We start from the raw sequence: 47673 nt of genomic DNA, 5'->3' as shown, positions 1-47673 counted from the left end.
CTGTACCTTTAATCACCAAAAGCTGCTGAATGACAGGCACCAGGGCTATACTGTTCTCTATATTCTCGCCATCTCTCGGTACATAAAACACAATCCCGTCCGGATCTGTAAAAAATTCGCCGCCTGCATCTAAAAAATCTTTTTCGCCTTCGAAAAAGAACTGTGCGCTGTTGTCCAGCTTATTCCAGGGCTGCATGGGCTTGCCCCCAATGTAAACTGCGGATTCGAAAAAAGAGACTCTGCGCACGTGCTTTTTGGTCCTGTCCCAGGCGTGGTTTACCGAGATGACCAGATCCTCCAAAGGTTTATTTACCGGCAATACACCAAGCTGTTCGGCAGTTAGCGTAATCTTTTGAACCGCAGATCTCTTATTGGCATCCACCTCAATTTCGGCAACGCTTTTCACTTTAAAATCAGTGCCTTCATTGGGTGTTCTGGCACTTATTGCCCTTTTGCCATTCACAAAAAGCTGCTGAATATCACCACCGTACTTACCCATATCACCCAACTCAACTTTCCACAAATGATCTGATACTTTTTGGAATATGGGAAGGCGGACAGCTCCGGTAAAAACACATCTTGCGCCTTTTTTGCCCCGGATGATTAATGGCGCTGCAGCAGTACCAGAATCCTCGGCAGTAAATTCCATGGGGTCCGTCAGGTAATAAATTCCAGGCGTAATGATAATCTCGGCGGGTTCAGCGAGTGGTTGTTTTTTGCGCAGCTGGCTGATGTAGGCCTTTGCGGCGTTTAAACTGGCAAAAGGGGCTTTTGATGTCCCCGGATTACTGTCTTTGCCTTCCGGCGAAACATATACTGTAAGCGAAAAGGCACCGGCGCAATGCATCAATGAGATCAGCAGAATTAATGCCGACCTCATTGAGCTCAGATAGAGAGACTTATATTTGTTCATTACGTGCGTTTTAGAACTTCAGTTAAATTTATAAATCTTATAACCAAGTCTAAGTAACAACGCTATTACCAAATACAGGAGATTATTTGACGATCAGCTTCTTTTGTGTGATGTGACTGCCTTGCCTTACCGTAACGATATAAATTCCTGATGAAAGTGAGGAGATCGGAATCTCCTGTACATCTGTTTCACCCGCCGAATTGTAAATCAGGCTTTTAACCCTTCTGGCCAGCATGTCAGAAAAATGAACCTCATAAAGTCCTTTTGCAGCATTCCGAACCGTTAATTTAACAAATTCGCTGGTAGGGTTTGGAGACAGGGCTATTGAAAATTTTCCCGTTAATTCTTCGTTTTCGCCGTCCAGCTTTTTATTGAGCTGGATTTCTCTGGCTGCTGCATTTGCTGCTATCCCGCTCGGCTCTTCAGTATCCGGGTTGTAAAAATTAATGTCATCGAAATAAACCAGCTCACCAAAGGTATCTGTTCCATAACTAGCAAAAGCAAGACCGGTCAGCGTAGTGGCAGCCGAAGGGGCCTGGAACATCGTACAGGTATTAAGGGGTGTCCCATTCAGGTAAATCGTTGCAAGGTTAGCGGATTCATCTGCTTCAATTTTCAGGAGGTTCCATGCCGAAGTGGTACCTCTGGGTATCGTATTTGCACCTGCAATGACCTTTGTGAAACCTCCCCCCTCATTAGCTTTAATTGATCCGTCAGGCATCACAGCCAGATAAAAAATTGTATTTTCTGACCCAGAAGCCATGCCTAAAATCCGCATACTTATAAACTGGCCAGTAGGGATGGTTACTGCACGAAAACGAAATTCAAGGGTCTTTTTATTACTTGCTGCCTCAATCTTTTTTATCCCTGCGATATAACCTTCATTGCCATCATATAAAGTAAGTGCCCGATTGCTCTGATATCCGTAAACATCCCGCACAGAGATCCCGTGTTTACTTGCTATGTTGCCATAAAGCGCATACCCGTAAGGGATCATGCCATGAACTACACTTGTTGGGGTAGCGGCATTGGCTTCAAAAGTACTGGCGGTCTGGTACAATTCAAGTTCAGCAATACCTATCTGTCCAGAACCAGACACCGTAACCCTGACGTATCGGGCCAGCCTAGGGGGAATATCCTTATAATGGATGTTGCGGTGAGTACTATCTGGATGAGCTGCATAAGCGGCAACCTCCACCCAGCTGCTCAAATCCTCAGAAAGCTCTACTTTGGCCGACTGTACCTTATCATAAAGCATGGCCAGACCAACAGAATTGATGTTGTACTTTTTCTGAAGATCCAGCTGTAAAACGCCACTGCCTGTACCGATAGCAGAGCTCCAATAATCCACACTTCCGTCAAAGGCACCTAAGTGCCTGGTCTCGGGGTGATTTGCATCTGTATAATTAAGGGTGGTTTGTGCCGTCATCACATTTGCCCATCCTCCAAGAATTTTCTTCTTGAGGTCGATCCTGTTTTGGCGGTTGGTCACGATCTCAAAAGATTTCTGCCAGATGCTAAAAGGATTTGGGTTGGGATGACGCAGGGGGATGTAAGGGTCATCACTAGTGTGATAAACCCAATCTGCCCCGGTATCCCCGTATTGTATAAACCGGTTGTAACCAAGCGGTACTGTTGCCAGGTAATTGGTTGATTGTTTTCCTTTGACAGCGAGGGACCATAAACCCGGGCTTTCAGCAAAAGTAGTCATTGGATAAGTCCAGTTGTCACCATTACCATCGTAAGAAAAAGCCATATGCGAATTTGGGCGGCCATAACTGAGCATCATGATTCCATTCGGCATCAGCTGTAAAAAAGGATCAACACTCTCGTTAAAATCATCACCACTGGTTGATGCACCTCCCAATCCCGGAAGAAAGGCAGCTTGAGTCCAATGTAGCCCTTTATCCGTAGACCGGCAGTATTTGATGGGTACACGTTGACCAGCCCTGAATACAGCTAGAAAATCGCCATTACTGCATACTGCAACAGTTACTTCATCGTATGATGCACCGGCATCTTTACCCGGGCTTGTAATGTCACCAACCCAGTTCCATGTAACGCCCTGGTCAACAGATTTTACCAGAACACACCTTGAGCCAGTGATGCCCTGATAAGCAGCATAAAACGGCAGGTATAATGCTCCTTCTGATTCAAATATGCCTCTGGTAATGATTACCCAATTGACATACATTGGAGCCGGAAAATTTAATGTGGCAGTAAGCGTATCAAAAGTGAGCCCATTATCTATCGATTTGTGATATTTAATTTCGAACTGACGCTCATTTATCCCATCCAAATCGCGCACTACTGAAGTAGGCATGCAGATGATGGTTCCATCTCTTTTTTTCAGGGCGTTGCCAAAATTTACTTTAATCTGGTTTCTTACTTTAGCCCAGTACCCCTCTCCTCCGTTCGGGGTGATCCTGTGGTGAAAACGCGGAATGGTATCCTTATTGTCTGCACTTATTGCCCAGCTCAACAGGATTTTCCTGGTCAAGTCACCATCTGTCTTTACTTCATCAAAACCGAAGGCCCTCGGAAACTGCATCCACATCTGCGAACTGGCAGGCAAACTATCTACCTTTTTTATAGGCGGATGGTAAAGCTGAACAATTGAGGATTGCGCAAAAACCTGCGCAGATAAACAGGTCATTAGCCCGAGTATAAATAAATATATTCTCATAACATTAATTTAGATTGGAGAGATAAGGGCCGGTCTTACAGTAAACCGCTAAGACCAGCCCAATAATATTGGTCATCAGTAGCCCGGATTCTGCCTCACATTCGGTTCAAGGGAAAGAACAGCATTGGAAATCGGGAAGAGCAGCAGATGCTGATTCGGATCAGGCTGAGCGGCCAGACTTGGAACCAGCTCATAGGCCTTTCCAAAACGCACCAAATCCCACCACCTTTTGCCTTCGACCACCAGTTCGAGCAGCCTTTCATTTAAAATGGCTTCATCGTTCTGAGCCTGACTGCCGCTTACAAAAATATGGGCGGGGTAATTTATCCCGTAGGCCCGCTGTCTGACCTGGTTGATCTCCGCAGACGGGTCCTGGCCTATTGCGTTTTTAACCTCGGCTTTCATCAGTAAAATATCCGCAAGCCTGAAAATGATGACATCATCCAGAAACGCACGCACTGAATTGATCACCGTGCCTTTAAACTTCATGGTAACCGTACCCGAATAGCCGGTCTGAACACACTGAGCATTATAGGTATACAAGTCGATAAAGGTGCTGCGCTTTCTTTGGTCATCATCAGTAAATTTATTGCGCACGGCCGGCGAGAGCTGCCAATTGTGATTAGAAATCGTTCCCGGATTCTGCACACCGATAGCATCTTTGTCTGCCTGAGGCGTGCAGACAGGAACACTCATACCGTAGCTGTAATTGGTATACCCGGTGGCTCCTTCACCATCCGCCAGACGCAGGCCCATGATGATCTCATTATTGCCTTTATTGGTATAGCTAAAAACGTCAGCAAAGTTTGTCAGCAGGCTCAGCGGGGCAGCTGTCTGCACTTCGTTGATCGCAGCAAGGGCCGTATTGAAATCCGCGGCACCACCGTTCAGCCGTTTGCCGGTCCACAAATAAACTTCGGCTTTAACTGCGTTGGCTGCAGGCTTTGACCACTTAGCGCGGCCGGTGCCGAGCGCATTGCCCGGATATAGCTGGATTGCCTTTTCCAGATCAGCTTTGATCAGGCTAAAAACCGCTTCCTTAGGTGATCTCTCGCTCAGGCTGCCCGTTGCAGGGTCATATCCTTCCATATGCTCGGTACGGATGATCAGGTCTCCCCAGGTTTTCGTCATGATGAAATAGACATAAGCCCTCATCGTATAAGCCTCAGCCAGTACCGCGTTTTTAGCCGCTTCAGACGAAAACGTAATAGAAGGTACGTATTTGATGACCAGGTTGGCCGTATTGATAATGGTATAATATCCCTGCCAGGACGGACCTGCGCTTGCAGGTGTCAGTAAATTCTCATAATAGAGATTGAAAAGCGGAGCTGCTGTACCAGTTACAAAGACATCACTCCTGGCCTCCCCAAAAAAGAAGGTATTGTATTGATTGCCCTGGTTGGTGGCCTGAAGCCTCAATTGATGGTACATTGCGTTTGTGCCTGCCAGAGCATCACTTTCCGTTTTCCAGAAGGACGCAGCAGTTATCGAACTCACCGGTTCCAGGTCAATGGCCTTTTTGCAAGATGGCATAAGACCTGTGATCAGGGCCATACCTATCAGAATTTTATATATTTCTTTCATGATTTTATACTTTATGATTAGAAGGTAAGCGTTGCGCCAAAGATGAAATTCCGGGGTAAGGCATAGCGGCCATTATCCGTTCCTCCGTCTTCCGTATTATTGGGTATTACTCCGTTACGCACCGGCTGCCTGAAATAATGCAGGTTGTTTCCGGTCGCATTCAGCCTCAAACTGTTCATCTTCAGTTTCTGCATTACCTTCAGGGGTATGGTATAGCTCAGGGTCACCTCCCTCAAAGCGAGGTAATCTGATTTGGTGTAATAGGTACTGTTTCCCCTGGTGATGTTTGATTTTGTATCCAGGTAGACATATCGCGGCACATCCGTCACGTCGCCCTGCTGCTTCCAGGATTGTTCCCAGAATTGTTTTGAGGGGCTTGAATCGCCGGTACCATTTGAATTGGAGATCTGCTGCAGCTGATTATAGCTGGTATGTCCTGTGGCATAATCCATACACACCGATAAATTGAAATTCTTGTAGTTGAAGTAATTGGAAAACCCACCCGTCCATACCGGGAAAGGATTGCCTATATAAACTGCATCAAAAGCATTGATGATGCCATTGCCATCCGTATCCTGCCAGATCACATCTCCCGCGGCTGCCTTTCCATTTGGATTATTTCTGGCGCCGTTCAGCATATCTACAGGGGCATTTGCAGCATCCGCGTCGGTAGCATAGATGCCTATTTGTTTGTAAGCAAAGAGATCCCCAATGCGTCCGCCTTCCTGCAATCCGCCGGCCCAGACATAGGTCTGGGTTTTAGCATCCCAGATCTGCATGCCGCCTACACGGTTCTTTTCCACGCCGCTTGGTGGCAGTTCCCGTATGGTGTTTTTAATTTGCGCTGCATTAAAAGAAGCTTCCCATTGAAAAGCTGATGAAGGCGGCAGGATCCGGGCACTTAGCTCCAGCTCAATGCCTTTTCCTTCCAGGCTTCCATAGTTCGTCTTTATGGTCCCAAAACCTGTAGAAGGCGGTAAACTTAGATTCGTCAGCAGGTTGTCTGTAACCCTTCTGAACACATCAAACAAGATGTTTATCCTGTTTTTGAAGAGTCCGATATCAGCGCCGAAATCGAGGGTTTTGGACTCTTCCCATCGCAAAGTAGGATTGGGAAAAAGCGTATTCTGAATGGCTGAACTCCCGAGGTAAATTGCGTTGGCAGAGTATATACCCTGAGATTCATAATCCCCGAGGCCTGAGATATTACCATTGACACCATAACTGGCACGCAGTTTTACGCGTAAAAGATCAGGTGGCAATGCTTTCCAGAAATTCTCTTCATGCATATTCCAGCCGGCAGAAAAACCCGGGAAAAACCCCCACTTGTAGGAGTTCCCAAGGTTAGAAGCCCCGTCATACCTTCCATTAAGCGTTAAAAGATATTTTTGCTCATAGTCATAGTTTATACCGTACAGGTAAGACATGATCCCGCGCTGGTTTAACGAGCTGGATACAGAAACAGGAGTAGCAGCAGCATTGAGCGTAATGATATTATCTGTAGCCGCTCCGCGGCCGCTGGCAACTAAGGTCGTGGTATCCCTGCCAAAATAAGTAAATCCTGCAACAGCACTTAAGTTGTGCTTACCGCCAAATTGTTTTTTATAATTAAAAAGTGCATCAACTTGTTTTTGTCTGAATGAGCCCTGTGTGGCTGAGGTAGCGCGGGCATTGTTGAGTGTCCGCGCGATGACACCTGAATAAAAAGCTGGCTGGAAAAGATCAATCCGGGCCTCCTGGTTGTACATGGATACCTGAGGGTCAAAAGACAGTCCTGGCAACAGCTCCCAGTGCGAGCCAAGCGACAGCGTTAGTTTTTGTTTTTGCATTTCATCGCCTTTCACATCAAACAGGGGAAAGTAATAGTCTGGATTCCCGATACCCGCATCACGGCCATGGGCAAGTTCTCCGTCTTCGTAGCTGTACTTCATGGAAGGAGCCAGGGCAGCATACCTCAGGGCAATATTTGCCGGACTGCCCAGAAGGCGGTTACTGTTGTCGCCCGAACCTGTATAATTCACACGAGCATTAAACGAGAGGTTGTCTCTTGCCTTGATATCCCCATTCAGGTTCATACTGAGCCTCTGGTAATCGGTATTCCTGATTGTTCCCTGGGCAGACATATAACCTACGCCGGCACTGAAGGTCGAGCGCTCTGTGCCTCCCGCTATGGAAACATGATGATTTTGCGAAAGACCTGTCCTGTAAACATACTTGCTGAAATCTGTATTCTTGAAAATAATGGTCTTTGTGGGGTCTGCCGGATCTGGCATGCTTTCCCAGCCTTCGTTCAGTTTGTATTGATTCGCAGGTGTAAGATACTGTGTGGTAGCCTGCGTATTTTTGGTCAGATCGTTGCCTGTTCCATAAGCCCGTGCCTCTGTCAGCAGGGTGTTTTCGGAAGTCGCCCCTCCGGAACGGCCGACACCCCTCACCGATGAGCGTATGGCGTTGATGTAATCTCTTGCCCCGACATATTCATAATCAATGATCGTATTAGAGGAAGTCACATCATATTTATAAGTTACTTTGGTTGGCCCCGGTTTTCCTGATTTGGTCTTCACCAGCACTACTCCATTTGAGCCCCTGGCCCCGTAGATAGACGTGGCGGCGGCATCTTTAAGCACCTGCATAGATTCAATATCATCAGCAGAAATATCGTCCAGATCACCCCTTATAATTCCGTCTACAATATATAACGGAACCGCACCGTTTGGATTGTTTATAGACGTACCACCCCTTACAATTACCCGCGGTGCGGCTCCCGGCTGACCGGATGTAGACTGTACCCTAACTCCAGGCAGTGCTCCCTGCAGCGCTGTCGCCAGGTTTTGATAAGGGACATTTTCTAAAATCCTGTTGTCCAGTTTGGAGATGGCTGTTGTGAGTGTATTCCTGATCTGCGAGGAATATCCGGTGACCACAACCTCTGTTAATTTCGAAATGTTTTCCTGTAAGGTGATGTTGATTTCCGTTTTACCGGCTACAAGAATTTCCCGGGTGATGTAGCCGATGAAGCTGACAACGAGCACACTTCCTTCAGGAGTATTGATGCTGAACTTTCCGTTAGTATCTGTGGAAGCTCCAATATTTTTGTCCTTCACCTTTATGCTGACCCCGGCCAATGGCATGCCTGCTTCATCAGTTACAAGTCCTTTAATATCAATGTTTAAGACAGCCGTGTTCAGTAAATTCTGTAAAACAGGTTCTTTTTCCCGGATCACAATGGTTTTCCCGTTTACAGTGTAACCCAAACCCTGATCCGAAAGGACCTGGTTCAGCACTTCATCAACCTTCATATTTTTGAAGTTTGCACTGATCTGCCGCTTGTTTTTCAACTGCGACGATTTCCATACGATATTATAACCGGTTTGTAGTTTGATCTGTTCAAAGACCTGTTTTATACTGGCCCGGTTTTGCTGCATGGTTATGCTCTGAGCAAGCGTCGCAGCGCTGACCTGCATCAAAGTAGCTATCAATATCACGGTGGTTAATCGCATAATAAGCCAAATTTTATGGATATACCCTTTAAGTATACCCGGTTTGCTGGTAAAAATTGTATTCATTTTGTTGTTGTTGTTCAACAAACAGGCATCCGGCGAGGACTGCAAACTTGCTTTTGACGGCAGTTTTACCTAAGTTTGTTTAGTTTGGTTAAGCAGAATGCCTTTGATTGAACCCTGGGGCACCTGCGGTTAAACAGTTGATAACTTTGTTGTTGACGAGGCCAGATGTCACCAGATCCTGATTGCACATCAGGATTTGGTGTTTTTATTCTTTGAGATGAGGAACATATGCCTGCCTGTCTTTTCTCAATCCTGTTAAGGGTCTTTTTTGTAACGTGTCTTCATTTCATTTAGGTTTTGGTTAATTGGTTGGTTATGTTTAATCCCGTCTGTCCATTTTGAACAGTTCGGCCGTTGTTTCTTATTCCTGACTCGTCACGATCACTTTTCTCCCTTCGATCTTAAACTGGATGCCGCCTGTCAATTGCAGGTTTTCCAGTACTTTTGAAACATTTTCAAAGCGGGAGATCGATCCGCCAAAAGTCTCCTTCCGATCAATCCCTTTATATATGATTTCAACGTCGTACCACCTTGCTACTTTCCGCATGATGCTTTCCAAGGGTTCGTCATTAAATATGAATTCACCATTTTTCCAGTCGACCGCATCAGTTGCCATTCCTTCAATCAGCTTGATCCCATCATGTGTACTGATCGCCTGCTGGCCAGGTTTCAGCCGTGCCGAAGATCCCCCACGGGCGCTCTCAATGCCAACTGAACCTTCGAGAAGACTTGTTTTTGTGACCGGCTCATCTGTGTAACTGTTAATGTTAAAATGCGTTCCGAAAACCTCTACCCGCTGATCTGTACTTTTAACTATAAATGGTCTGCTTTTATCCTTAAATACCTCAAAGTAGCCCTCACCGCTTAATTCGACAGCCCGCGCAGATAACTTACTAAAAGAAGATGGAAATTTAAGGGATGAAGCAGCATTAAGCCACACCTTAGTACCATCCGGCAAAGTAAATTGATATGTCTGTCCCTTAGCAGTGCCTGCCGTTAAAATCTGCGCCTTCCCATCTGCGCCCTGCAACTCGGTGGGAGTAAGTGAGCGTACTCCGACGGGGCCTGAGCTATTCTGTGAGCCCTTCAGCGAACCTGAAGAGCTAGTCCCGGAGGAGTACCGAACGGTACTCCCGTCCGAGTATTTTACCGCACCTCCTATCACCACTCCATTCTTCGCACCACTCAACGCAATCACCTTACCATCAGCAAGCGTTATCGTTGCACCCTTTTTGCCCGGCGCAATGTCATTGACCGCAGCCTGTGCTGAACTTGTTTCAGTATCAGGATGACGTAACGTGTAAAACCAGATGCCTGCACTAAACACAACAATTACCGAAGCAGCAACAGCAATATACCGCCATAAAGAAATGCCCCTAACAGACGGCAATTTTCCGGAACGATGTTTCATAAGCTGCTGAGAAACCCGGGTTTTCAGCCGTTCAAACTCACCACTTGCAAACCGTGGTGCGCCTCCTTCAATTCTTTCATACCACTCGATGATCAATGCCTCTTCCGCTTCACTGGCCTCACCCCGGTTGTATTTCTTTATAAGTTCGCTGATGTCTTTGAGTTTCACTTGATCTCTTTTCGGTACATAACCGCTCAGAAATTAAAAAGTACTATAAGAAATATGAAGTTTTTTAAATTGAGAAATTTACTATCAGCAATGCGTAAAATAGTACAGACCCGAAACCATCAATGCGATCGACATTAAGGAAGGATCATAAATTCTAACCCGTTCTTTTAACCTGATGGTTGCGGTATGCAACTGGTTTTTTACGGTTTGTTCAGACAGGCCCAGCTCTTCGGCGATTTGCCTGATACTAAAGTTCTGTTCTCTTTTGAGCCCATAAATTTCCTTCATCCGCGCAGGCATTTTTGAAATCTCATCGGCTATGATTGCGTACAGTTCTTTACTCAGTAATATGTGATGGGAGGTAAGTTCAAAATCATCATTATACTCCACCCGTTTCATGGCGTGTTTCATCCTGACAGTGTCCTTTTCAAACTGTTTGAGGGTATTATTGCGGAGGATGGTATACAAATAAGGCAAAAGACTGTCCTGCTGTGCCAGGGCGCCAAGGTTGTCCCACAAGGCAATAAACACATCCTGGACCAGGTCCTTTGACAGGTCTTTTGACTGTGTTTTTTTATAGGCCTGATGGTATAGCGGAGACCAGTATTGATCAAAAGCGATTTCAAAAGCCTTTCCGGTATCGGCTCTTGCAATCAAAAGAATTTCCTGATCAGAATATGGTTTCCTTATGGCCATGGTTAAATTATCCGCCCTTTAATTTAATGACAATTTACACCAATATTAAGAAATTACAAAGGCAGCTTATTTTCCGGTCACAATTTTATACAATGCTCCCTTATTCGAATCCAGCATTACCGCTAAAATATAAAGCTCTCCTGCCTGGTCTTCACCAAAGCTATAAACCTGCCAGTAGCCCGCAGGATGTGAAATCGACAACTTTTCTCTTTCCCATAGTGGTTTTTTCACGTCGGTAAGCGCCCAAACAGGCCCCATCCAGTCTGCAAAAACATATTTCCCCTGGAGCCCCGGGATTTGTTTGCCCCGGTATACAAAACCGCCCGTAATGCTGATCCCTTCACTATGCGGATATTCGGCAATCGGGTCTATCCAGTTTTTTGCACCAGGATCATTAGGAAATTTATCGTGCAGCCCTTCCCTGATCCTCCAGCCATAGTTACCGCCTTTAGTAATGATATCCACTTCCTCCCATGCATTCTGACCAACCTCACCGGCAAAAAGTCTCCCGTTTAGCTTGTCAAAACTAATTCTCCAGGGGTTCCTTACGCCATAAGCATAGATTTCCGGACGAACACCATCTTTTCCCACAAATGGATTGTCCTTTGGAATGCCATAAGGCTGCTGATTTACATCGATCTTGAGGATTTTACCCAAAACCGTATTTAAATTCTGTCCGTTCCCAAATTCACCATGCTTGTCGTCACCACCCCCGCCATCGCCCGATGCGATGTATAGGAACCCGTCTGGCCCAAACTTCAGGTCACCGCCGTTATGATTGCTTTCCGGTTGGTCAAACTCCATTACTAATCTGGAACTTGATTTATCTGCCACATCCGGGTTTTGTTTTGAGACGGTATACTCGCGGACTTCACTTTTATGATCAAGCCCTTTCGCCTTCTGGGCACGCACACTGCGATAGATATAAAACTTACCATTTTTGGCGTAATCCGGATGAAAGGCTATACCGAGCAAACCACGCTCGTCGTAACCATCATTCTTTAATACTTCATCCTTAATATCCAAAAAAGGTACAGGCAGGAGCTGACCATTTTTGATGATTATAATACGGCCCTCCTGCTCGATCACAAATAGCCTTTCGGACTTGTCTTTGGGTTCGGCGAAGCCGGTAGGATGTGAAAGCTGGTCAGTGATTAGTTTGACATCCAGTTTGACGGGCGATGTACCTGCCTGGCCATAACAAGCAGAGCTCAAAGACAATACGGAGATCATCAAAGCCGGTAAAAAAGATCTTATATTCATATGCAACGGTAATAATTTAATGCTTATCACAAATATAATCTCTTTACTGCATAAATATATCTCTTCATTTGTCACTTTACTGTGCAGATGAGGGGCATTATTTGCCAGGAACTATTTTATAGACCGCACCCTTACCGCTTTCCATCAGCACTGAAAGGATGTACAGCTCACCGGCCTGGTCCTCGCCGAAACTATAGATCTGCCAGCTTCCCGGATCACGGGAAATGGATAGCTTTTCTTTACTCCAAAGTTCTTTTTTGACATCCGTCAGGGCCCAGACGGGGCCCATGAGATCTCCAAATATGTATTTACCGCTCAGGGAAGGAATCTGTCTGCCACGGTAAACATAACCGCCGGTGACACTGATGCCTTCCTGCCGGCCATAGTCAATAATCGGGTTGATCCAGTTCTTTGGATCAGGATCGCCGGGAGTCTTAATATGAGTACCCTCCCTCACCCTCCAGCCATAATTGCCACCTTTAGTTACGAGATCTATTTCTTCCCAGTTCTTCTGCCCAACATCCCCGGCAAAAAGCCTCCCGTCGACCTTGTCAAAACTGATCCGCCATGGATTTCTGAAACCATAAGCAAAAATCTCGGGCCGCACATTTTCCTTCCCGACAAACGGGTTATCAGCAGGAATTCCATAAGGCGGTTTGTCAATATCGATCCGCAAAATTTTACCAAACACTACATTGAGGTTCTGCCCGTTCCCAAACTCTCCGTGAAGATCGTTGTAGGCGCCGCCATCGCCAATACCGATATATAAAAAGCCATCAGGCCCAAACTTGATGTCACCGCCATTGTGGTTAGACTCCGGCTCATCATAAGACATTACTTCCCGCGCGGTAGTCTTGTCGGCCAGATTCGGATCTTTTGCAGATACCCTGTATTCGCGGATCACACTCCGGTGGTCCAATCCCGGCTTTCTCTGCACACGTTTACTAAAAAAAACATAAAATTTGCCGTTTTCCGCAAACAAAGGATGAAACGCAAAACCAAGCAGACCCATTTCGTCGCCGCTGTTCATCATCAGTACATCTTCAGTGATGTCTAAAAAAGGTCTTTCCAGAAGCACACCTTTACTGATAATCCTGATCTTGCCTTTTTGTTCAGCAACGAACAGCCTTCCCGATTTATCTTTAGGTTCAGCAAAAGCTGTAGGATAAGCCAGCTGATCAGAAATCAGCCTGACGCCAATTTTAATAGCAGAAGTGCTGTTCTGACCGTAAGACAGGCCAAAAGAGAAAACAACCAGCAAAGCAGAAAAAACAACTTTTTTATTCATGTCATCAATTTAGCAATTAATTGATGACATGAATAAAAAAGTTATTATCGTTTTGGGGCACTTACTTCAGTGCAGTTCCATTTACCAGGGCCGCATTTACCAAAAGCAAACCGCATCGACAAAGCATTGGCTGCGATGAACAGCACGATAGCCAGTATTGCAGCCACTTTTGTCAGTGTCGCCAGAGTCGGATTTTTAGAAAACCCGCCAAAAACATATCCAATAATAAATACCATACAAACCGCAAACAGCAGTCGTATGATGATAATCGCTCCAAATCCCATGATTCCTAAATTTAAATTGTTAATGATCTATTTATTTTTACCAGTTAATTCTTCATTTTCTGCCTTTCCCCAATGCGGGTTCACATCAGCTTTCGTATTTTGAAGCAGCGCAAGGCTTCGCTCCGACAGTTTTTTAGCCGCTTCCTTATCTCCGCCCCACATTTTTGGGGTCTTGTACAGCTCCCATGCCTGTACATAAAGTGCCCGCGGATTTTCTGGGTCGAGCTCCTGCGCTTTTACGCGGTACTGCTGCGAAAGGATGCCATATTTGCGGCCATAAGTCATTGGGTTGATGAAAACCTTTGTGCGGTACACCATGCTCAGTACCGTGAAGAGTTCTGAAAGCTCCTTTTTTTGCCGGACCGTATCGAGCATCGATTTTGCCTTTTCCACCTGCTCTTCACCACGGATGCTGTAAGGCTCGATGCTTTCTCCGTCGTCCTGGTTAATAAAGCCCACTTTCGCATTACAAAATGCAGCATAATAATAGGGTAACCAGCTTTTTTGCTGTTCTGCAACCGCCAGAAACTCTTTTTCAAGGGCTTCATAATCTTTGGCTTTTTTGGCCTGATCTAATTTTGTCACCACACTCTGCAATGCAGCTGTGGTTTCCTGTGCTGAAACGGTCATGTGAAATATGACCAGCGCCAGAATGGATAATACTAACTTTTTCATGCTATTGGTTTTAATTTTTAAAAATTGACTATAGATTCTTATCGATGAAGTCGGATGTACGGTCTATGCCGAAGCTCATAAATATCCCTGCATAGAAATACCGGGCTGCCGGCGGGGTTATAGCGACTTTATTGCTCCCGTCAAAGCTGTAGTTGTAGCCAAAGACCTGTTTTGTCCCCAGAATATTATTTACGCCTACACTGAATCCCGATACAGGCTTCTGTTTCCAGGAACTAAAAACGGAAAAGAGGTGCGCAAACTGCAGGTTCATGACACTGTAAGTCCTGGTTTTTCCCTGGTCAAAGATTCTGTATCCTTCACCTGCCGAATACCTGATGTCGTAATAGGGCCTGCCCGTAGCAACTGCATAGGAAACATTCACAAAAGTATTGATGTCGGGGAAGCTCTTTTTAATTGCGATGGTAGCCGTATGCGGCGCCGCAAAGGCCGGCTGAAGCGCGTACGGGTAATTCAGAAAATCCCTTTTGGTATCCAGATAGGTATAGGTTACCCAGTAATCCAGGTCTTTGACCGACTTCTTGTCACGGAAAAAGAGCTCCAGACCCTGCGCATAGCCGCTTCCGCTATTGTCTGTTACCGGCATTGTTTTAACCAGGTCGCTATATTGCTTGCGATAAGCCTCAATGCGAAAGAAACGGTTGTTGGCCTTTTTTGTATAATTCAGCACATAATGGGCGGCATTTGAAAACTTCAGTTCCCTGTCAAGATACAGTACATCGTTCAGTGGTTTCTGGTAAAAGATCCCATAAGCCAGGTTAAACTGCCCGCCTTTTTTTAGACGGTAAGCCAGGCTTGCCCGCGGGGCGACTACGAACTCATTTAATGCAGAAGAATACTCCATACGTGCGCCAACCTTGGCGGCCAGACCATCTGCCAGGTAAATATCCCCTTCTGCAAAAGCTGCTGATAAATTATCGGTAAGTGCCAGGGTACTGTCATTGGACATCCCCCTGTCCCGGTTGTAGAAATGCTCGGCGCCAAAACGCAAAGCCTGGTTATTGGAGAACATTTTGGTGAATACCAGTCTTCCCTGGGCGAAATCAGATTTGATCAGCCGCTGCCCGTTCTTATAGCTTAATGCTTCATGCTCCGGATCAGTGACCTGTCCTTCTGAATTGATCAGGCTGTTGACGGTGTGGTCCTCATTATAGCTATAAGCCATACCTGCATCAACCTGCCAGCTGTCAGAAAGGTTACTCCGGTAGCTCAGGTTATTATAGATACTTTTGCCTTTTACCTGATAGCCAGCCCTGAATGTAGGATTGTCAATATCAGGATTTCTCATACCAACATCACTGACGTTCCAGTTGGTATAAAATTTAACCATACCCGTCTTTCCTGTTTTTATCCTGAAATTCGCATCACCCTCGATGTATTCCGGCCCGCTGAAATAATCGGGCTTTTGTTTGACAACTGAATTATAAAATGATGCATTGGTGTAACGCAGGGTCACCCCATAACTGCTTTTTTTGTTGGGTGACAATTGCTGGATCCCTGCATTGGAGTTTGGCGGAAAGATGGCAAAATAGGCTGATGATTTTTCCGGCAGCTCATTACTTTCCAGGATCAGCGCACTGCTCATCGCCTGTCCGTACAGCGCCGAATAACCTCCGGAACTGAACAATATTCCCTTGAACAGGACCGGGCTCACCCTTGCGTATTGCTGCACACCAGGCACCCTCGGGTAATTGAGATTTTTAAGCAGCGTACCATCTATAAACTGCTTGGTTTCTTCTCCCGTTCCGCCACGCACAAAAAGACCGTCCATTTCGCCGATCTGCTGCGCACCGGGCAGTGATCGCAGCGCCAGTGCAAGGTCACCGTTATTTCCGGCTACCGTAAATGCATCCATTGCGGTAAGTGAGGCTCCTTTGGCTTTATCGCTCGCCTCAAAAGAACCCGCACTAATGGTCACTTCGTTAAGGGTCCTGGTATCTGGTTTTAATACCACATCCAGACGAACTGATGAATCAGACCTGATCTCTTTTCTAAATAACCGGTAACCTATCGAAGAAACCGTCAAAGTCTGGCTTCCTTTGAGACCCTCTAAATTGAAATTCCCTGTACTGTCGGTTTTGGTCGCCATTCCTGCCGGACTTAATGAAACACTTGCGGCGGGAATGATTTTACCTTTATCATCTTTTACCGTTCCTGAAATGCGGTACTGCCCGAAGGCTAAGGCAGATGTCAGCATGAGGAAAATTGCCGCGATATAACTGAGGTGATTTGCTTTCATAACCTGTTCGTTTTTTGAATGATACAGGCAAACTTATATCGAAAAACAACATGGTTTTTGAAGAGTAGACCACACAGGTAATTGTGTAGACGACAGCAGAGATTCTCTTGATATGTTCCTAATACGATCGTCATTACAAGGTACGAAGCAATCTCATGCAGGAGGTTGCCTCTTGTGCCTCATCCTCCTGTACACGCCATCTCCGTTTCTCGAGCCATCTGAATTGCTATTTCCCTCAATAGAAATGACAAAGTCTCCCCTCAGCGATTCTACAATTCCGCAATGGGCTATACGGCCGGTCTTATCCGTATATAGCTATATACGGATAAGACCCTATTCAATTTATCCATTTATTTACTCAGACTCAGTCTCAGGTTGAGTTCAAAACTGCCATTGGTATAGCTGCTTAAAGCAGAGGTCTGTGTGGTATAGGTTCCGCTGATCAGGTATTTCTTTCTAAAGTCCATACCCAAACCAAATGTCGCATTCCTGGTACTATGGTACATCGCCAGCAAAAACACCTGCTTGTTGGCAATACCAAACTGCGCACCCGCATCCCAGATGTTGTCAAAACCTTTCGCCCCCCTGTAGGCTACCTTTGGCTCTGCATCCATACCTTCGGCACCTTCGCTGATCCCGATTTTATAACTTACTGAAGTATAAAAGGTAGCAACATCGGCCAGCTTGATCACATCCTTTTTCAATACACTTTTCAGGTTGGGGATGGCCGCCTGGATGGTCAGCTTATCTGAAGTATAAGCTACTCCAAAATCTCCGTCCAGGTAAGTTTTACGGTCATTGTACTGCCCTACTGCCGGATCATTGGGATTGCCATAAATATCGGCATTTTCTAAGCGCTGGCTCATAAGACCCATTGATACCCCAAAGTGCAACTGATGGTCGTTGTCATTCAGCTTCAGGTGATAGGCATAACTGCCCACTACCCTGGTCTGCCTTTGCAAACCCGCACTTTCGTTGTTTGCCGTTAAACCCAGTCCAACTTTGTTAAAGCCATAATCGACCGTCAGGTTTTGGGTTAAAGGCGACCCAGGTACATTGCTCAATAGCTTACGGTAAGCACCATTCAGCTTTAAACCCTCACCCGCCCCGGCAAAGGCCGGATTGATCAGGTATTGATTGGTATAGTACTGGGAGGATAAAGGATTCAACTGTGCTTTTACCGAGGTAGTAATGATTATGCTAATCGTAATCAGTACTAAGGTTTTATATATCGTTTTCATCTCTGTTTACTCTGGCCTGGTAATGGTAATGAAACCTCTGAAACGTAGCCTGCTCGTTCCAAAATCTATGATATAGTAATAGGTGCCTTCAGCCAGTGGCACTCCATTTAAGGTGCCTTCCCAACTGTTGTCATAACCTTTTTTACCATAAATGAAACGCCCGGCTTTGTCAAATACCTTTACTTCGTTATTTGGATAGAGGTCTATGTTATCGATCACCCATTTGTCGTTTATCCCATCACCGTTCGGAGACATGATATTAGTTGCCTTGACCTTTGCAAAATCTTCCTGCACGATTAAGTTAGTAGCTTTGCTTTCTGTACTGCCGCTGGCATTGGTAGCTGTTACAAAATTCAATGGCAGAGCCCCACCTATCTGTACCCGGTGGCGTAAGCCATTGGTATCAAAAGTAGCGGTAGCGGTATTTAGTACATAATCACCACTGCCTGTCACAGGTAACCAACTGCTTCCATTATATTTTGAAATACCGAAAGGAGATGACGGGGTAAAACCACTGCCTTTCAGACTTGCAGGAAAGCCAACACGAAACGTATAATCTCCTTCTCCGCTTGTACGGATAACATGGTATGACGCATTTACAAACTGGCTCTTGTCTGCAACTACACCGCCATTTGGCAAACCATTAGCTGTAAGGCCCGTAAGTACACTCATTGTAAAGTTGAATGCAGTTTCTGAGGGTGGGGTAATGCGTACAGGCAGATAATTTCCGCCGTTTCCTAAAGGAATATCTCCCTGAGCAGTTGTTAATCCGGTTACTTTAACTTTCGCAATTGCACTGGAACTTGCTGACGACTTGGTGTTGATATAGGAAGTGTTGCTTCCGCCTGAAACACTTGAAACAGTAACCTCTGAAGTTTCCGGAATATTCAGCAATCCCTTCTGCATATCCAGTTTTCCTATCGTCAGCACCTGGTTCAGTGTAACTCCATTGGTTGAATTGACTATCATTTTATTGAGCGTTGCATCTTTAAAAGTATTGGCTGCAACGGTTCTCAGTGTCGATGTAGAAGGAGAAACATTTACAAAACCTATAGTGCCATTAGTTGCATCAATTATGCCGGTACCGTTTAGTGTAATAGCGCCTGCAATATTCATTACGGCACCTAGCTTCAGTTTATGGGTATTCCCAGCTGTAACACCCAGTGCGTTAAAAGTAACATTTCCGCCCATGAACCCGATATTATCAGAACCACTAGTGAAATTTACTGTAAGTGATGACATGGTATTATCATGAGCTACAGAGATACAATTAACTGTATCTTCTGCTATCAGGTTGCCCCTGATATTCAATATACCTGTAGAAGCTCCCCCGGTATACACAGATGATCCTCTTTGAAAAAACACATCAGTTGATACACTTAAAGCAATTCCGTCGCTCACTTTCAGAAAGGTCCCTGCTATAACTGTTGGTGCTATGGTATAGCCCGTCCCTCCGCTACCAATGCTTACCTCTGTAATACCAACTTTTGCCGAAACAGCTGCTCCTGTACCATTTCCTATAATAGACATAGTTGGTATGGAAGTATAGTTCGATCCTGAATCGGTTATAACAATATTCACAATTTTACCACCACTCAATGTTGGTGTGGCCACTGCTCCGCTTCCGCCACCGCCGCTAAAAGTAACACTGGCAGAAGTATAGCCAGAACCCTGATTATTTATATCTGCACCTGTTACTTTTACTTTTGTGATAGTTGCAACAGCACTGGTAGAGCCTGTAGCTTGTCCACCGTTAACAAAAGATAGCGCAGGAATAGTGCTTAAATTACCTGGCTCTACAATGGTTAATGCTGATACTGCATTTGCATTGATCTTTGCCCTTAAAACAGCTCCATTCCCCTCTCCAACTATCAGATTCTTTAAATTTCTATTACCTGCTACAACTGCACTTTGCCCATTTCTTACTAACAAATTAGTTTCTGCTCCAATGGCGGTTGTCGCTGGTACCCAATTTCCGTTTGTAAAAACTTCAAACTGTGCTGGGGTACCCATACTGCTACTCAATCCTGTTGTCCGATAATCACCCGCAGCAGGAACATATTTAAATCCTGCATATTCATTAAACAAAAATGATCCGTAGCCTAATAATATCGCCATACCACTTTCTCCTCCCTTGTCTTGCCTTATTTTTTCCACAACCATTGTGGTAAATTTAACCGGAGTTCCAGACATCCCTTTTCTGTTTACATAATGATTGTAAACCAATTCATAAAATGGAAGAAACTCTCCCCTTTCATCGGGAGAAATTACATCTCCATAATAATTTGGTGTATAGGGTACGCTATAACCTAAATTATATTCAGCGGTATATTCGGTTCCTAACAATAACCTGTTTGAATACAAACCAAAAAGATCCTCCGTTTCTTTTTGGTTATACCCCATTTCGCAAGCTTCCGCTAATGCCCCTATGCCCATTTGGGTATGGTTCTGATCGCGACCACTTTCATAACACTGGCCGGTAGTACCGGAAATGTAATTGTACAGTGTTCCAGAAAAAGTATCATAAGCAGTGCCATCCCCTGGCTTTGCCTTCAAAAAACTGAGCCCTCTGTTGTAAATGCCTCGGTCATTTATAAAAACTCCTATTGCCATCATAGTTTTGGAAATGGCCGCACTCCAATTCCCCGCAGGCCCTACCTGGAAATGTTCAATTACCGGAAAAAAAACATTCCTGAACATACCTTCCGCTTTCAGTATATCTGCCGCGCTCCAGCCTGAGTTTGTATATCGCAGAATTTCCGCAGCATTAACAAAACCAAAACCAAACCACGATGCAGCTAACTTGGCACCGTTCCCGCTAAAAGTCCGCAAGGTATCTGACCAGTTCTTCAATATTTTTTTTGAAATAGTTGCATATTGAGGGTTTCCTGTAATTGTCCACAGAATTGCACACCTATAAGCTATCTGACTTTGGGAAGACAGTGCATTTGACGCATCACTGATGTCCTCTCCTGATTGTCTGCGAACATCGGCATAAACACGTTTCTGCACATAGTTTATATCGTTATAGGCAAGCATCTTAGCATATGTCGCTGCCCATGGCTGCCGTTCCGTAGTTGCATCTTTCTTTATCCTGGCCAGGCCAGCAGCGTTGAACAGTATCCCCGGATGTACAAATTGCGCTTGAGCATGTAAAACGCCCATCAATAAAAAAACAAAGGCCAACAAAGGCATTTTTAGTTGCTTAGTAAATGTTAATTTCATAATGGTTATATATTTGGTTATAGTCTATTTTAGATCCTGTTATAATACTTACCGTTCCACCAACTCCTTTACCGTAGCTCCATAATAATCCACCTTATCTGCTTTCATTTTCGACAATTGATACCATCTTTTAAAAGTGTTCACAAACACGATGAACATCAGCACCATGGCTATGCAGGCCAGGAAAGCCAGTAGATATTGGCCTTTAGGCATGTACATATTCACCACCTGCTCATAGCCCGCCCAGAAGGTGATAAGCGCCATGAACACCCCGGGTATAGCAGCACAAAGGGCGTACTTCTTCCTGTTCATACGGATGAGCATGGTGGTACAAACAATAAGGCCGCATGCTGCCAGCAATTGGTTGCTGATCCCGAACAATGGCCAGATACTGCTTACGTTCCCTGTATACACCAGGTAGCCCCAGGAAAAGGTGAACAGCAAACTGCTGATGATGATCCCCGGCATCCAGTTCTTATCATTGAACCTGGGGATTACCCTTCCTATCATCTCCTGTAAGAAGAACCTGCCTACCCGTGTGCCTGCATCAATTGCTGTCAGTATAAATACCGCTTCAAACATGATGGCGAAATTGTACCAATAGGCCATCACATCATCCATATAAGGTATTTTATTAAATATATGGGCCATACCTACTGCAAGGGATACTGCCCCGCCAGTCCTTCCCTGCAGCTCTACGCCTATCTTCTCACTAAAATAGGCTAAGTCTACTGCCTTTAAATTTGGATTTTGGGCAATGAAACTTTCATACATCTCTTTTGGGGTATTGATGGCGAAATAATCTCCAGGAACTAAAGTACAGGCTGCTATCAAGGCCATCAATGCCACAAAGCCTTCCACCAGCATGGCTCCGTAGCCTACAAATAGGATTTCCTTTTCGTTGGCCAGCATTTTTGGAGTTGTTCCTGTGGCAATAATGGCGTGAAAACCAGAGATCGCTCCGCAGGCAATTACGATAAAAATAAAAGGCAATACAGGACCGCCAATAACCGGACCGCCACCGCTCACGAATTGGGTAAGTGCAGGCATTTGCAGTCTTGGATGTACAAATATCACTCCTATTGTCAGCATAAGGATAGTTCCTATCTTTAAATAGGTAGATAGGTAATCTCTTGGAACTAATAATAACCAAACAGGCAATACGGATGCTAAAAAGCCATATACTGTTATCGCTATGGATATGGTTTCTATCTTCCAGTGAAAAATATGGCTAATGGCAGGGATCTGCATCAGCTCATGACCTCCCACTATAGAGGCGATCAGCATGATCCCCCCGAAAATACTTGCCAGGATAACGCTGTCTTTCCGGTAGCGCATGATTAACCCCATGATCAGGGCAATGGGCATGGTTGCAATTACGGTAAACAAAGACCAGGAAGCTTCATGCATAGCGCTGATACAAGCTAAAGAAAGACCCGCCAGGGTAAGGATAAGGATAAAAAGGATGGCTATTCCTGCGATTAAACCGGTACCTGTACCGATCTCTTTTCCTGCTATGGTAGCCAGGCTTTCTCCTTTATGTCTTACTGATGCAAAGAGTACCACCATATCATGCACCCCGCCTCCCAACACGCAGCCTATCAAAATCCATAGTGTTCCCGGCAGGTAACCAAACTGGGCTGCCAGCACCGGGCCTACCAAAGGTCCGGCGGCTGCTATGGCTGCAAAATGATGGCCAAACAGTACAGTCCTGTTGGTGGCCACATAATCTTTTCCATCTGAAAATTCTATTGCAGGGGTTACGTTTGCAGCATTGAGCTTTAATACTTTATTGGCCAGGAAAATCCCGTAAAATCTATAAGCAATAGCAAATACCAATAAGGCGATAAAAACTAAAGTGAGGGCGTTAACCCCATTTAAAAAATCCATGTCTTAAATTCTTTTTTAATTGATCTGCTGCTAAACGCTCTGATGTATTTATTAATTAATATCCCGGATTCTGTGTTACAGAAGGGCTTGAATTAATTACAGCTTGTGGTATTGGTAATAGATAGTGAAAAGGCTGAATCTCGAGAACACGACCGAATGAAATCTCGGATTGTACGGCACTAATCAGGCGACCTGTTCTTACAAGGTCAAACCTTCTTTGAATCTCGGCAGGAAATTCAAGCCTTCTTTCCAGCCAAACAGCATTTTTAAAAGTTTGATAAGCAAAAGTGTTCAGTAAAGGTGTAGTTAAACCCGCACGGTCATGCACTTTTTTATAAGCATTATATGCTTCTGTATTTGGACCTGTATTTACTTCATTCAGCGCTTCCGCATAGATCAGCAAAATTTCTGAATATCGCATATACGGAAAACTTTTGCCCCCTATTCCTGTAGTTGATGTTAGATCCAGGTATTTAGCAAAAGGAACCGCTCTGGTTACATCAGTAGTTGTGGCTGAAAGCGTATATGTAGTACTACCGAAAGTATAAGTAGTTGGGGCATTTACAGCCCTTCTTGTATCAGCACTTTCATATGAATTAAACAAACTGGGAGTCACCCGGCAAGTTCCAGCTCCGGCACCACCTGCGTAGGGAAGTGAGCGAACTCCGTATAATCTCCCCATGGTAGAACCCAATACGTCCGTTTTACTTTGAATCTCAAAAACAAATTCTTTGCCACCCTTATTGGCTAAAGAAAATGCATCCGCATAATTTGCCCAAAGATCATAGCTATTTAAATCCATCACTTCTTTAGCTTTTGAAGTCGCCAATGCCCAATAAGGTGAACCGGCAGTTGTTCCTGCGCGAGTTAAATAAACCTTGGCAAGCAAGCCTTTCGCCGCACCTCTTGTAGCACGACCCTGGTCTGCAGCAGGAAAAGAAACCGGCAATACTACTTCTGCATCCTTAAGGTCTTGTTCAATAAGGGCATATACCTCATCAACACTTGCTCTTGGTACATCTATATCCAGTGATTTAGTTTCTGCTGTTACCAATGGAACACCTCCATACATGCGAACCAAATTAAAATAACTAAGTGCACGAATAAATTTTGCTTCAGCTACATATTGTGCCTTTAGTGCATCACTCAAAGGAATAAGCGGAATATGCTCAATCACAATATTACTTCTTTGAATAGTTTGGTATGAAGTATTATATTGATTGATAAATTGATTTTCAGGAGTAATTTTATAATTCCAGAGTGGCACACGGTCTCCAATACCTGCAAAAGTTGCACCATCGTCTGTGGTTGCCAAATCTATAAACATAAAATCGCCACCTCTATAAATAGCACTTACCTGTGCATAAGCGGATCCTATAGCAGCCTTCGCATCTTCTGGTGTTTTATAATAGGTATTTCGTGTCAAGTTATTGACAGGAACAAGATCCAGTTTTTTACAACTGGTCAACGTTATTATCAATGAGAAGTATACAATTATTTTAGTTTTCATTTTTTTACATTTAAAAGGTAAAGTTTAAACCCAATAAGAAGGTTTTGGATGAAGGATAGACTCCATAGTCTACTCCTGGTGTGGAGCCACTTCCACTACCTAAACGATTTACATCGGGATCAAACCCTGAGTAATTGGTTATAGTAGCAAGGTTTTGTGCAGACACATAAACTCTTGCCGAACCTATACCAGCTCTTTTTAATACATCCGACGTAAATTTATATCCAAGAGATACATTTTTCAATCTCAAATAACTGCCGTCTTCAACCAGGAAGGATGATACTGTTCTGTTTGTACCTAATGCATTAGCTCTTGGAATGGTATTACTTGGATTTGTAGGTGTCCAGCGATTCAATACCTCCGCGCTATTGTTACTTAAACCATTCAGTCCGAATAAATCAAAGCGGGCAACATTCAAGATATCATTACCATAAGAACCCTGTAGAAATACATTAAGATCTATATTTTTCCAGGTGAAAGTATTATTCAATCCGCCAAAAAAATTAGGATTTGCATTTCCAATCGCCGCTCTGTCTTTGGTATCAGATGTGATCTGGTCATCACCGTTCAAATCACGATAACGTACATCTCCTGGTTTAGCTGATTTCTGCGCAGAGACTGCAATCTCTTCTGCTGTTTGAAAAATTCCATCAAATACCAACCCATAGAACTGGCCCATTGGGTCACCCACCTTTAATAAGGCCGCATTTAGTTGCCCATTACCAACATCTCTGATATCACCCCCTACTACTATTTCATTTAAGTTATTCAGTGCCAATACTTTGCTTTTGTTTGTTGAAAAAGACAATTGAGACTCCCAATTAAAATCCCTTTTCTGTAGATTGGTACTAAGCTCTAGTTCAAAACCTTTATTTTCAACCCCACCTATATTTTTAAATACTGTTGAAAAACCAGAGCTTGGATTAATTCCAACATCAAACAACAGATCAGAAGTTTCTTTTCTATAATAATCTGCTGTAAGCCTTACCCGATTCTGGAAAAACCCTAAGTCTACACCAAGGTCAAACTGAGCGCTCTTTTCCCACCTTAAATCTGAATTAGGCAGAACGGCATTCGTAGTACCGCTGTATAATGTATTTCCTAAGATATAACCACCAGAAGCAAGCGTTGCAATATACTGGTAATCACCAATATCTTGGTTACCCCCAAGTCCGTAGCTTATCCGAATTTTTGCATCAGAAAGCACTTTTTGCGCTTTCATAAAGTTTTCCTCTACTATTTTCCAGGCAAAAGCTGCAGAAGGGAAATAGCCCCATCTGCTATCAGGCCCGAACCGGGATGATCCATCTGCTCTAGCCGAAACAGTAAGCAAATATTTGTTATCGTAAGCATAGTTCACTCTTCCTAAAAAAGATTGAAGAGATGTTTGAGAGGCACCGGAAGTTGGAGCCGTTAATGTTGTACCTGTACCTAAGTTATTGTATAAGGCAAAATCATTAACGAAACCTTTGGCATTAGCAGTAAAATTTTCACGCTCCCATGCCTGGCTGGTATATCCGGCAACAGCATTGAAGCTATGTTTAGCTGCAAAAATTTTGCTATAATTTAAGGTATTTTCATTCAGCCAGCTAACTACCTGATTGTTACTCACTGATGCGGAGCCATTGCCCGTACCAGCTGTTAAAAAGCGGGTAGCATACCCGTTTGATTTTACTGAACTAATATCCGAACCTAAAGTGGTTTTAAAGGTTAAGCCGTTTAATATTTTAAACTCTAAAAATGTATTCGCCAAAACACGCACACCTCTATCCCTGTCAGTCCATTCATTTACCAGAGCTACAGGATTATCTACCGCATAACCATTTATTGATCCCGTATTTGTATAATAAGTTCCTGCGGAATTGTATACAGGGAATGTTGGTGAATAATTTAAAGCTGCACTAACTACACCTCCACCGGCATTTCCGTTAACTTCTGTTCTGGCATTATTACCATTAGTATAAGCACTGTATAGATTAACGCCTGCTTTTAACCAGCTGTTTACGTTGCCATCTACATTCGCTTTCAATGAGTACCGATTAAAATCAGAACCCTTTATTATTCCATCCTGAGCATAGTATCCACCCGAAATGGCATAACGAACCTGATCGCTGCCTCCTGTAACACTTAACTGATGGTTTTGCATAGGTGCAGCCTTTTGGAAAACTTCGTTTTGCCAGTTGGTTCCTTCAGAAAGCGATGATACCAATGGCCTATCTTCAGCAGAGCCATCGAAATAAATAGGTTGGTTGGCATTGACTCTTGCTTCATTTACCATCTCTGCAAATTGTACTGCATTGAGCATAGGTATTGTTCGAAGCGCACTTTGGCTGCCATAATATCCATCATAACTTAAAGTGGCCTTTCCTGATTTACCTCTTTTGGTGGTTACTATTACCACACCGTTATTCCCCCTCGAGCCATAAATAGCTGTAGAAGAAGCATCTTTTAAAATATCAATTGTTTCGATGTCTCCCGGGTTGATGGTGTTCAAATCCGAAACCGGAAGACCATCCACTACATATAATGGGTTATTTCCGGCATTTATAGATCCGGCTCCACGAATACGAATAGTGGTTCCACTCCCCGGTTTACCAGAATTAGTAGTAACATTTACACCAGTTACTCTGCCCTGTAAGGCACGATCAAGTGCAACAATCGGTGTAGCATTGATATCTTCAGCAGATACGCGTGAAACAGAACCGGTAAGATCTGCTTTTTTTACAGTTCCATAACCGATTACAACCACTTCGTTAAGGCCACTGCTTTCTTCTGTTAGCACAACATTTTGTAAGCTTTCAGCTCCATCTGCAAGGCTAACTTTTTTACTTACTGTTTTATAACCTATATAGTTAAATACCAGGTTATAAGTACCGGCTTCAACATTGTTAAATATAAAAGCACCTTTAATATCTGTACTTTGACTTTTAGTAGTTACACCTTCCAGTCTTACGGTTACGCCGGGTAAAGCTTCACCTTTACTATCTGTAACTTTTCCTTTAACAGTTCCCGGACTTTTCTGAAACTTGCCAGAAGCTGCCATAGCCTGACAGCAAAAAGTCAGAATTAGTAAACAAACCATTCCGGACTGAAACAGCCGAAATTTTTCTATCGTTTTTTTCATAAAGTTAGTTTTGCGGTTTATAGGTAATTATAATCTGACCTGCGGTTACCGGTTTAGAGACAGAAATACCAATACGTGTATAAGGCGTACCGCCGTCTGATATTTTTTCGGATTTTAGCAATAGCTTGTTGCCCGGAGAAGAAAAGGTAACTAACATTTTTTCACTTTCTCTTGTCAGCAACAACGTATTATCGGAAGTTTGCTTCCATTCGGAACGAGTGGAAATAGCCGTTTCAAACCCTTCAGGTTTAGCATATTCAAAAGAATCTGTAAATGTAATTCTGCCGGCATCTGATCTGTCGTAATCCATAGTGCGCTCAAGCTTCTTTAGTCCCGGTACCTCATATGCCGAAGCAATGTCTAATGTGATGTTATCTTTTTGCAGGTTAAAGTCTGTACGAACAGTTTTCGCCTTGGCTTGTGTACCCGGGCGCTGCGGCTTACCTGCAACAAGCGGAACCGGATGGCCATACGATCCAACTGTTTTATAAGTATAACGGTATTTAGGATCGAAAATATTGCTTGCATAAGGAATTACACCGGGGTCACCAGCCATTATTTGATTTCCCTGCACAATTGTATACGAACCGATATCGTTATGATTATGAGATTCGCCGTTATTGCCGCCTTTAAGCGCCACACCTATGTTAGCCGAAGAGCCGGGTACGGGTCTGCACACCAGCACACCTGTTTGCTCAAAAAAAGAGCGGATATTTGATTCATCTTTCTCAATATTTTTTTTAGGCTGGAGGCTGAAAGTAGAATTTGGAAAAGCCATCATTACATTTTTGCGGTTATCACTAGTTCCGCTTTGATTTGTAAGTGTGTCATATTGGGTTATCCCTAGCCCTAAACTCCTGTTGAGATAAATCATCATCGCCTCATCAGGCTTTGCCCCTTCCCGACAATCTGAAATAGCAGGATATACTCCGTTTATAATCTCAATATTCGGCGCATAACGAGCAATCTTCTGAACTTTTGGGTCGTCAAAAAGATCAATCTTTCCTCCCGTAGCCTGCCAAATACTTTCCCGCAATAAAATATAATGTCCAAATCCGTAGTTGTAATAAATTACGCCTTCTCCACAATATCCATCATCATTAAATCCTGCTAATCCATTCCTGGAATAATATTCCCCAATGTATGTAAATACTGCTCGCTCATGTTTATCTTCGATTACCGTAAGCGCTGCTCCCACCAATCCGGCCAAACAGACATGATTCCAGTTGTTGTCCGCAATTAGAAAATGGTTTTCTTTATTATCATTCTGTGTGCTAATTTTGCGATGTATTGGATTGAATATTCTTGTATATAAAGCATCCATAGCCTCTTTTCTTAATTTTGGGCTTATCTTATTTCCCATCATATAAAGCGTTTGGGCAATGGTATGAGCATATAATGAAGAGGTTAGATCTACAGAATACTCCACACCATTATAATTCTTAAAATCATAATCGACACGGGGCGATACCCAGGATTTTTGGTTAATAATATCACGTAAGCCCTCTTCTACCATTCGGGTATACTTCCCTTCGTTTTGCAAGCATTCGGCCCAGGTTACTTTTGCCAAGCCTTCTGCCCTTTTTCGCATCATTGTCAAACCTGCGTTTGAAGAAGAGGCACTACCGTTTGATAGAGAGAAATAATCGTCTTTACTAAAAGAAGGAAAGCTATAATTCTTCATTGCCTGTAAAAATTGGTCGTAATTACCTGATTTTAAGAGGCTGTTCCAAACTTTACGCTTATTATAAGGCTCGCCGAAACCTGATGGTTTGTCCAACAGCATTTTTTCAATCTCCTGGACGCGTTTTTCATCAATAGGTCTGAGCGGAAAAGGAGCCGTTTGAGCAATTGATACCGAAATCTTAAAAGTTAAAAGACCGGTAATAACAATAATTTTAGCCGTTAGCAACAAGTGCGTATAATAAGCTGATTTAAAATGTGCTTTTTTCATTTCTTTTACGGTTAACCCTTTAAAGATTCTCCTAAAATCTTCATTGTATCCCTTTGGTATTGAGCTACCAGTTTCTGGGCTTTCTTTACTTTTTCTTTTGAGGCTGCAGGATTTTTCACCATGTCAAGCACAGTAGGAACAATCCTATCGACATCAGTTTTGGTATCCATATCGAACAGCCACTCTTTTAACCCAATGTCCTGCCACATATATCCTTTAGATGTTTGCTCGGTAAAGCGGCAAACGATAGCCGGTACACCCAGGGCTATACACATAATTGGTGAATGCATTTCGAGCCCAAATAACCCTGCAGAACGGACGTATGTACTCACCGCTTCGTCTGTAAGCCAATAGCTATCGCGCCAGATAACCCTGGGCTTAACATCCTCTGGCAGTGGATCATACAGCATTTCCTTGCCTATACGGATTTGCGTTTCATTTTCCGGAACAATTAACACTTTAAGAGCCGTTTGTCTCACCACTTCAATGATCGCATTTCGAATCGGCCGATTGTCATGCTCCTTCATCTTTTCATTCCATGCATGTTTCTTTTCGTTTACGGGCAATTGCTTTGATGGAATCTCCCACCATGGAGAAAACCTAAGCTGGGGAATTACGCAGACAAATTTCCCTGTCTCCAGTGCATGTTCCTTCAGAAATAAATCAGCAGCTTTATCATTTCTTACATCTACCGCAAAGGCGCCGTCCGGACAAAACCCCATAACGGGGCACTTTGCACCTATTTGCTTCGCAAATTCCAGCGATACGGAATCCCTGAAATACGCAAAAGATGCAGTATTGATCAGTTCTAAATCCAACGGGTTGTAATTTCTATCCTGTGCCTGAAAGCCATAATTGCCGGGGAAGGTAATTCCGTAGATTCCATATGGCTTTCCTGTCTTCTTTTTCCAAAGGATCATCTCATTTCTACCGACCAGGGAAGGTCCCGATCCGTGAAGAAAAAAGTCGCACTCCAATATGGCTTTTTGTTTGTCTTCCTCTGATTTTAAGATCTTCAATTTAGGAAACCTGTCCATAAGCATTTCTTCCACACCGGACTTTACGCTATCGGGCCAGAGGCGAACATTCACATGCGGCAGGTATTTCTCAATGAGGGCCAGCACACCTGGTGTATGCGCTATATCACCGATATTTTCAACTTGCCATGAAGAACGTAACAGAATCGTTTTATTGCTTTTGCGATCACTTGCTAAAGCCGGAATGGCCGCCAGGAAACCGGCGAAAGCAAGCGTCTGCTTCAGGAAGTCTTTGCGATTGATGTGAGTCATATATTTGATTTCTTTTTTAGATTACTTTAATAGTTTGCTATACCTTAATAATGCCTCCAGGTAATAATAATCTGCGTAAATAATGGGTGTATTTACCTCTGATTGATAAGGCTTTGAGCCTACCGAGTGTTTTAGCAGGAAATTCATATTGTGCTTTAGCAAATTCGATTTCTTTATGTACATCAACCTTACATTGTGCCTGTAAACTGAGTGTCGTTATTAAAAGCGTAATGGCTAAAAAAATAGTTTTCATCATTCTTTTGGTCAGGTGTGAAAGCATCCTAGTCGGTAACGGTAATTTCTATTTGCCTAACTACCTTTCTATTTCCATAAACATTATTTGTTTCACCTATGAAAGTGGCGGTATAGGTGCCGGCTTCACTATAGGTATAGATGTAACTTTCCTTTTTTGCTTCTCTAAACAATTTAAGCGCTGTTGCTTTATCTTTCCCCAGGTCGTTAGGGTTGATATAGATAGCCCTGCTAATTCCCCAGTCTTCTGTATATTCTTCCTTAATTGCCGCAGTTGCATTTCCTTTGAACTGAATCGTGGTCGCGTTTACAAGTGATCTGCCTGCTTGTTTGTTTCCGTAAGAAAACACAGAAAAATTACTACCTGAACCATAGTCCATTAGCGTGACCTCTTCATCGTCAAATTTACTTTTCACCAATACAGCAGTGATATTCCAATCATTGGCGGCTAAAAATTCTGTCTGAGGCTTGGTAATATATCTAAAGGCCAGATATAATGGTTTTCCTGCAACGGCAAGATCCATGATATCAACTTCCGTCGAGGCCGTTACTGTGGCATTCTTTGCAAGTGCAAACCGGTTGGTGATGTCCACCCAGGTAGCAGCCTTGATGTTGGCAATCGCATATTTACCATCAAAATCAGAAGATACCAGCACAGCCAATTGATCGGCCTGTTGTATAGAGGCTACCGTAGCACTTGAGAAGGACAAATAACAATTTTTTAATTCTCTGGAATTTGTGACATAGTTATAGTCCTTCAGGAATTCTCCTGAATAAAAGGACAGCATCTGAGGGCTCCCTTCAAATTTGAAAGTGACAGACTCGCCAGCTTTAATCGTAGTTTTATCAGCTGTAACCTCTAATGCGGGATTATCAAGCTGATATTTCTCACAAGAAAATAAAACAACCGATATCAGTATTAAATAATATTTGAAATATGTGTTCATTAGATTATCAATAAATAGTAAAAATGAATAACAATTACCAGCCTGGATTCTGACCGATTGCCTTATTGACTGTAGTTTCAGCATCCGGGATAGGCCATAAAACATCTCTCTCTGAGGTATTTACTCCTGCTTTTCCACCGAAGGCCCTTGATCCCAGAGGAGCAAAATCCAGCGCTATCTGTTTCATCACACCGTAGTAATCACCCCAGCGCACCAAATCTCTCTTCCTCATGGCCTCAAATGCCAATTCTCTGGAACGCTCTGTTTTGATAAACTCCATAAATCTGGCATAACCAGCAAAATCAGAAGTTTTTACATCCCCCTTAAATTCAGACAGATTGGTCAGGGTTATAGTGGCTTTTGCCTGCACACCAGCATACGTAAACACAGCCCCGGTACTCGCTGCTGCAGATGCTCCAGAGGCTTGTGTTGGCGGCGTGGTGGTTGTTATACCTGCTGTAGTCACTGTATACAGCTTATTATCATTATAAACTTGTTTACCTGCAGCGTATAAGACATTTGGCATCCAGGATTCACCAATAGTCAGGGTTGGTGTTGAATTATAATTACCACCCCTATTCTCCAAATAAATCGCGGTTACCGCTCTGGTTCCGCTCGTTGCAACTGTTGCTACAGCAGCGCCACCTGCACCGCCACCACCAGAAATTGTAACCGCCGGCGCTGACGTATACCCTGAACCTGCAGTCGAAATGGTAATGGTATCAATCAATTCTCTATTTGGCAATAGGTTTCCAAAAGCTCTTCTTCTCACTTGATTCACAGTCTGGTCCAGTACATCCTGAGCTGGTACGGTTCCATTTTGGCTTGCTACTGCTTCTGCATACATCAGCAACACATCTGCGTATCGCAGCAGCGGATAATTGACCGCATTACCACCCTGCTCCTTTGGATACACGGTTTCATACTCCCTTTTCCATTTAGCTGAGTTTCGTTGACTTGCCTGCATGGCTGTAGGATAGGTAGGCAGATACGTTTTAGTGGCGGGATTGGTCGAAGACAAAGTGTATGGAGCGATGTTCCAGTCCCTTCTCAGATCACCTTTTGAATAGGAAAAATATAACTTTGGTGTGGCCGCTACATATCCGTAGCAGTAACCATAATTTGGATCTTGACCACCGTGAGAAACGCCATAATGAATGCCAACTTTCCCGGTAGCATTGAAACCATCTGAGCTATAACCGTAAAACTCAACCTCCCAAATACTTTCTTTAAGGTCATATTTATCCTGGCTCATATTGATGAATACTTGCCTGTAATCCGGGTTAAGGCTATGAAATCCGTCATCAATCACCTTTTTCGCCCAAATTTTGGCCATCTCATATTTAGATACATCCTTTACAGGATCTCCTGCCATATATAAACATACTCTGGCCAATAAGCCTCGTACAGCAGATTTATTGATGTGACCAGCGTTGGTAACCTGTCCTACACCAGGGACCAAACTTTCCGCTTCGGTCATATCTCTGATGATCTGCTCGTATACTTCTTTTGAAGGTGTTCTGGGATTATTTGTTTGTGCAACAGAAGAGGTAGGTTCCAGCAGCAAAGGCACATCTCCCCAGTAACTGACCAGTAAAAAGTAAAAGTACGATCTTAAAAACAAAGCTTCTCCTTTAATGACCGCCCGATTTGCTTCAGTCATTGCAGGCTTATTGATGTTGGCGAGCAATAGGTTCGCTCTTTCTATTCCATTATAAAGTGCGGTCCATACGGTAGTAACGTTACTTTCGGAAGTGGTAACTAAGTTGACAGCAATGCCCGTATTCTGTGCAGAACGGTTATAAAAACCTTCATCTCCATCCAATGACATCACCCCCTGAAAGCTGTGCGCATAAATTTTGGTTAATGTCTGAAACACCCCAGCCAATGCTGAATTGAGCTGTTGTTCTGTCTCGTAATAATTTAAATTGGTGACCGTATCCTTTGGTACGGTATCTAAAAATTTAGAGCAAGATGTAACCATACAAACCAGGGCTACAACAGTACAGATATATAATTTCTTTTCCATAATATATTTTGGTTTATAATGAAGCCTTTAGTCCAAAAACTAATGTTTTCGCAATAGGGAATGCGGAATAGTCAAATCCTGGAGTTAAGATGGAGTTGCGCGTGGACACTTCCGGATCCATACCTGAATAGTTGGTCCATGTAACCAGATTCTGTGCGGAAGCTGTCAGCATGAGCTCTTTAAGTCCTAATTTTTTCAAGTAATTCGCTGGTATGCTGTAAGCTAATTCCACAGTTTTCAACCTTAAATAGGAAGCATCTTCCAATTCCCTGGTCGAATAATACCCCTCCGGAACCCCTCCTACAACGGGTATGGTCGTACTCGGATTTGTAGGCGACCAACGATTCGCATAACTCGCATATTGATTCAGCATGCTGTATGCTTTTGCTTCAAAAATAAGTTTGTTTGCGTTATACACATCATTGCCATAAGACCATTGCAAGAACACATTCAGACTTAAGTTTTTATATGTAAAATTGTTAGAAAAACCACCAGTATGAATAGGTAAACCCCTGCCGATAATGGTTTGATCTGCCGCTGTGATAATTCCGTCATTGTTCAGATCTTTATAGCGGATATATCCTGGTTTGATGACCTCTCTGGCCATGCCGTTTGTCGGCACAGAATTTTGGAGGCGATAACCGCCATTTGGCAATTGATAAAAATCTTCATATTGATAAATCCCATCAAAGATGTACCCAACGAAATTACCTACTGAATGACCTATAGCGGCGCTATACAATACCGGGTCAGCATATCCGGACTGCCATCTGGGTGAGATACTACTCAATAAACGCTCCTCTTCATCAGCCAACTGTAAAATGGTATTTCGGTTGAAGCTGATATTGAAATTACTCCGCCAGGCAAAATCATGCTTATTGATATTCACCGTATTCAAGGTAAATTCCAATCCCTCATTCTTTAATTTACCTACGTTTTTGTAGGCACGGGCATAACCTGAACTCGGGGACATGTTGGCCAACAGCAGAAGATTGTCCGTCTTTTTTCTATATACATCTACAACCAGCTCAATTCTATTCTTTAATAACGAAAGGTCATATCCTAAATTAAGCTGAGCTGTTGTTTCCCATCTTAGTGTGGGGTTCCCGATATCTGGTATTGCCGCTGGTGTTGGCACCTCATTCCCGAAAGAATAACCAGTAGAGTTGTCTACGCTGATTGGTGAAAGCGCAGAAAAATCCCCTACTCTGTTGTTGCCCGTTAGGCCGTAACTCAAACGTAATTTGGCTTCTGTGATGATTTCAATTCCCTTAAGAAAGGATTCTTCCTTCATTTTCCAGGCGAAAGCTCCTGATGGAAAGTAACCCCATTTGCTATTCGGAAATTTAGACGACCCGTCTGCCCTGAATGTTGCTGTGAACAGATATCTGGATTGATACCCATAATTCACTCTGCTGAAATAAGATTGCAGGGTGTTATAGGTACCGAAAGAGCCTACCGCTAGCGGTGTACCTTGCCCTAATCCGTCTATGCCCAAAGTCTCATTGGGAACTTTAATCGCAGTATAGTTATTTCCTTTGTTGCCTTCCCTCTGGAAACTAAAACCACCCAATACAGTAAACGAATTGGTTTTGTTCACCTTGCTATAGGTAAGGGTATTTTCGTTAGACCAAGTGGTACGACTGCTATAGGCCATTGCACCCCACTGTCCATAGTTGTTTCTAGGGCTTATGGGGCTACCTTCGCTCGTACCGGAATTATAGAACGTACCCAATTGAATGGTATTAAGGTTAATGGCGCCGGTAGATTTGAAGACCAGGTTTTTAGTGATATCATAAGTAAAATACCCATTAGCAACCAGGTTATTGTTATCTTTATTTCTGTAAACATTCTTTGCAGACTCCACTGGGTTGAAGCGATAATCTGTAGTGCTGGTTACATCTTCATCAAAAAGCTCTTCTTCCAAGTCTATGTCACCTGTTAAATATCCAGCGTTAACTGGTCTGTATCCCCATACTGAATAAAGAAGCGCACTCGACGCATAGCCATCTTTTATAGAAGAAGCAATTTGGCCATACGTCTGCGTATGTGTATAATTTGTACTCATGCCAGCTCTCAATTTGTTGCTGACGTTCTGATCTACAGTTACACGTCCCTGCTGCTTCTTCAAACCCGTATTCACTACCACAGAGCCGGTTTCAAACAAGGATCCTGAAATGGCGTACTTGGTATCTTTATTTCCACCCCGCAATGATAAATTGTGAATATTGGTTACGCCTTGTCTGAAGAACTGATCTTGCCAGTTGATCCCTTCCAGATTTTTATAGGAATCATAGGTTACACCGTCTGGGAGATACAGCGTCTTAGCAGTTACCGAATCACGCTCATTTTCCAATTTAACAAACTCATAAGGACTTAACACCTCAACTCTTTTAGTCACATCCTGGAAACCGTAGGACCCTGAATAATTCAAATTGGGTTTGCCCACTTTCCCCTTTTTTGTTTCCACAACAATGACACCGTTTGCACCTCTGGATCCGTAGATCGCGGTTCCGGAAGCATCTTTGAGCACGTTTATGGATTCTATATCGTCAGGGTTCAACATAGAAAGATCAAAGTTCTCTGTTGCAAATCCATCAATGACATACAAAGGAGACGCATCCTGTGTGATAGACCCCACTCCTCTGATACGTATATTTATCCCCTCTTCTCCCGGCTGTCCCTGACTGGCAGAGACATTTAAACCAGCCACACGCCCAGCCAATGCTTGTTCTATAGAAGACACCGGGGCTTTAGCCATATCGCGAATATTTACCTGAGCAACAGAACCTGTAATATCAACTTTTCGTACGGATCCATATCCAACCACTAAAACCTCATCCAGTTTGCTGATCTGTGGTTTTAGTTTAATATTAATGGTTTGCCTTCCTTCAACCCGCATCTCCTGATCATCAAAACCCAGGTGGGTAAATACCAGTATTACATCATCCGGAACCTCTATACTATAGCGCCCATCCTTATCAGCAACGGCTTTCTTATCTCCCCCTTTCACTCTTATGCCTGCGCTCTGCAATGGATTCCCCTCTTCATCAGTGATCACACCTGAAACTCTAATATTTTTTCTACCAGGTTGCGTCAGTACAGTTGGCTTTATTTGAACAATGATAACGTTATTATCAATCTTATAAGTTAAAGGCTGATTAGCAAATATTTGCGCTAAAACATCTTTAAAGTCGGCAGCTTTCACAGAGATGTCAACGGGCTTAGCTTGAGAGAGCACATTGTCCGCATACACAAAGTTATAGCCACTCTGAGTCCTTAGCGCTTTTAGTACGGCCCGTAAGTCTGCTTGTTTTTTTGAAATAGTAATCTTCTGTGCAAGGCCGGCAGCACTTACCTGCATCAGGGCAGCTATTAGTATTACGGTGGTTAATCGCATAATTAGCCAAATTTTACGGATACAAGAATTTGTTATACCCAGGTTTGTGGTTATTTTTCTATACATTTATTATATTTGGTTGTGCAGGAGCCTTTTGTTCTGAAGCGTCAGGCCACTGCGGGTTTAGTTTTATTAAATTAAGAACCAAGTGTAAACCAAGTCCCTGTTTCAGCAGGGATTTGGTTTTTCTTATATCCGTACTATCTGCTTACCAAAATCTTCATTCCTTCAATTTGAAATTTTACCTGTCCGGTTGATTCCAGTGGCCGCAATACTTCAGACACATTAGCAAAACGGGACACCGCGCCACTAAATGTGGTTACAGGCAATTCACCCAGGTATACTATTTCTACGTTATACCAGCGTGAGATCATGCGCATGATGTAGCGGATGTCATCGTGTTCAAAAATAAATTGATTGTTTTTCCAGGCTATAGCCAATTCTGTGTCAACATTTTCTACTTTTATACGAGTGCCATTAAGAGATGATTGCTGGTTTGGTTTGAGGATTACCTCATTTACCTTTGCACTGCCCTCAACCAATGTAGTTTTCGTGCTGCGCTCGTCCGCATAAGCATTGATGTTAAACTCAGTACCAATGTCCTCAACGATCTGACCAGTGCTTTCCACTTTAAAAGGCATTTTTGAATTATGCACAACAACGAAATAAGCTTCACCGGTCAGCTTCACCAACCGTTCGCCGCCAAAAAACTTACCAGGGAATTCTAGCTCACTATCTGCATTTAAAAACACTTTGGTACCATCAGGAAGCACAACCTGATACGTTCCACCACGGGGAGTGGTGACGGTTGTCATTCCATTTAGCAAGCGCAGCGAAGAAGTATCCCCTAAATTTGATCCCCCTTCTGAACCCAAAGTACTTCCATCACTATATGTTATCTTACTCGCATCAATCACCACTCCGGTTTTCGCATCGCTTAGCTGCACGCTGCTGCCATCAGGTAAGGTGATTGTGGCTGTGTTTTTGCCGGGTTTAATATCGTTTTGATTCGCGATTTCTGAGTTACGATTTACGACTGGGTTGCCGGCATAAAACCAAACGCCTAAAATAATCAAAGCTACAGCTGCTGCTATTGCCATCAATTTTGGCAGCAACCTCGTCTTTTTAGGCTGATGGCTTGCTTGTAATAACTGATAATTGTAGATGTAGTTTAAAATAGTCTGTTTTTTTGTAGCATCCAATGCATTTTCGGGAACCGCTATTTCGTTACTAAATGCATCGGGAAAAAGTTGCATCAATTCCTGATCGTTGTGAGAAGCAATGATATGCGACCATAACTCTTCATTTTCCGTTTCGGTATTCAGATTATTGAAATAGTTTTGCAGCAGGACTTGAAGCCTCGCGTTTGATTTTTGCATCGTTTGTCGGTTTAGGCAGTTTTTATACCTTTTAACTACACTGACACCTGACGCGAAAAAAATGCTTAGTGGTTTATCAAAAAATAATTGATAAATATTTAATAAGCTGATTTACAATGATATTTTATTTGAATAGTACAGCAAATAATGCCGGATAGGTAAGTGCGTGTTTGTTGAAGTGCTCACGTATGTGTTTTAACGCTTGGCCCATGTGTGCCTGTACGGTGCGGCTTGAAATGTTCATCTTTTTTGCAGCTTCTTCATATTTCAATCCTTCTATATGACAATGGGTGTATACTGTGCGTTGCTGAGCGCTTAAGTTTTCGATAGCCTGGGTTAGTATTCTATTGCTTTCATTATAATCTAGTATTTTATCTGTAGAATTGTCAGATTCCTGAGTATTAATTTTAAGCTGTGTTGCCGATCTGGCATCTTGTGCCAATTTGCGTATCACGTTTATTGAATGGTTTCTTACTACCCGGTTTAGATATGCCCCGAAATTTTTCACTTCATTGAGTTTTTCCCTGTTGAGCCATATTTTTAAGAATACATCTTGTACGATTTCGCTGGCCTGATCTTCGGATTTAGTCAGCTTTCGACCATAGTCATATACATACCGTTGATAAAAATCAAAGATTTCCGTAAATGCACGCTGATCGCCTCCGGCAATTCTGGTCAGTAGTTCATCTTCATTTTTAAGTTGCCTGCTCTCCATCGGTTGTACCCTGATGATAATTTTTTGTTGGTTATCTAAGCAGCAAGTATAATATAAATTTAACCATGTTCAAGTATCTATTTCGATTGTTTTAAATGTAGCTTTGTTCAGGATCAGAGATTTCCTGCATCCGTTCGTAGCCAACTTTGGCCAGCCAAACTTTAAAAGGCTCAGCTTTGGGCGAAGGTATAGATTGAATTAAGCGAAGCAAGGATTTTGTATCAGCAACATCAGTTTCACGCATCTTACCATCTTCAGCTTTCATTTTCAACTTACTTCTCCGCTTTACTCACCACAAATAATCCTCTAAACCTGCTCACACACTAGTCGGTGATTATCCGGTTAAGTTTTAAAAAACGATAGCCGGAGCAGATTTAGAGAAACTTCCTGAGGCATCGGCCACGGCATCAATTGGTGCTCCTACCTGACTGCCGCCCCGCTTGATCACAATTGTTACTTTCTGACCTGCAATTCCTCCATTCCCCGATATTGCAATAATGGCTGCAGCTACATTTGCGGCGTAAGTAATTTCTTTTGTCCATGGAAGCGTCGCGACGGGATCATTAGCCGTTCCACCTCCTGAGGTGGTGTAAGATGCGATCAGCGTTGGTCCAGTAAAATTCCCCGTGATCTCATAACGAATAACACGCGAGGCATCATCAGGCTTTTTATCTGAATCTTTCTTACAAGAAACAAAAACTGTGACTACCATCAGTAGTGCAAAAATTGACTTTTTCATTTTTATCATTTTTAATAGTTCTACGCAAACATAAAAATGATAAAAGCCTAAACTCGTTACCTTAAGTTAAGAAAGGATCTAAGAGACTTTTCTAACCAGCCTCTTTCTCATTCTGCTTAAAGATTGCGGAGTGATACCCAAATAACTCGCTAAATGGTATTGAGGGATTCTTTGAGCCAAATCCGGCCTTATTTCCAGCAGATTCAAATAGCGCTGCTCTGGTGTAGAAATCTTAAAATTATCAAATGCTATTTGACTTTTTGAGTGTAAATCTTCGGAAACAAGACGACACAGTTTTTCTAAGATAGGGTATTTTGCAAAAAGTTCTTCATCTGTTTCTGAACTGGCTACAATCAAAATAGAGTCCTCAAGACAATCAACATAATATTCAGATGGGGTATTGTTTAATGCGCCTGGAGGGTTAAGGGTTTCAGACTCGGTATAAAAAGCAGTAGTCTTTTCTTCTGTATCAACCATATAATAGCACCTGATGCATCCTTTAAGTACAAAATAGGCATCCTTTGAGCGTTGACCCTCTTTCAATAAAATTGTTCCTTTCCTGAAACTTTTAAAAATGGCTAAATCTATAATGACATTTTGCTCCTCTTCAGACAGGATTACATACTTCGCTAAAAAATTTAACAGGATCTGATCCATTTTATCATTTGTCAATTGCATTTTTGTAATATTTAGGCGATACGGGTGTCAATTTAATATTTCTTGATGATATATTAATTGCCGTTAAAAATTTATTTCACATGAACATTCTGATGATCATTTCTTACCTTAAGTGAACGAGTTATGGCCTCTCGCCAATCTATCTTTGCATTATCGTTTAACAACTAATATATCGAAATGCAAAAGAATATTTTATGGTTCGCCTTGATTTTAATGATGGCAGGCACTCTACAAGTTAAGGCTCAATATTCCAAACAAGACAGTACTTACAGAAAGTATTTTATAGGGAGTACGTTATTTATGATAGCTAATATAGTAGCTGATAATAATCCGCCCGGGATGGTTTATCTGAACTTAGGTTATCGCATTACAGGAAAGGATGTAGTTTCACTTGAATTTAAAACCTGGAAATATGCCTGGCCAATTGGCATTCCTTATGGAAAATCATTTGAAGCAGAAGGAGAAGGGTTTCCAGGTTATATTCGTGAATACGGAGTTTCACTTAATTATCAAAGGTTTTTATGGAAGAATCTTTTTGCTCAAGTTGACGTGATGCCTGCTTTGCAAACCTTTGTAAATGATAACGGTAATAAGGACAATGGCTTTCAAATCTTTAACACTTATTCCATTGGTTATCACATTAAACTTTTCAAGGACAGGCTTTTTTTTCAACCTTCAATAGCAATGACTCATCGTCCCTATCAATCAACAATGCCTGATTCGTTTAAACAGGTTGACGATAGATGGTCAAGATTCTTCTTCGGGCAGCCGGGATTGCATTTTGGGTATAATTTCTAGCATCCGGCATTCCCCACCAGGGCATACACTACATTTCCGGAAACATATACCCTAAAGACATTTCTAGGTGCAGTGGAAGGACTACTCCACGGTATAAATTTCAACAGGTTGTTATCAGGTTCATCAACACCAGCATGAACACTGTTCCAGGTTTTACCCATGTCAGAAGAGCGGAATATACATAGCGATACCGTCACCGCCCTCTCTGATTACCCATTGCCAGTGTTCACCATTATCTGTCGAACGCATGATCCCTTTTGTACCCGTCGCGACAAGAACACCTTCTGACTCCAGCATATTTATTACCCCTCCATCATGTTTTACTTTTCTCCAGTTTTCCCCCTTGTCGGTAGATTTATAAAGACCGTGGCCCAAACCCAGAAATACCGTTCCGTCAGCCGTTTCAAAAATATATCGCATTGTATTTTTTTTGAAATTGGTATGTATGGGCAACCAGGTTTCAGCAGCGGGCGACTTTTGATAAATCTCGCTCTTAACAAGCTGTTGAGTTTTGCCGTCCATTGTGTTCCATCTAGTGAATTAGCATAGTTATAAAGCTCCAATTCTTCGTCCGATAAGTTGTCAATTGTAATTTTCATATATCCTCTCATCGCAATCTTCTTCTTACATCGTATTAAAATGACCTGAATAGTTTGCCGGATAAATTACTTCATAAAACCAATCAGCCTTATCCAGTGAAACGCGTCTTCCAATTAAAACATTCTTTTCCAAATCATTCTCTTGTAAAACAGACATAACCATTTGCAAGGATTTGTCAACATTAGTTACAGTAAAGAGCATATTTGCACCACCCGGTCCCAAATCACCGGCGGCCCAATTCCCGAGCTTATTGTTTTCAAGAGCCTCGCCCAATCTATCCTCCACCTCCTGCCGTTTATCTAACAGTTGCATTTCATCTTTAAACCCAGATGGTTGAATTTGAACAAACAATATCTCCTCATTTTTGAAAGGTGCCCAGGTATAACTGGTTTCTAATTCTGCTTTTTTCTTGTCAATTTCCTGCTTTGTTAAACGTTGAACAGATGCAAAAAGCTGCTGAGCATTTTCAGGCTTTGATATATTTATGTGATATAAATGCAGATCAAAAGTATCATTGGTAACCGCCAATGCCCTTGCAACGTATATTACACTGTCAGTTTTTTTATACAAGGTGAAGGCTTCCTTATTTACGAGCAAAGCCGCCTTTGTCTTCATGCTTTGCTGTTTGTTGGAGGCTTGGTTGCAACTTGTCAATCCAAGAAATAGCAAAAGTCCAGCAGCAAATATTTTAGTTGTCATTACAATTAAATAGTTAATGCTGGAGATCATATTTGAGCCGATTCTAGTTCCCTTAATGTTGGTTGCCATCACATCCTGTTCTTTGTCAATAGAAAATGTGCATATAAATATTCACATGCCTTATTTAATTTTCTGAAATAATAGATTGAATATCCGTTTCCAGATCTGGCAATTTTGTAGTTATGATATCCCAAACAATGTCATAATCCACTCCAAAGTAATCATGTATCAAACGATGGCGGGTATTTGCCATTTTTCGCCATTCAATGTGTGGATATGCCGCCTTAAACTCTGGGTCTAGCTTGGTACTTGCCTCTCCAACAATTTCAAGGCTTCTGATAATGGCACGTGATAATACAGGATCGCCAATTACGGATTCTTTATCTTTCCCTTTAACCGTAGTTAGTATAAAAGAAACCTCATCCAGAATATGTTTAACCAATTCAATACTAGATGGCAACATGCTCAGCCTCTTTTAGGATATGTGGCCCAATGTATTTACTTAAAGATTGAGGCGTAATCACCTCAACTTTTCTACCCAGCAAATCTTCCAAAAAGAATGACAGATCCATAAAGTTGTCATAGCTTTTTTGATTTGGGTCGAAATCTACCAACAGATCAACATCACTATCGGCAGTAGGCTTACCTGTAGTAAAAGAACCAAAAATGCTCAGATTAGCTACACCATATGATCTCAGCTTCTGGCCATTGGCCTTAAGCAGGGATATTAATGTGCGTTTATTCTGAACTGCTGTTTGCATAACACAAAGATACTTAATTATTACAAATATCACATTTGTCATAAATGATCTTTATTAGACAGTGACCCGCCTCATTTTTAAGCCCCTCGAATTCGAGAGGCTTACACTCAAATAAACTCGAATTACTCATCCGAATAGCTGAACCTGCTCACACACCGCCTCAACAATCCTTAAATTGATCCTGACAGCAATATCACTGTGTAAAACTACCGAAAGCATTCCCACGCCAGCTTCTGAAAAAGCAAACGAGAGCTTATCTGAACCTTCCCTACTTGAACCGCCCATGCCTGATTTCAAAGAAGCCAGCTCTTCCCGAGTTAACTGAAACATAAAATCATCCGCAAATCTTTCCAGATTTCTTCTTACTGTTTGATGCAAAACTTTCATTTCTACATTATAAAGTTCTGCCAAATCCCTATCCATCATCACCTGCGTACCACGTATGTTGTAAATTTTCGTCCGAATACCTTCCATATCCAGGACCTTTTGTATTTCTGTCATATCTTTAAAAAGTTAGTTAAGCCAAACATAATAAGCAGCAATTGAATTATCCGGTGATTATCCGGTTAAGTTTAATTCATCAACTTATCTTCCATCGTTCATAATTTCACTCCCCCTCTACCGCCACATAGATCTTCTGTATATGCTCCCTCACATAAGCTTTAAACTGCTGCGCATTGTCCCAAACCCCATTCAACTCATCCGTATAATCCATCTGATCCCCACTTATCGCAGTTCTGTTGCCAACTACGTTAAAGCGCAATGATTTCCCACCCAGGTAGTCCAGGTCCGCCCATACCGTTCCATTGCCTTTCAGGTACTGTGCCCAGAGATCTGCCTGCGTAATGGCTTCAAGATCTGCCAAGTTTCTATTCCGTCACGGATCTCTATGCCATCCTATAGAGGTATCCATCTTTCTCATCTCCTTGTAGACAAATAGAAAATCCTTATGGAGTATCAGCCAGGTAAATAAAAGGTAACAAAATGTAAATAACATTTTTCAATGGCGGGTTTTTACATCGTTTAATGGCGGCATAACTATACAAGCGATTACCATAGAATCCATTTGTATAGTTAACTTATTAAAAAGACAAATATATTTGTCTTTTTAATAAGTTAACTATACTTTTATACTTCAATTACTGATCTATATAACATGAAAACTCTTATTAAATTCCCTCTGTATGTAGGTCTGTTCCTTATAGTACTGGGAATTCCAGTCCTGCTTACCTCAAAATCTTCAACTGCTGAAATCCCCCTGTTGGTGGGTCTATTTATGTTGTTTATCTCTTTTCAGTCTAAGGAAGACGAAAGGTCGACTGCCATCAGGTCTTCCTCTGCGCTTTTTGCATTGGTTCTTGGTTATACCCTTAAATTGATCATTAGCAATCTTTATCAGCATCAAATAATCAGTTTTGATTTGACCTCAATCAATTACTTTCTAATCATTGTATTTGCTATGGCCAATATGATCCGGTATTCCAGGCTGTACATTTTCATGGCATAACCCTAATCTTAATGAAGAATACGATAAAAGTAGAACGGGCAAAGCATGATCTCACCCAAGCAGCACTCGCCGATAAAGTAAACGTATCCAGACAAACCATCAATTCGATAGAAATTGGGAAATTTGTTCCTTCCAGCATACTGGCATTAAAAATCGCTGCAATATTTGACACCAACGCAGAAGCCATTTTCATACTAGAAGACAAAGACTGGAAATAGATTTTCATGTCCGGTGATAGCGGTTATATCAGTCAATCCCATCATCAAAAGATGTAAAAACCCGCCATCATAAGATGTTACTGACACAAAACCTGGTCTTATTGATATACCTGTAAACAACCATAGGGATAAGCCAATAACAACAAATCTCCTGGTCCGGGGAAGAAAACGGTAAAGGAAATCCAGGCAATTAACTTTTAAACAAAACCTCCAGCCATCATCTTAACTCTCTTTCGGGATATAGCGATCATAAAAAGCACCTGTGCCCTTGGCATCCAAACGTCCCACAATTACCGCTTCCGAACTGCTTGACAATTCAAGCTTTGGTTGCAGATGCTGATGTTCTCTCGCACCAACCGGAAGACTAACGACACTTTCCTGGTCAAGGTCTGCCAATCTTAGAAGCAAGTGGGCCAAGGATCTTAGTCCTTCAGGATCACCATGAATCAAAACTTCGTTCCAGCATTCATTCTCACCATCTAACCCATTTTCATTTCGGCTTACTATTATATCCAGGTGTCCGATAATTGATGATTTAAAGTTCTCCATAGTTTAAAGATATTATATCTATTCCTATGTTTGTCTCGTCCTACAAAAACCTTACAGATTTTAAAATTAGTACTGTTACGTAGCTCCTGATGTTTACTCTTAGTCCTAAGAATATATTACAAGTATAGATATCTATAAATTAAGACACAACTTCCTGATTTATTTATCCATTTCAGCTGGCTCTAATAAAGCTTTTCTAACCCTCGGATATGTTTTCCATCTCTTTTTTAATGGCCCCTCGGAATTATGTGCATGATGCGGAGTTAAATAGTCGATACTGCAGTGAGGCCGTTTGTGGTTATATACGTCTATTATCTTCGATACCGCCTTAACTGCATCCTTATGATTCTGATAGATCCGCTTTGGATAGAATTCATTTTTTATGATGCCATTCACCCGCTCTGCAAGGGCATTGTCGTAAGGACTCCCGCTTTGCGTCATACTAATTGCTATTCCCTCCTGGTTAAGTAACTCAACATATTCCGAGCAGCAGTACTGTACTCCTCGATCAGAATGATGAATTAAGAAATAGGGCGAGTTGGCTTTTCTTGAATTTATCGCCATAGTAAGAGCATTTACACACCCCATCGCTTCTAGTGTCGGGAAGAGGGCGTGACCAACTATTTTACGTGAATATACATCAGTAATGAGGCTTAAATAACTAAAGCCCTGCAATGTTCGAATATAAGTAATGTCACTAACCCAGAGCTGTTCGGGACCTGTTATAAACAGCTGCTTTATAAGATTAGGGTACCTTTTCAGCCAATGATTAGAGTCAGTGGTTTTTACCATTCGTTTCCTTCTCCGTATTAATAGGCCGTGGAAGCGTAATAAATCGAAAAGCTGATCCCTGCCCATTTTTATGCAGTGTTTTTCTAATTCCGGTTCCAGAAGATAAAGCAGCTTTCTTGTACCGAGTAGTGGCATCTCGCTACGAATATCTTTTACCAAGGTTAACACAATCATATGAGCAATGGAAGTTTTTGTTGCGTAAGCTGAGGCTTCGTAGTAAGCCTGTCGTGTTAAGCCAAACAGTGCACAGAGATTACCCAGGCTTTCTCTGGGATGTTTCTGCCTCATTCTTTCGACTGTTTGGCGCCAGGCTTTTTTCTGATTTTTATATGCAGGTCCTGTTCACTCACTTCTATCATCGTTTCCAAACTACTAATTTTTAACTTGGCTTTCTCAAGTTCCTTTGTTAAGTCAAGCACCTGCTTAGCAAGAATTCGCGTTTTAGTTTGTCTAGTCCTGGAATAGCTTTACACTAGTCCTGGATTAACTTGACATCGTCCTGAAAAGAACTTAACATATCCTGTTTACGGATTACATACCATTTCATTCCGAATATAGTAATGCATTTTGTTGTTTTTGTCTAAGT

Annotated in this window: 35 protein-coding genes and 3 pseudogenes; 3 read left to right on the top strand and 35 right to left on the bottom strand. The window is 42.6% G+C overall.

Annotated elements, in window-relative coordinates; all coding sequences use genetic code 11:
* From VK541_RS13000 to VK541_RS12870, 27 genes and pseudogenes are all read right to left on the bottom strand, one after another.
* Positions 1-913, bottom strand: a pseudogene (locus VK541_RS13000) (hypothetical protein); the annotation flags it as partial.
* A gap of 82 nt (positions 914-995) precedes the next feature.
* The gene (locus tag VK541_RS12995) at positions 996-3599 is read right to left on the bottom strand and encodes a discoidin domain-containing protein (protein ID WP_324370734.1); all 2604 of its coding nucleotides are present in this window, start codon (positions 3597-3599) and stop codon (positions 996-998) included.
* A 75-nt stretch (positions 3600-3674) separates the two neighbouring features.
* Positions 3675-5183 (bottom strand): RagB/SusD family nutrient uptake outer membrane protein, encoded by a 1509-nt coding sequence (locus VK541_RS12990; RefSeq protein ID WP_324370732.1) that lies wholly within the window; start codon positions 5181-5183, stop codon positions 3675-3677.
* A 17-nt stretch (positions 5184-5200) separates the two neighbouring features.
* Entirely contained in the window at positions 5201-8683 is a 3483-nt protein-coding gene (locus tag VK541_RS12985) for a TonB-dependent receptor (protein ID WP_324370730.1), read from the bottom strand.
* Between the two features lie 427 nt (positions 8684-9110).
* Entirely contained in the window at positions 9111-10328 is a 1218-nt protein-coding gene (locus VK541_RS12980; protein WP_324370729.1) for a FecR family protein, read from the bottom strand.
* Between the two features lie 84 nt (positions 10329-10412).
* Positions 10413-11024, bottom strand: a complete 612-nt coding sequence (locus tag VK541_RS12975) for an RNA polymerase sigma factor (protein WP_324370727.1) — start codon at positions 11022-11024, stop codon at positions 10413-10415.
* A 66-nt stretch (positions 11025-11090) separates the two neighbouring features.
* The gene (locus VK541_RS12970) at positions 11091-12287 is read right to left on the bottom strand and encodes a PQQ-dependent sugar dehydrogenase (RefSeq protein ID WP_324370725.1); all 1197 of its coding nucleotides are present in this window, start codon (positions 12285-12287) and stop codon (positions 11091-11093) included.
* A 97-nt stretch (positions 12288-12384) separates the two neighbouring features.
* Entirely contained in the window at positions 12385-13575 is a 1191-nt protein-coding gene (locus tag VK541_RS12965) for a PQQ-dependent sugar dehydrogenase (protein WP_324370722.1), read from the bottom strand.
* 44 nt (positions 13576-13619) lie between these two features.
* Positions 13620-13859, bottom strand: coding sequence for a hypothetical protein (locus tag VK541_RS12960; protein WP_324370721.1), 240 nt, complete (start codon positions 13857-13859; stop codon positions 13620-13622).
* A gap of 27 nt (positions 13860-13886) precedes the next feature.
* Positions 13887-14534, bottom strand: a complete 648-nt coding sequence (locus tag VK541_RS12955; protein ID WP_324370719.1) for a hypothetical protein — start codon at positions 14532-14534, stop codon at positions 13887-13889.
* Between the two features lie 28 nt (positions 14535-14562).
* Positions 14563-16791: a TonB-dependent receptor gene (locus tag VK541_RS12950; protein WP_324370717.1), complete on the bottom strand. Its 2229-nt coding sequence runs from the start codon at positions 16789-16791 to the stop codon at positions 14563-14565.
* A 350-nt stretch (positions 16792-17141) separates the two neighbouring features.
* The gene (locus VK541_RS12945; RefSeq protein ID WP_324370715.1) at positions 17142-18032 is read right to left on the bottom strand and encodes a type IX secretion system membrane protein PorP/SprF; all 891 of its coding nucleotides are present in this window, start codon (positions 18030-18032) and stop codon (positions 17142-17144) included.
* A gap of 6 nt (positions 18033-18038) precedes the next feature.
* On the bottom strand, positions 18039-21257 hold the full coding sequence (locus tag VK541_RS12940) for a gliding motility-associated C-terminal domain-containing protein (RefSeq protein WP_324370713.1): 3219 nt from the start codon (positions 21255-21257) through the stop codon (positions 18039-18041).
* 48 nt (positions 21258-21305) lie between these two features.
* On the bottom strand, positions 21306-23147 hold the full coding sequence (locus VK541_RS12935) for a carbon starvation protein A (RefSeq protein WP_324370711.1): 1842 nt from the start codon (positions 23145-23147) through the stop codon (positions 21306-21308).
* Between the two features lie 55 nt (positions 23148-23202).
* Entirely contained in the window at positions 23203-24657 is a 1455-nt protein-coding gene (locus VK541_RS12930; protein WP_324370709.1) for a RagB/SusD family nutrient uptake outer membrane protein, read from the bottom strand.
* Positions 24658-24667: 10 nt separating this feature from the next.
* Positions 24668-27781, bottom strand: a complete 3114-nt coding sequence (locus VK541_RS12925) for a TonB-dependent receptor (RefSeq protein ID WP_324370707.1) — start codon at positions 27779-27781, stop codon at positions 24668-24670.
* Between the two features lie 4 nt (positions 27782-27785).
* Positions 27786-29735: a heparinase II/III family protein gene (locus VK541_RS12920; RefSeq protein WP_324370705.1), complete on the bottom strand. Its 1950-nt coding sequence runs from the start codon at positions 29733-29735 to the stop codon at positions 27786-27788.
* A gap of 11 nt (positions 29736-29746) precedes the next feature.
* Positions 29747-31024 carry a polysaccharide pyruvyl transferase family protein gene (locus tag VK541_RS12915; RefSeq protein ID WP_324370703.1) on the bottom strand — a complete coding sequence of 426 codons (1278 nt, stop codon included), beginning with the start codon at positions 31022-31024 and terminating at the stop codon, positions 29747-29749.
* Positions 31025-31045: 21 nt separating this feature from the next.
* Positions 31046-31174 (bottom strand): annotated as a pseudogene (locus VK541_RS25825) (glucuronyl hydrolase); the annotation flags it as partial.
* A gap of 131 nt (positions 31175-31305) precedes the next feature.
* Positions 31306-32223, bottom strand: coding sequence for a DUF5017 domain-containing protein (locus VK541_RS12905; protein WP_324370700.1), 918 nt, complete (start codon positions 32221-32223; stop codon positions 31306-31308).
* 34 nt (positions 32224-32257) lie between these two features.
* Entirely contained in the window at positions 32258-34252 is a 1995-nt protein-coding gene (locus VK541_RS12900) for a RagB/SusD family nutrient uptake outer membrane protein (protein WP_324370698.1), read from the bottom strand.
* Between the two features lie 13 nt (positions 34253-34265).
* On the bottom strand, positions 34266-37652 hold the full coding sequence (locus tag VK541_RS12895; protein ID WP_324370696.1) for a TonB-dependent receptor: 3387 nt from the start codon (positions 37650-37652) through the stop codon (positions 34266-34268).
* Positions 37653-37852: 200 nt separating this feature from the next.
* A complete protein-coding gene (locus VK541_RS12890; protein WP_324370694.1) occupies positions 37853-39031 on the bottom strand; it encodes a FecR family protein in 1179 nt (392 codons plus the stop codon).
* 124 nt (positions 39032-39155) lie between these two features.
* The gene (locus VK541_RS12885; RefSeq protein WP_324370692.1) at positions 39156-39746 is read right to left on the bottom strand and encodes an RNA polymerase sigma-70 factor; all 591 of its coding nucleotides are present in this window, start codon (positions 39744-39746) and stop codon (positions 39156-39158) included.
* Positions 39747-39837: 91 nt separating this feature from the next.
* Positions 39838-40011 (bottom strand): hypothetical protein, encoded by a 174-nt coding sequence (locus tag VK541_RS12880; RefSeq protein WP_324370690.1) that lies wholly within the window; start codon positions 40009-40011, stop codon positions 39838-39840.
* Positions 40012-40095: 84 nt separating this feature from the next.
* A complete protein-coding gene (locus tag VK541_RS12875; protein ID WP_324370688.1) occupies positions 40096-40485 on the bottom strand; it encodes a hypothetical protein in 390 nt (129 codons plus the stop codon).
* 78 nt (positions 40486-40563) lie between these two features.
* Complete coding sequence (locus tag VK541_RS12870; RefSeq protein ID WP_324370686.1) at positions 40564-41163, bottom strand: Crp/Fnr family transcriptional regulator; 600 nt, start codon at positions 41161-41163, stop codon at positions 40564-40566.
* A 177-nt stretch (positions 41164-41340) separates the two neighbouring features.
* Between VK541_RS12870 and VK541_RS12865 the strand changes: the two genes are divergently transcribed.
* Positions 41341-41961 (top strand): hypothetical protein, encoded by a 621-nt coding sequence (locus VK541_RS12865; protein WP_324370684.1) that lies wholly within the window; start codon positions 41341-41343, stop codon positions 41959-41961.
* 162 nt (positions 41962-42123) lie between these two features.
* Here the strand turns inward: VK541_RS12865 and VK541_RS12860 are convergent, their stop codons facing one another.
* The 6 genes from VK541_RS12860 to VK541_RS12835 form a co-directional block, all read right to left on the bottom strand.
* The gene (locus VK541_RS12860; RefSeq protein WP_324370681.1) at positions 42124-42483 is read right to left on the bottom strand and encodes a hypothetical protein; all 360 of its coding nucleotides are present in this window, start codon (positions 42481-42483) and stop codon (positions 42124-42126) included.
* 102 nt (positions 42484-42585) lie between these two features.
* The gene (locus VK541_RS12855) at positions 42586-43329 is read right to left on the bottom strand and encodes a hypothetical protein (RefSeq protein WP_324370679.1); all 744 of its coding nucleotides are present in this window, start codon (positions 43327-43329) and stop codon (positions 42586-42588) included.
* A 55-nt stretch (positions 43330-43384) separates the two neighbouring features.
* Positions 43385-43723: a DUF86 domain-containing protein gene (locus VK541_RS12850; RefSeq protein ID WP_324370678.1), complete on the bottom strand. Its 339-nt coding sequence runs from the start codon at positions 43721-43723 to the stop codon at positions 43385-43387.
* Positions 43710-44021, bottom strand: coding sequence for a nucleotidyltransferase family protein (locus tag VK541_RS12845; RefSeq protein ID WP_324370677.1), 312 nt, complete (start codon positions 44019-44021; stop codon positions 43710-43712). The genes VK541_RS12850 and VK541_RS12845 overlap by 14 nt, the downstream gene beginning before the upstream one ends.
* A 126-nt stretch (positions 44022-44147) precedes the next feature.
* Complete coding sequence (locus tag VK541_RS12840) at positions 44148-44522, bottom strand: ORF6N domain-containing protein (protein WP_324370676.1); 375 nt, start codon at positions 44520-44522, stop codon at positions 44148-44150.
* A 106-nt stretch (positions 44523-44628) separates the two neighbouring features.
* Positions 44629-44886 carry a hypothetical protein gene (locus VK541_RS12835; RefSeq protein ID WP_324370674.1) on the bottom strand — a complete coding sequence of 86 codons (258 nt, stop codon included), beginning with the start codon at positions 44884-44886 and terminating at the stop codon, positions 44629-44631.
* 291 nt (positions 44887-45177) lie between these two features.
* Here VK541_RS12835 and VK541_RS12830 point away from each other — a divergent pair, with 291 nt between their 5' ends.
* Positions 45178-45528 carry a hypothetical protein gene (locus VK541_RS12830; protein WP_324370672.1) on the top strand — a complete coding sequence of 117 codons (351 nt, stop codon included), beginning with the start codon at positions 45178-45180 and terminating at the stop codon, positions 45526-45528.
* An 11-nt stretch (positions 45529-45539) separates the two neighbouring features.
* Entirely contained in the window at positions 45540-45746 is a 207-nt protein-coding gene (locus tag VK541_RS12825) for a helix-turn-helix transcriptional regulator (RefSeq protein WP_324370670.1), read from the top strand.
* Between the two features lie 222 nt (positions 45747-45968).
* Here the strand turns inward: VK541_RS12825 and VK541_RS12820 are convergent, their stop codons facing one another.
* Together VK541_RS12820 and VK541_RS12815 are read right to left on the bottom strand one after the other, a co-directional pair.
* Positions 45969-46295, bottom strand: coding sequence for an Imm32 family immunity protein (locus VK541_RS12820; RefSeq protein WP_324370667.1), 327 nt, complete (start codon positions 46293-46295; stop codon positions 45969-45971).
* A 159-nt stretch (positions 46296-46454) separates the two neighbouring features.
* Positions 46455-47381 (bottom strand): annotated as a pseudogene (locus VK541_RS12815) (IS3 family transposase); the annotation flags it as partial.
* Between the last annotated feature and the right edge of the window lie 292 nt (positions 47382-47673).

Source organism: Pedobacter sp., assembly GCF_035317785.1.
Classification (GTDB): Bacteria; Bacteroidota; Bacteroidia; order Sphingobacteriales; family Sphingobacteriaceae; genus Pedobacter.
Note: the sequence above shows the minus strand (reverse complement) of the source record. Positions and strands in the feature narration are given on the sequence as shown.

What these genes read in the sequence shown, in the direction of transcription:
- VK541_RS12845 (WP_324370677.1), bottom strand. Translation starts at nt 44,021, where the DNA reads ATGCAAACAGCAGTTCAGAATAAACGCACATTAATATCCCTGCTTAAG.
- VK541_RS12870 (WP_324370686.1), bottom strand. Translation starts at nt 41,163, where the DNA reads ATGCAATTGACAAATGATAAAATGGATCAGATCCTGTTAAATTTTTTA.
- VK541_RS12855 (WP_324370679.1), bottom strand. Translation starts at nt 43,329, where the DNA reads ATGGCAACCAACATTAAGGGAACTAGAATCGGCTCAAATATGATCTCC.
- VK541_RS12960 (WP_324370721.1), bottom strand. Translation starts at nt 13,859, where the DNA reads ATGGGATTTGGAGCGATTATCATCATACGACTGCTGTTTGCGGTTTGT.
- VK541_RS12840 (WP_324370676.1), bottom strand. Translation starts at nt 44,522, where the DNA reads ATGACAGAAATACAAAAGGTCCTGGATATGGAAGGTATTCGGACGAAA.
- VK541_RS12925 (WP_324370707.1), bottom strand. Translation starts at nt 27,781, where the DNA reads ATGAAAAAAACGATAGAAAAATTTCGGCTGTTTCAGTCCGGAATGGTT.
- VK541_RS12955 (WP_324370719.1), bottom strand. Translation starts at nt 14,534, where the DNA reads ATGAAAAAGTTAGTATTATCCATTCTGGCGCTGGTCATATTTCACATG.
- VK541_RS12915 (WP_324370703.1), bottom strand. Translation starts at nt 31,024, where the DNA reads ATGACTCACATCAATCGCAAAGACTTCCTGAAGCAGACGCTTGCTTTC.
- VK541_RS12920 (WP_324370705.1), bottom strand. Translation starts at nt 29,735, where the DNA reads ATGAAAAAAGCACATTTTAAATCAGCTTATTATACGCACTTGTTGCTA.
- VK541_RS12880 (WP_324370690.1), bottom strand. Translation starts at nt 40,011, where the DNA reads ATGAAAGCTGAAGATGGTAAGATGCGTGAAACTGATGTTGCTGATACA.
- VK541_RS12985 (WP_324370730.1), bottom strand. Translation starts at nt 8,683, where the DNA reads ATGCGATTAACCACCGTGATATTGATAGCTACTTTGATGCAGGTCAGC.
- VK541_RS12860 (WP_324370681.1), bottom strand. Translation starts at nt 42,483, where the DNA reads ATGGACGGCAAAACTCAACAGCTTGTTAAGAGCGAGATTTATCAAAAG.
- VK541_RS12830 (WP_324370672.1), top strand. Translation starts at nt 45,178, where the DNA reads ATGAAAACTCTTATTAAATTCCCTCTGTATGTAGGTCTGTTCCTTATA.
- VK541_RS12820 (WP_324370667.1), bottom strand. Translation starts at nt 46,295, where the DNA reads ATGGAGAACTTTAAATCATCAATTATCGGACACCTGGATATAATAGTA.
- VK541_RS12945 (WP_324370715.1), bottom strand. Translation starts at nt 18,032, where the DNA reads ATGAAAACGATATATAAAACCTTAGTACTGATTACGATTAGCATAATC.
- VK541_RS12940 (WP_324370713.1), bottom strand. Translation starts at nt 21,257, where the DNA reads ATGAAATTAACATTTACTAAGCAACTAAAAATGCCTTTGTTGGCCTTT.
- VK541_RS12865 (WP_324370684.1), top strand. Translation starts at nt 41,341, where the DNA reads ATGCAAAAGAATATTTTATGGTTCGCCTTGATTTTAATGATGGCAGGC.
- VK541_RS12995 (WP_324370734.1), bottom strand. Translation starts at nt 3,599, where the DNA reads ATGAGAATATATTTATTTATACTCGGGCTAATGACCTGTTTATCTGCG.
- VK541_RS12885 (WP_324370692.1), bottom strand. Translation starts at nt 39,746, where the DNA reads ATGGAGAGCAGGCAACTTAAAAATGAAGATGAACTACTGACCAGAATT.
- VK541_RS12905 (WP_324370700.1), bottom strand. Translation starts at nt 32,223, where the DNA reads ATGAACACATATTTCAAATATTATTTAATACTGATATCGGTTGTTTTA.
- VK541_RS12895 (WP_324370696.1), bottom strand. Translation starts at nt 37,652, where the DNA reads ATGCGATTAACCACCGTAATACTAATAGCTGCCCTGATGCAGGTAAGT.
- VK541_RS12875 (WP_324370688.1), bottom strand. Translation starts at nt 40,485, where the DNA reads ATGAAAAAGTCAATTTTTGCACTACTGATGGTAGTCACAGTTTTTGTT.
- VK541_RS12930 (WP_324370709.1), bottom strand. Translation starts at nt 24,657, where the DNA reads ATGAAAACTAAAATAATTGTATACTTCTCATTGATAATAACGTTGACC.
- VK541_RS12890 (WP_324370694.1), bottom strand. Translation starts at nt 39,031, where the DNA reads ATGCAAAAATCAAACGCGAGGCTTCAAGTCCTGCTGCAAAACTATTTC.
- VK541_RS12970 (WP_324370725.1), bottom strand. Translation starts at nt 12,287, where the DNA reads ATGAATATAAGATCTTTTTTACCGGCTTTGATGATCTCCGTATTGTCT.
- VK541_RS12900 (WP_324370698.1), bottom strand. Translation starts at nt 34,252, where the DNA reads ATGGAAAAGAAATTATATATCTGTACTGTTGTAGCCCTGGTTTGTATG.
- VK541_RS12965 (WP_324370722.1), bottom strand. Translation starts at nt 13,575, where the DNA reads ATGAATAAAAAAGTTGTTTTTTCTGCTTTGCTGGTTGTTTTCTCTTTT.
- VK541_RS12850 (WP_324370678.1), bottom strand. Translation starts at nt 43,723, where the DNA reads ATGTTGCCATCTAGTATTGAATTGGTTAAACATATTCTGGATGAGGTT.
- VK541_RS12935 (WP_324370711.1), bottom strand. Translation starts at nt 23,147, where the DNA reads ATGGATTTTTTAAATGGGGTTAACGCCCTCACTTTAGTTTTTATCGCC.
- VK541_RS12990 (WP_324370732.1), bottom strand. Translation starts at nt 5,183, where the DNA reads ATGAAAGAAATATATAAAATTCTGATAGGTATGGCCCTGATCACAGGT.
- VK541_RS12825 (WP_324370670.1), top strand. Translation starts at nt 45,540, where the DNA reads ATGAAGAATACGATAAAAGTAGAACGGGCAAAGCATGATCTCACCCAA.
- VK541_RS12950 (WP_324370717.1), bottom strand. Translation starts at nt 16,791, where the DNA reads ATGAAAGCAAATCACCTCAGTTATATCGCGGCAATTTTCCTCATGCTG.
- VK541_RS12975 (WP_324370727.1), bottom strand. Translation starts at nt 11,024, where the DNA reads ATGGCCATAAGGAAACCATATTCTGATCAGGAAATTCTTTTGATTGCA.